This is a genomic window from Actinoplanes sp. NPDC051411 (assembly GCF_040682075.1).
Classification (GTDB): domain Bacteria; phylum Actinomycetota; class Actinomycetes; order Mycobacteriales; family Micromonosporaceae; genus Actinoplanes.
Window position 1 is genome coordinate 1 of record NZ_JBFBAD010000026.1, and the last position, 57671, is coordinate 57671.

Genomic DNA, 57671 nt, shown 5'->3' on the forward strand with positions numbered 1-57671 from the left:
CTGGCCTGGGCGGTTCGGCTGGCCTGGGCGGTCCGGCTAATCCGGCCGGCCCGGCTGGCCCGGCTGATCGGGGCAGGTCCCGCAAGTGGGCAGATGGAGCAGTGCCCGGCCAGGCTGGTCAGGCCGGCGCGGTCGGCCGCTGCCGACGGGCAGACCGGGCAACGCCCTGGATCAGATGGCTCCGCCGACCGGGCCGGTCCTGCCGATCAGATCAGGCACGTCCGCCCGGTCGGCGCTGCCGGCTCGGCCGAGCGATCCCTTCGGCGCCGACGTGCGATCGGGCACCCCCGCCGGCCCGGTGGGCTGTGCCGGCCCCGGGGACACCCCCCCGGCCGTATCGATCAGGATCATTGGGCCGTAATGGCGGAATGAGCCGCGGTCCAGACCGCAACAGTTACCGAACGCCCGACGTAATGCCTTCGGGGAGCGTCGAGGCAATGGGCTTATATATCTGGTCCCGGGTCCGGCGTGGTCCGCTCGACCCGGCCGACTTTGCGTTCTATCTGCACTGGTGGGAACGGCTCGGCCCGGCGCCGGGCGATGACCTTCTGTTCGCGCCCTGTCGGCGAGACGCGGGCGGATGGTTCGACCATCAGCCGCTGCCGGGTTGTGGTGGGCCTCCCGCGATCCGTCTTCTGTGGAGGATCTCGCCCAGCCCACGTCCCAGCGGGCGACGACATCTGCGGGTAGCCGGGGGCTCAACCCGGTGGTGACCGAGGTGCTCACCCAGCAGATCGGCGGCGCGCCGCAGCAACTCTTCAACGGCGGCTTGCCGATGACCCGACTGTCGCAACTTCATGCGGGCGAGCGACCAGGCTGCCTGGTCCTGTTCCGGCCCGAAGCGTCCCCGTCGCCATCCTCGTCCGCCTCGGTTGCGCAAGGCTGACTGCGCGGGCCGCCGCGCGCTCCGGCCGGAGGCGTTCCGCCTGGTTGACGCCACGACGATCACCGGCAAGCGACGTAGCGGGGCACGTAGTTGAACGTGTTCAAGTTTTGGGCGTACCGTGGGGGCATGGTTGAGGGCTTGCACGGGCTGATCCCGTGGGCTCACGCGATTGTGGTGCTGCTCGCGGGGGCCGGCATGTTGGTGATCGTTCCGCTCGGGCTGTCGCTGGTGGCGGTGCCGGGGCCGGGAGTGGCCGTCGTGCGCCGCTGGTGGGTGGTGGTCGCGCTGCCGGCGGCGGTGAGTCTGTGGCTGCCGCGCGGGCTGGTGACGGCCACGATGGCGCTGCCCTACGTGACCGCGGCGGCTGTTCTTCTGACCGGCGCGGTGATGGAAATCGCGCCGCGCGGCCAGGATCGGGCGGGACGGGCACCCGGCGTACGGGAAATGGGTTTTGATCTTGCTCTTCTGACCGCGCTGGCCGGGCCGGTGATCGCCGGGAGTGCCCTCGTGGCCGAGCGGGCCGGTTATCGGCTGTTCGGGTTCGGGCTCGACACGCTGGCGCTGACCGTGGCGCATTTCCACTATGCCGGGTTCGCGGCGGCGCTCGTGGCGGCGCTGCTGGTCGATCGGAAGCCCGGTCCGGTGACGACGGCCGCGGCGTGGTGCGTGCCCGGCGGGACGCTGATCGTGCTGATCGGTTACTTCGCCGGTGACGCGGTGCAGTTGGCCGGGGCGGCCGTGCTCACGCTCGGCATGTGGCTGACCGGGTGGGTGACGTGGCACCAGGCGCGGCCGCTCGACCTGGTGACCCGCGTGCTGTTCCGGGTGGGCACGGTGGTGCCGGCGGCGACGATGGTGCTCGCCCTCGACTGGGCGAGCGGGCTGCCGCATCTCCCGGTGAGCTGGATGGTCGCCACCCACGGTGTCGCCAACGCGCTCGGCTTCGCCCTGTGTTCGCTGCTGGCGTGGCGCCGAGCCGCCTGGGGAGTAGTGCTGGTACCTCCTACGTCACCGGGCGCGCCGGTAGCGTCGAGGGCATGACGCAGGAACTCACACTCAACAACGGCGTCCGGATGCCCGCGCTCGGCTTCGGCGTCTTCCAGAGCCCGCCCGAGGAGACCGCGGCGGCCGTCGACACGGCGCTGCGGGTCGGCTACCGGCACATCGACACGGCGGCCGCCTACAACAACGAGCGGCAGGTCGGCGAGGGGCTGCGCCGCTCCGGCGTCGACCGCGACGAGGTGTTCATCGAGACCAAGGTGTGGGTCAGCGACTACGGCTACGACGAGACGCTCCACGCCTTCGAGAAGGCGGCCGGCAAGCTCGGCGTCGACCGCATCGACCTGCTGATCCTGCACCAGCCGGCCACCGACCGGTTCGACCGCACGGTCGCCGCCTACCGCGCGCTGGAAAAGCTGCTGGCCGACGGCAACGTCCGCGCGATCGGCGTCAGCAACTTCATGCGCCACCACCTTTCCTCGTTGCTGGACCGGACCGAGGTCGTGCCGGCGGTCAACCAGATCGAGCTGCACCCCTACTTCAGCCAGCCCGACGTGCAGAAGGCCGACGCCGAGCACGGCATCCTGACCCAGGCCTGGTCGCCGATCGGCGGCATCACGTTCTATCCGGGCTGGGGCGAGGACCGGCGCAACGTTCTCGAAGACCCGGCGATCGCGGGGATCGCGGCCGCACACGGCAAGACCGCCGCCCAGGTGATGCTGCGGTGGCAGCTGCAGGAGGGCCGGTCGGCGATCCCGAAGTCGACCAACCCGGGCCGCATAGCGGAGAACTTCGACGTGTTCGACTTCGAGCTCACGCCGGCCGAGATGTCCACAATCGACGCTCTGGACACCGGGCGGCGCAACGGACCCGACCCCGACGAGGCGCGCGACGTTTTCGACCGGGTCATCCCCGAGGCGTGACCGGGCGCGCGGCCTCAGGTCACCGAGAAGGCAGGATCCGCAGGACATGGTCCGGGCCCTTGACGATGTCGCGCAGCCAGCTCTGCGCGTCGTTGTCCCGCGGCTGCCCGGACCCGTCGAGGAACAGCTCCCGCACCCCGGTCGCGAGTTGATACAGCCACAAGCGGCGTACGAGGTCGGGCGTGGCGAGCAGCGCCGGATAGCTCTCGGCCAGCCAGCCGACCACCTCACGCACCTCGGTTTCGTCGAACCCGGTGACGTCCGCCCGGAGATAGGGCTCGAGCTCGAGGTCGGGCGGGCCGAGCCGGACCCATTCGAAGTCGAGCAGCGCGGTCAGCCGCCCGTCCTTCCACAGCGCGTTGGCCAGGTGTGCGTCACCGTGCACGCAGGTCACCGCGCCCACCAGCGGGTCGGTGTCGGCCAGCGGGTCGGCGTCCGCAAGTTCGCCGAGGCGGGCCGCCACGTCGTCGAGGAGGGCGTGGTCGGCGCGGCCCTCCTGTCTCGCCGCCGCCAGCAGCGCCTCGGTGCGTCGCAGCGGCAGGGGCGTGATGTCGGCGCCGACGAACGCCGATGCCGAAGTGTCGCCGACCGGCCGGGGCGCCGCCAGCTCCGCGACGACGCCGGCCGGGAACCGATGCGCGTGCAGGGCCGCCAGCGCCTGCCCGATCTGGTGTACCGCATCGCGCTGCCGCGCGCGGGACAGGCCACGCCACAGCGTCGCCAGCGGCACGCCTTCGACGACCCGGGTCACCTGCCACGCGAGGTCTCCGTCGGAGCCGGTGTCGAGCACCTCCGGGTAGGGCACCCCCGACGGAAGTGCCCGGGTCACCGCCGCCTCGCGGGCGAAGCGTCCCCGGTCGCCGCGCCAGCAGATGCGCAGGAACACCGGCCCGATGCGCCAGGCGTCGTTGGAATCGCTGGGCAGGAGCACGGGTGGCATGCCCGCAGCTTCGGCCGGCAACCGGGCCACGCGCAGAACACGGGCAAGACGGGCCCGGCTGACCGCGTCGATAGGCATGGGCCGAGGATCGCCCGGTTGTCGTCGCCGGTCAACGGAGTTAGTTGGAGCCACCCATCGGCTGTCCCGGGTGGGCGGGCCATGCCGGAGCCCGTCCGCGCGCCCGGCCTGAAGCGGCAGCGACAACGAACTGAACCGGCCGGGACGCCTACGGGCGGCTGACCTGCGGCGCGTGGAACTGGCCGGCCACATGCACGGCCACGACGAACGGGAACACCGCGATGTCGTCGACCTCGAAGCTGCGGGTGATCATCGGCGGCGGGGCCCAGGCGTACACCTGGTCGGGGCCGAGCTCGAGCCCGCGCCGGTGGAACGCCCCGAGCGCCAGGCCGCCCATCAGGTAGCGGTCCTGGCCCTGCTCGGTGTCGAGGGTCGCGAGCAGCTCGTCCCGGCCGTTCCATTCCCGGTTGAGCGTGCCCTCCATCGTGTCGAGGAACCACCACGCCCGGTCCGCGTCGACCAGGAACAGGTCGCCGAAGAGCGACGCGAACCCCGGCGTCAGCGCGTCGAGGCCGTCGAGCCAGTACCACGAGCTCAGGGCCTTCATGTACTGCTCTTCGGTGAACTGCTTCGTCAGCTGCATGGGTTGCATGCGGTCAGAGGATAGCGACCTCGGCCTCGATCTCGACCGGGATGTCGAACGGCAAGGCGGCCTGACCGACCGCCGAGCGCGCGTGGCTGCCCGCCTCCGGGCCCCAGAGCTGCACGATCAAGTCGGAGAAGCCGTTGATGACGGCCGGGGTCCGGACGAAACCCGGTGCCGTATTGATCATGCCGAAGACGCGGAGCCAGGCCACGATCCGGTCGAGGTCACCGAGCGCGTCCTTCAGGCTGCTCAGCACCGCGAGCGCGGTGAGACGGGCACTCGCGTACGCCTGTTCCTCGGTGACCTGGTCGCCGACCTTGCCGAAGGGTCCCGCGAGCGAGCCGTCGGCCAGCAGCGGGCCGTGCCCGGAGACAAAGGCCCGGTCGCCGTGCACCCGCACCCACGGGAACGACAGGGTCACGCCGGGCGGCGTCTTCATCGGGGCGGGCAGGGTCAGGCCCAGATCGCTCAGCCTGTTCTCGATCTCCATGCCGCGACCATAGAACCGCTCAGCCCTGGCTCCGCCGCGGCACCCAGAATTCGACCTCCGTGCCCTCGCCCGGCCGGCTGTCGATGGTCGTCGTGCCGCCCAGGTCGGTGATCCGGCCGCGCATCGACTGGGCCACGCCGAGCCGCCCCCGGGCCGCCGCCTCGGCCAGCCGTTCGGGTCCGAAGCCGACCCCGTCGTCGCGGACCGTCACCCGGACGCCGTCGCGTTCGTCCTCGAGCAGGATCCAGACGCGGGCGCCGGGGCCGGCGTGCCGGCGTACGTTGTCGAGTGCGGCCAGGACGGCCGCGGTCAGCTCGCCGGCCGCCCGGCCCGGCAGCATCACCGGGTCGGCCGGCGCGGCCACGTCGATCGCCGGCGAGGCCAGCCTCATCAGGGCCGTACGCAGGTCCTCGCGCGCCGAACCGCCGCCCGCCGGGTGGCCGCTGAGCAGGTTGCGCAGGGCCACCTCCTGGGCGCCGGCCAGTTCGGCCAGTTCCGGGCCCGGCCCGCCCATCTCGGAGCCGTGCCGCTGCACCAGCGCCAGCACCTGCAGGACGCCGTCGTGGATCGGCCGGGCCAGCCGGTCACGTTCGGCCGCCGCCGCCTCCTGGCGTATCTGCTCGGTGCGTTTCCGTTCGGCCCGCCGGGCGGCGAGCAGGTCGGCCAGGCCGAGGCCGCCGATCGCGGCGGCGGCGACCAGCAGCAGGATCGCCGCCGTGTTCAGGTGCTGGACCGGGTTGAGGAACGACGACTCCGGTTCGCCGTTGCTGCCCAGGTAGGTGGTCGCGACGGCCGCGATGCCGCCGGTGCCGAGCATCGTGGCGAGCGGGCCGAGCGCGGTCGGGAGGGCGCCGCGCGGGGCGAGCACCGGGGCGGTGGCACCGGTGACCGCGGTCGCGGCCGCGGCGATGAGGACCAGGATCACCACCGAGGGCACCACTTCGCTCTGGTCGGCCAGCTTCTGCGGCCATCCGCCGGTCGCCGCGTACGCGATGAAGAGCGCGACCGACGCACCCACCGCGAGCCCGGCCGCGCCCGGAATCCGCCAGCGGCCGGCGACGGCACCGGCGCCGATCGCGATGCCGGCCAGCGTGGCCAGCCAGCTCGTCGTGGGCTGGAGGCCGAGGCCGGTGATCGCGAGCAGCAGCGGCGCCACCACGGCGGTGTGGGTGATCGCCACGGTCAGTACCCCGCCGAACGACCAGAGCCCGGAGACGAGCGCCAGGATCAGGGTCGTCACCAGCAGGAACGCGCCGAACACGCCCTCGACCGCCAGCGGATGCCGCTGGAGCTGGTCGGCGCCGACCCCGAGCAGCCGGCTGAGCTGGTCGGTCGACAGGAGACCGAACGGGATGACCGCGGCGACGGCGAGCATGCCGGTGAGCGGCAGGCGCACCCGCGGCCACCAGGGTCCGGCGATCTCCGGCTCGCCGCGCGGCCGCGCCCGCAGCATCGGGGCCTGGGCGAGCACGCCGATCGCGAGCATCACCAGGTGGTCGTGTTTGAGGCCGGCGCTGGACACCCAGATCGGGCCGAGCAACGCCGAGCCGAGGACGGCCGCGCCGATGCTCAGCCCGGTGACCGCCGAACCCCAGCCGGCCGCGCCGCGGCGGACCAGGCCCTGCGCGCAGGCCAGCACCCCGATCAGCGCGAGCGGGCCGCGGACCTCGCCGGCGACGTACAGCGGGAACGGCTCCGACGCCGGGGCGAAGGGCGGCTCGAGGAGCACCGGCGCGATGCTCACCAGGCCGGCCGCGACCAGCAGACAGGGCCAGAAGCGGGTCAGGGCGAGCCCGAGCCCGGTCACCGCGATCGTCGTGATCGGGAGCGCCCACCCCTCGCCGTGGAAACCCCCGATGTCGACCAGCCCGAGGAACGGCGCGAGGCCGCCCGCGTTCGAGTCCGGTGACATCGCCACGACGAGAAGGAGGGCGCCGCCCACGCCGCCGAGAACCGCGGTCAGTCGCGGCCCGGCGGCGGTGGTCACCTCGTCCATGCGGTGATCATTTCAAATTGATCAATGCGGCGGGTGACCCCCGAGTGGGGCAGCATCACGGGCCGGCCCTCGGGCCGGTATTCGAAGTGCCACCACTCGTTGTCGTAGATCCGGTAGAGGCCGTGCGGTCCGCCGTGCTTCTCCAGCCAGCGCGCCCCCTCCGCCGGGCGCACGTCCAGAGCCGTACCGGCCACGTGCTTCGACTCCTCGGCCGGCAACACCCGGCGGCGGGCCACCTCGGCCGATCCCGTACGGCGTACGGCCTCGGCGAACATCCGCGCCTGTTCCTCGGGCCGCCGGTGCCCGGACGTGAGCCCGATCAGCTCGCCGTGCCGCCACAATGCGCGGGTGCGGGCCGCCTCGAACGCCGCCCGGGTCGCCGGGGTGAGGCCGTCGAGGCTCTCGGCCGGGAATCGCGCGCCCAGCGCCCACTGGCAGGCCAGATGGCGTCCCGACCCGCGGCCGCCGACGAGCCGGGCGGCCGGGACCAGTGCGACCGCGAGCAGCAGGGTGGCCCAGCGATAGACCGTGTCGCGGCGCCGGGCCGCGTGCGCCGCGCGGGTCACGCGGGCTCACCATGATCCGTCGAATTCATGGTGCCCAACCTGCCGGATCGGCCGGGCGCGCTCTTGAGTACGGCTACTCAACCGCCGTGTGTGGACACTCCTACGCTTCGACGGCGACCGCGGCGGGCCGGAAGCCGGGGACGTGCGGGTGGGCCAGGAACCGCAGAGTTTCGGCCGCGAACTGGTCCGGGGCGAGGCTGTGCACGCGGTGCCCGACCGGGATCGTGGCGAGCCGGGCGCCCGAAATCTCGCCGGTCACCTCGGCCAGCCGGGCCGGAGGGATGCAGCTGGCCGGGCCGCCGGAGAGGATCAGCGTCGGCTGCTCCACCTCGGACAGTCGCGCCCACCAGCCGGCGTCCGGGCGGGTCAGCTGGCGCAGGATCGAGCCGACCGCACGCAGCTCGTAGTCGCGCCGCGCGGTGAAGATGCCGGCCGCCGCGGCCAGCGCCTGCAGCGGGTTGAACCCGTTCAGCGGGCTGCGGAGTCGCGGCGGCGCGGCCAGGTCCTCGAGGATCAGGGCACCGACCCGCTCCGGGGCCTGCTGGGCGGCGGCGAGTGCGGCATAGCCCCCGACCGAGTGGCCGACCAGCACCGCGCCGCGCAGCGACAGCCGGTCGAGCAGGTCGAGCACGTCGTCGCGGATGCTGGCCAGCGAGTAGTGGCCGGGCCGGGCGCTGGTGCCGTGGCCGCGCAGGTCGATGGCGAGGGCGCGTCGGCCGGCGGCGGTCAGCCGGGCCGCGAACCGGTCCCACGTGCGCGCGTTACTGCCGCTGCCGTGCAGCAGCAGCACCGGCGCACCGGCCGGGTCACCGGCCTCCCGCAAGCCCAGCCGGACGCCGTTGACGTGGACGGTGCCGACCGTCGACCAGGCAAACGTCATCCACGCTGTTTACCAGACGTTTCTTAACAATCGGCCGGGAAGCCACGGAAAGGTAAGCGACGACACCAGCCGTTCATCGACTGAGCCGAATGAAGGTCAGGCCGGGCCGACGAAGGTCAGCACGGATTCGAGCGGCGCGAAGCCGGCCGGCATGCCCGGCGTACGCCAGGAACCGGCCGGGGCCCGCGGCGGCAGCCACTCCGGACGGAACATGCCGATGGCCAGGTCGAGGTTCTCCAGGTGGGGCCGCAGGTCGTCGGCGACCGGCGTGCGCAGGTGCTCGGCCCACAGGCGTACGCGAAGGTCCCGCACCGAATCGCCCGCGGTGACCACCGCGGTGGTCAGTTCGGTGTCGACCCCGACCATCGAACGGCTGAACAGGTTGGCCGAGCCGACCGCGGCGAACCGGTCGTCGACGATGACCACCTTGGCGTGCACCGTCAGGTGCTCGACCCGCCAGAGGCCGACGTTGCGCCGCTGCCGCGGGGGCAGCGGGTCGATGACCTTCTTCTGCAGGTCGTGGTTGACCGTGCCGTTGATCAGCGGACCGGACTCGACCGGGTCGCGGGTGCCCGAGCCGACCATGATCACCTTGACCCCGCGGGCGGCCGCCGCGCTCAGGTGCGGATAGAGCTCGAAGCGGTGGTCGCCGCCCGGGTACTCGTGGAAGTACTGGTCTTCGAGGTAGACGTAGCGCTGCGCGGCGCCGATCGCCTGCACCAGGGTGTGGTAGATCTCGCGCACGCCGTCGGGGGAGAGGTCACCGTAGTGCCGGCGCTCCCAGGGCAGCAGCGAATCGATGTACCACGGGCCGACCGACCGCAGGATCTGGCAGGCCTGCCCCGGCGCCTCGTGGGTCTTCTGGGGCGGCGCCGGTTCGATCTCGGGCGCCACGCTGGGCGGGTTGAGAACCGGCAGGCCCTTGACCGACGGCCAGACATAGCGCCGGCGGGGCAGGTTGACCGCTCCGATCCACCGCATGCGCAGCACCCGCCAGACGTCGGCCGCGGCCGGGCCCTGGATGATCGTGCCCGCGTCGTGCCAGCCCCAGCGGGCGCCCTGCACCTCGAGCCGCTGGTGCGGGGTCTCGTCGATGCGGCTGGCCACGTAGTCGATGCCGCCCACGCCCGCGATGAGCTCGTCGCCGCGCCGGACGATGGTGGCCTTCTGGTGGTTGGAGCCGACGCCGGAGCCGGACCAGTCGAGCAGCACCCGGTCGGCCAGCGGCGGCTTCCCGCCGTCGCGCCGCCGGCGCCGCAACCGGTGGGCCGAGGTCACGTTCTGGTGGAACGGCCCGATCGTGGGCCGGGTGATGCTGCTGCTCACCACCGCCCCGGCCAGGATGATCCGCACGTCGACGCCGTCGGCCGCCAGCCCGGCCAGCAGGTCGCCGAGCGGCTCGTAGCCGGGCTCGCCGGGCCGCCGGCCGGTCAGGTCCATCTCCGGGTCCATCTGCAGGCCGCAGATGTACGCCGCGTCGCCCGGCCCGAGCGACGTCAGCAGCTCGTGCATGCGCCGCATCCACTCCCGGCCGTCGACCACGAACTCGACCGACGAGTTCTCACAGTGCGAGGTCACCGCGGGCGAGAGATAGCGAGTCACAAGATCGTCGAGCGGCTCCATGGGCAAGAATCTAGCGGGCTTCCCGAGGCGCGGTGAAGGACTGGGAACCGCTGGAGAGCACGGTCGCGATGAGCGCCTGTACGGCCGGGCGCCGCTCGGCCCGCGGGCTGGTGAGCAGAACCAGGTCGATGCTCCCCAGTTCGGGCAGCCGGTGGGCCGGCCCGAGCGGCGTCAGCTGCGGCGGCACCAGGCTGGTGGCCAGCGCCGAGATGCCCACGCCGGCCGCCACCGCGGCGATCAGCCCGTTGACGCCCCGGCAGACGCAGGCGCCGCGGTAGGGCAATCCGGCCCGGTTGAGCGCCCGGTGCATCTCGGTGCGCGAGATGCTGGGCGCCGGATAGACGACCAGGGGGAGTGGCTGGGCCAGGTCGAGCTTCGTGCCCGGGGTGCCGACCCAGACCAGGCGTTCGCGCTTCACCAGCCGGCCGCGTTCCTCGCCCCGCGGTCGCTTGCCGATGAAGACGTCGAGCCGGTTCTCCTCCAGCCGCTGGTTGAGCCGGCCGCTCTGATCGACCGTGAGGTCGTAGTCGACCAGCGGATGGGTCTGGCGGAAGTCGCGCAGGATCTGCGGCAGCCGGGTCAGGGCGAGGTCGTCGGACATCCCGATGCGCAGCCGGCCCCGGGGACGGCTGCCGCTGAAATAGGCCGTGGCCTGCTCGTGCGCGGCCAGGATGCTGCGGGCGAACCCGATCATCGCCTCGCCGTCGGGGGTCAGCGCCACCGAGTGGGTGTCGCGCAGGATCAGCGTGCGGCCGGTCTGCTTCTCGAGGCGGCTGATGTGCTGGCTGACGGTCGGCTGCCGCACCCCGAGGCGGGCCGCCGCCTGGGTGAAGCTGCCGGTCTGGGCCACGGTGAGCAAGGTCTGCAGCAGCGCGGGGTCGTACGTCGTCATAAGCAAACCGAATAACAGTGCGTCGGATGATCGGGGTTCAGTATAGGAGCGCGCTCGGAAAGGCTGGTGGGACAAGCCACGACCGAGATGAGGCGTTCCCCTGTGACCGCGGCCGCTGCCGTCGAAAAGTTTGCCGCCCTCGGAAACCCCAGCTACCGCATCTATCTCATCGGCCAGAGCCTCGCCAACACCGGCACCTGGATGCAGAGCATCGCCCAGGACTGGCTGGTCCTCCGCCTGACGCACAGCGCGTTCGCGGTCGGCCTGGTGATGACACTCCAGTTCCTGCCGACGCTGCTGCTCGGCGTCTACGGTGGCCAGTTGGCCGACCGTTTTCCGCGCCGCCGCATCCTGTTGATGACCCAGACCGCCAACGCGGTGCTGACCGGGCTGCTCGCCCTGCTGACCGCGGCCGGTGTCGTCCGCCCCGCCCACCTCTACGCTTTCGCGCTGCTCAGCGGCGTGATCCTGGCCGTCGACGCGCCGACCCGGCAGGCGTTCGTCAACGACGTCGTGCCGCCCGGTCTGCTGCGCGGCGCGGTCTCGCTCAACGCGGCGGTCTTTCAGACCACGCGGTTGGTCGGGCCGGCGGTCGCCGGCCTGTTGATCGGTACGGTCGGGACCGGCTGGGTGTTCGCGCTGAACGCCCTCTGTTACGCCGGTCCGACGATCGGGTTGTTGCGGCTGCGCGGCCTGCCGGTCGCCAAGCCGGTCGTCCTGGAAAGCGGAGCGATGATGGCGACCGCCCGATATGTCGCCGACCGGCCGCATGTCGCCCGCACGATCCTGCTGGTCGGCATGGTCGGCACGTTCGGGCTCAACTTCCCGATCGTGCTCACCGCGATGGCCACCGACACCTTCGGCGGCGGCGCCGGCACCTACGCCGTCTTCAACGTCATGCTCGCGATCGGCTCGGTCGCCGGGGCTCTGCTGGCGGCGGCCTGGGTGCACACCCGGCTGCGGCTGATCGTGCTGGCCGGGGCCGCGTTCGGGGTCAGCCAGGTCGCGGCGGCGGTCGCGCCCGGCCTCGGCGTCTTCCTGGTCCTGCTGGTCGCGATGGGGCTGACCAACCTGGCGTTCCAGGCGATGGCCAACTCATCGGTGCAGCTCTGGTCCGACCCGCGGCTGCGCGGCCGGATCATGGGCCTCTACATGCTGGTCTTCACCGGCGGCACCCCGATCGGTGCTCCCATCATCGGGGCGCTGACCAGCCACTACGGGGCCCGGCTGGGGATGTCGGTCTGCGGCGCGATCCCGGCCGTCGCCGCTGTCCTGTTGGCCGCCAATCACACCATTCGTCGTCGTCCGGCCTGAGACGCCCATCACCTGGGAAATACTCCGGCGCTCCCGGTTCTTGATCGATTTCAGACGAGTCTTGGGGTCAGGAGCCGGCGGTGATGAAGAAAAAGTGGGTCCGCTATGCGGCCATAACCGCGGTTTTAGCCCTGATCGCGACCGAGTTGGTGCTGGGCTGGTCGTCGCTGGCCGGGGCCCTGCGCCAGTTGCGCGCGCCGCACCTCGGCTGGCTGGCGCTCGCCGTCGTCGCCGAGCTCACCGCGATGAGCGCCTACGCCCACATGCAGCGGCGCCTGCTGCGCTCGGCCGGGGTGCGGGCGTCCAACCTCGACCACGTGCGGCTCGCGTACGCGGCCCACTCGCTCAACGAGACGCTGCCCGGTGGGCCGGCCTTCTCGACCCGGCTCAACTATCAGCAGATGCGCCGGTTCGGGGCCAGCCCGGCCGTCGCCTCGTGGGCCATCGCGCTGAGCGGGCTGCTGTCGTCCGCCGCCCTCGCCGCGATCACCGTCGGCGGCGCGCTCTGGGCCGGGGGAACGACCCACTGGAGTCACTTCCTCGTGCTCGTCGGCGTGGTCGTGCTGCTCGTACTCGGCGTACGTCATGTGACCCGGCGCCCGGCGGCCGTGCAGGCGCCGCTCGCGGCGTTCAACCGGCTCCGCCGGCGGCCCGCGGCCGACGGTCTCGAGCGCATCGCCGGTTTCCTCGACCAGTTGCGGGCGGCGCGCCTGCGCCCGGCCCACGGCGCGTCCGCCGCGGCGCTGGCCCTGCTCAACTGGCTGCTCGACGCGGCCTGCCTCTGGCTCTGCTTCAACGCGGTCGGCGAGCACCCGGCCGCGTCGGCCACGACCGTGCTGGCGTTCTGCGCCGCGATGGCCGCCGGTTCGCTGACGATCGTGCCGGGCGGGCTCGGCATCGTCGACAGCGCGCTGATCCTCGGCCTGATCGCCGGGGGAGTCGCCTCGCCGGCCGCGGTGGCCACGGTGGTGCTCTACCGCGTGATCAGCTTCGGCTTCATCATGAGCCTCGGCTGGTTCTTCTGGCTCCAGATCCGCCTGACGGCGGCCCGGCCGGCCGCCCCGGTCGTGCGGGAGGTGCCGGCCGGCCCGCGCACCAGCATGCGGCGCCTCGCGGCCTGCCCGCGGCGCCTGGCCGTGGTCGGTGCCTCACCGGCCGGGGATGTCGTCGCCACCGCGGCGATGGCCGCATCGGTCGTGGATCTCGCCGCCGCCTCGTCGACCGGCGATCTCGTCGTCCCGTCGTCGCCGGCCGGCCTGGTCGGCTCCTCGCCGGCCGGCTTCTCCGCCACGTCGGTCGCCCACCTGGTCGCCGCGTCGTCGGCCGGCGGCCTGGTCGTTCCGCTGTCGGCCGCGGGGCTGACCGCCGGACCGGCGCCCGGGGACGGCGCGCCGCCGGGCGAGGCGTCAGAGGTCAAGGATGACCAGCAACATCAGAAAGAAGACCGACGGCAGCAGACCCAGGATCATGCCGGTCAGGACCGCCGCGCGGTCCCAGCCGGACAACTCCTGCTGCCCTAGCAGCAGCACCGCGCCGAGCACCGCCGACACGATGCCGGAAAGCGCTCCCCAGGGGGTCGCGAAGCTGCCGGCGATCGCGGCACCGCCGACCACCAGCGTCGCCACCGAGCCGACGTGGGTGGCCGTGGTCGGGGCGCCCGGCCGATCGTCGTCGGCCTCAACCGGCTCGGGCTCCACGGCGACCGGCAGGTCATCGATCAGCGGATCGACGTCCGACCAGGTGCGGGCGGCCAGCGCGCCGGCCACCCGGTCCTCGAGTTCATCGAGGTCGAGACGCCCCTCGACCGTCGCCCGTTGCAGGATGTCAATGACCTCGCTACGGTCGGCGTCTGAGATTCGCATCCGGTTGACGTCGGTCATCCGCCGGATGCTACCGGCTTATCGGCTATCCGCCCTCGGCCGTTCGGCCGATCTCTAATCAGTGGTCCACGGTCTCGACCAGAGCCGCGAGGGCCTCCTTGCGGGCCACCTTCTCGGAGTACATCGCCGCGTCGGCGACCGCGACCAGAGCGTCGGCGTTCGGGCGGTCGAGCGGGCCCCAGGCCGCCAGGCCGACGCTGACCCCGAAGTGCAGGGTCTCGCCGTTCCACTGGATCGGCTCCTCGGCCAGCTCGCGCAGCCGCTGGGCGAGCCCGCGGGCGCCGGCGTCGTCGTCGATGCCGGTGGCCAGCACGACGAACTCGTCGCCGCCGAGCCGGGCCGCGGTGTCGGCCGGGCGGATCGTCGTGGTCAGGCGGCGGGCGAACTCGACCAGGATCAGGTCGCCGGCGGCGTGGCCGTACCGGTCGTTGATCTGCTTGAAGCCGTTGAGGTCCATGTAATAGATCACCGGGCCGAACCCGGAGGCCCGGAACAGCTCCAGCTCCAGCTCGGCACGCAGCGCGGCCCGGTTGGCCAGGCCGGTGAGCTGGTCGTGCTCGGCCTGATGGGCCAGGGCGGCCTTGATGCGCTCCTGCTCGCGGACGACGAAGACGAAGCGGACCAGGATGAACGAGGTCAGCATCGCGATCGAGATCAGCAGCGAGGCCCGGCTGACCAGGGTGCCGAACGAGTGCAGCCCGGTCACGGTCGGCAGCACCACCAGCGCGATGCCGAGGAACACCACCCGCACCGGGTGCAGCCGCTGCTGGGCCTGGGTGTCCTCCGGCTCCGCCACCTTGTCCGCGTCCCGGTGCACGACGGCCGCCGCGAGGAAGCTGTTCGCCAGCAGCAGCAGGCCGTCGAAGCGGTCGGCCTGGCCCGAACGGGACAGATCGGGGAACAGGATCGGGAGCAGCGAGATGCTGATGTCGCCGATCAGGGTCAGCGTCAGCGCCGTGACCAGGTAGCGGGCCGGGCCCCGGGTCGAACCGGGTGCGAACACCAGGATCGCGGTGGCCGCGAACAGCATCACGTCGCCGAACGGGTACGCCGCCCCGACGAACATGCCCAGCGAGAGGTCCTGGCTCTCGGCCGCCGGCAGGATCAGGAACTGCCAGAACAGCCAGGCCACCACGGTCGTCATGGCGGCGGCGTCGAGCATGCCGTCCCGCTGGCGGCCGGGCGCCCGCAACCGCACCATCTTCACCAGGCCGGTCACCAGCAGCGGATAGCCCGACAGCCACAGCACGTCGGAGGCCGAGACGTCACCCAGCGGCCCGGCGACCTTGTCCAGGATGTCGTACAGGATGTCGCCGGTCAGCCAGACGCTGAGCGCGGCACACACCAGCCGGTAGGCGCCCTTGCTGGGCCCGGAGATGTTCCGCAATCCGAGCCAGGCGGCGGCCACCACGGCCGCGAAGCCGATCAGATACGCGATGTGGGCCTTCATGGTGCCCGGCGCAAACACGGACACCGACCCCGCGACCGCGGCGAACGCGGGTACTGCAGCTGCCGGCACACGTCTCATACCGGTCCTTATCGGTTGGGCCGCGGTCCGGTTGAAGGTCTTCGGCCGGGTTAGCATCCGAGGCATGGAACTCGGCCTGCACATCGCGGATTTCACCTGGAACGACGGGCCGGCGCGGCTCGGACCGGCCCTCGCCGACCACGTGCGAAGCGCCGAGGAGGCCGGCATCGCCCGCATCACCGTGATGGACCACTTCTGGCAGATCCGCGGGGTCGGCCCGGCCGACCACGAGATGCTGGAGGCCTACACGACGCTCGGCTTCATCGTCGCGCACACCTCACGCGCCCGGCTGCACACGCTGGTCACGGGCGTGACCTATCGCGAGCCGGGCCTGCTGGCCAAGCAGATCAGCACGCTCGACGCGCTGTCCGGCGGCCGGGTCGGGCTGGGCATCGGCGCGGCCTGGAACGACGAGGAGTCGGCCGGGCTGGGATTCGCCTTCCCGCCCACCGCCGAGCGGTTCGAGCGGCTGGAGGAGGCGATCCAGATCTGCCGGCAGATGTGGTCCGACGCCGACGGCCCCTACCAGGGCCGGCACTATCAGCTGGGGCGCACGCTGAACGTCCCCCAGGTGAGCCGGAAGCCGTACCTCATGATCGGGGGCGGCGGCGAGAAGAAGACCCTGCGCCTGGTCGCGAAATATGCCGACGCCTGCAACATCGGCGGCAGCCCCGAGGTGGTGGCCCACAAGCTGGACGTGCTGCGGCGGCACTGCGACGCGGTCGGCCGCGACTACGACGAGATCGAGAAGACCACGATCTTCCCGATGGACCCGGGCACCAGCAGCGACGACATCGTGCGGGCGGCCGACGCGCTGCGGCCGCTGGGCTTCACCGCCGCGTACGTCTTCGCGCGTGAGATCACCGACCGGGCGGCCATCGTCGACCGCCTCGGAGCGGCGGTGCCGCGCCTGCGCTGAAAAAGCGCGGGCTACGGGTGGATCTTGAAGGTGGGGGGCTGGGTGGTGCTCGGCGGCACCTGGTAGTGCCAGAGCGTCGTCGACATCATGTCGCTGAACGCGGGTGCCGCCACCTGGCCGCCGCTGCCGCTCGGGACGTCGGCGTAGACGCCGATGACGAACCGCGGGTGGTCGGCCGGGGCCATGCCGATGAACGACCCCGAGTTGTAGCTGGTGTACTGCCCGTCGACCAGCTTGCTGGCCGTACCGGTCTTGCCGGCGACCAGGTAATTCGGCACCTTGGCCCGGGTGCCGGTGGCGCCGTCGACGTTGACCGGCGCCTGAAGGATCGTCCGCATCTCGGCCGCGACCTCGGGCGTCAGCACCTGGTGGGTCTGCGGCGCCGGCCCGGCGGTGACCTTGCCGTCCGGGGCGATCGTGGCCTTGATCAGGTGCGGCTGGATGTAGGTGCCGTTGTTGGCGATCGCGTTGTACGCCGCGACCATCTGAACCAGCGTCGCGTCGACGCTGTAGCCGATCGGCACCGACCCGTACGACGAGCCGCTCCACTCGTCGGGCGGCAGCAGCGCCCCCGACGCCTCGGCCGGCATACCCTCGCCGGCCGCCTTCCCGAGCCCGAACTTCTGCTGGTAGGCGTACAGCTTGTCCTTGCCCAGCCGGTCGGCGATCCGGATCGTCCCGACGTCCGACGACAGCGCCATGACCCCGGGGATGGTCAGCTTGGTCCCGCTCTTCTGCGGCTCGTCGTCGGGGAACAGCACGCCGCCGACCCGCAGCGCCGGCCCGACCGTGATGCTCGACTGCGGCGTGATCACGCCCTCCTGCAGCGCGGCCCCGATCGTGATCGCCTTGTGGATCGAGCCCGGGTCGTACGGCTGGTTGCTCGCCACGTCGGACCGGTCGGCCGCGGTGGAGCCGGCCGGCTCGGCCGCGTTGTAGCCCGGGAAGCTCGCCTGGGCCAGCACCTCGCCGGTCTGGGTGTCGAGCACGACCGCGGCGCCCTTGACGGCGTGCACCTTCTGCAGCTGCTCGCTCAGCGACTGCTGCACCTCGAACTGCAGGTCACGGTCGATGGTCAGCTCCACCGAGGTGCCCGGCCGGGCCGGCGTCTCCTTGTGGTAGCCGCCGGGGATCGGCTTGTCGAGCTTGCCGCCAGAGGTGTCCGGATTGCCGGTCTCGTAGACGTTCGAGCCGTCGGCGCCGCGCAGCACGCTGTCGTAACGGGACTCGATCCCCTCGAGCCCCTTGTGGTCGTAGCCGGTGAACCCGATGAGGTTGGAAGCCAGGTCGGCGCCCGGCTCGTCCCGCTTCTCGTCGCGCCCCTGCCCGATCCCGACGATCTTCATCGCGGCGATCCGGGCGGCGGTCGGCAGGTCGACGTCGCGGGCCAGATACTCGAACTGCGACCAGTCCCCGTTCGGGTGCCGATGCTTGGCGATGAGCGGGGTGAGCTTCGAGACCGGCACGCCGAGCAGCGGAGACAGCCGGGCGGCGACCGCCGGCGCATCCTTGATCTCGGACGGGTCGGCGTAGATGTAACGCGCCTCGACCGACTGCGCGAGCACCTCGCCGGTCCGGTCGAGGATGCTGCCCCGCGCGGCCGGCAGGACGACCGTGGTGAGGCGGCTGTCGCGCTGGCGCAGCAACTCCTTCTCTTCCCCCGGCGATTCGACGACCTGGAGCACGACCAGCCGGATCCCGATCATCAAAAACACCACCAGAGCCGCCAACGTCGACAAACGCAGGCGGCGGGTGCTGTTGGCCAGCGGAGGCGGCGGCGTGTTGCGGGCCGGCCGCTTCTTCAGCGGCTGCCGCAACATCCGCGGCTCCGGCAGGCGGGGCTTGGGAACACGGGCGCGCCGGTCGGTTTCCCCGGCCCGGGGCCGTCGGTCAGGCTCGGCCGGGCGATCCGACGGACCGGCGGTGGTCCGGGTGCGCCCGCCGCCTTCGGCGAGTCGCTCGGCGACCGTACGCCCCCGCGGCGTGTACGCCCGAGCAGCCCCGATGCCCCCGCGCCGCCGCCGCTCCTGGTCCCGCTCGTCGCGATCGTCCGGAACGCGGGGTACGCGGGGCGCGCCACGACGGGGGTCCCGCCCCCGGCGCGGCGGCTCGTCAGCGCGCGGCGTCATGTGCGCCCATCCGTTCTGCTCGGTCGGCTGGTGCGACATTGAACGCTAGAACATGATCGATAGCTCACCGTGCTGGACGCGCGGCGAGAAACCTGTGGACTCCCGGCCCGCAACCGAAATGCACCGAACCGACCGAGATGCACCCATGAGTGGGTCGGGCGCGCCCACGCAAAGGGCGAGCGTCGGATGGTCATGCGGGTTCGCGCTCGCCCTGGTTGTCGTCGGTGTCGATCACTGTGAGCCACCGGTGAAGACGCCGGGCGTTGTTTTGAATGAGTTGGTCAGGACGCAACGCGTGCGCCAGACGTCGCCGAGTTACCGTTGCGACGCGGCCGGGAGTAGATGCCCGGCCCGCCCGACCTACCGGGGAGCCCGATGGCCGACGCCGCCGCGCGTTTCGCCCAAGAACTCCGCAGACTGCGTATGGAGCGGGGGCTGTCTTACCGAGCGCTCGCGGAGTTGGCTACCCAGGGCAAGAGCTATCTCGCGGAGCTGGAAAACGGAACGAGACCGCCCAACCCTGCGGTTGCGGCGAACCTCGACCGGGCACTCCGGGCCGGCGGCCGGCTCGTCGCGACGCTGCGTCCGCCGGCCGGCGATGGCACCGATGCCGAGATCGAGGCGCTCGAACTGAGCCGCCGCATCACCGCGTCCGACGTTAGCGGCGAAACCCTTGACCGGCTGGAGCATGCCGCCGACCGCATGGCCATGGCGTATGCGACCACACCGCCCGTGCAACTGCTCCCGCGCGTTCGCCGGCATCTCGACTACGTCGGGTCCTTGGTCGACGCTCGCAAGACCCTCATCCAGCAGCGGCGGTTGCTGGTAGTCGGCGGTTGGCTCTCATTGCTGCGGGCGACCCTCCACATCGACCTGCAGCAGGGTGCCGCGGCCGACGCGTACCTTCGAACCGCGGCCGAGCTGGCCGAGCAGACCGGTCAGCAGGAGATCGCCGCCTGGTGCCTGGAGACCAAGGCCTGGCACGTGTTAACTTCCGGCGACTTCCCGCAGGCGCTGCGGCTGTCGCAGCACGCCCGGGCGATTGCGCCTTCCGGAGGGTCCGCCATCGTGCAGGCAACCGCGCAGGAGGGCCGGGCGTGGGCCCGGATCGGTGATGGGCCGGAAACCAGCCGGGCACTCAACCGGGTCGAGCAGATGGCTGAACACCGGACACCGCCGGAACACCCGGAGCACCACTACCAGTACGACCCTCACAAGGCGCATTCATACGCGGCTACGACGCTCGCGTGGGCAGGCGACCCGGCCGCCGAGACGGTCGCCCGGGAGGTGATCGCCGAGCTGCAGGCCGAGGGCGCCCGTCAGCGCCGCGTCGCCTCGGCCCGGCTCGACCTGGGCCTGGCGTTGCTCGCCGCCGAGAAGCCGGATGAGGCGGCGGCCGAGGCTCAGCAGGCGATCGCCTCAGGCCGGATCGTTCCGTCGAACTGGTGGCGGGCCGCTGAGGTCGTTTCCGGTGTCCGTCGGGCCGGCATCCCCGAGGCCGACGATCTGCGCGAGCTCGCCCGCGTACATCGGCCGGAGCTCACCGCCTGACCGGTGTCCGCAACTTTGCGGACAGGCGGACATCCGGTAGCGGACGTCCGAAGTCTCCCTATCCGGCGAGCGCCCTTGCACGATCAGTTCGAGGGCGGTGCGCTTCCGCAAGTAGCTCGCCGCCCTCCCTGGTCAAGGGAGGCGAGAATGATCGCGGTGCTGGTGGTGGGTCCGAGGGAACTGCCGGACGACGGATTCGTCAGGGTATGGATCGACAGTGGCAGCACGGCCGGCGCGGAGATCCCCGTGCCGGCCGCGAACCTGACTCTCGCCGACGAAGACGACGGTCGGGGGTCGGCGGCGGTCTATGCACTGCACGCACGTCAGTGCTGGAGATGACCGGCGCGCACGTCGAAGAGCGGCCGGGCTGGGCGTGCCGGGCCTGCGGTAGGCCCTGGCCGTGCGAGGCCGCTCGCAAAGAGCTCGCTGCGGCTCTCGACCCCGTGGCGCTGAGGGTACAAATGTGGACGCGGCTGGAGATCGCCGCGCAGGACATGCCGGAAGGGCCGCCTAGCGTGCTGTTCGAGCGCTTTCTTCGGTGGACCGTCGAGCCGGCATCGTGACCTCCGCAGGCCTGCCCGAGTCTGCGGCAGCGACTGACGGCCAGGATCATATGGGTGCCGCCCAGACCGAGCAGCAGCGGGCGGGCAGCCAGATCATGGCGACGCCCAGTGCGGGAATCGTCAGGCCGAGGCTGGTCAGGGTGGCCCGGCCGGATGGTGGCCGGACGTGTTCCTTGGTGTCGACGACCCGGCCGGCGGTGGTGATCGGCAGGGAGTAGTCGCGGTGCCGCCGGGTCTGCACGGTGACGAACAGCGCGTAGAGGGGAGCGAGGCGGCGGCGAAGACGGTGTCGCGGGCCAGGACTGGGTCTTCTCGCCGCCGCCGATCATCAGCGTGACGATGAGGGCGACGTCGATGACGGTGACCGCAACCGGCAGAACCAGCGGGCCGAACGGTTCGCCGACCTTGTGCGCGACGACCCCGGCGTGGTGCACTGCGGCCAGGACGGCTCCGGTGAGGAACAGCGCGACCAGGGCGATCAGGGGCGCCAGCCGGTCGCCGCTACAGGTCAGGACCAGTGCGGCGACGGCGAGAACAGGGACGTAGAGGGTCCAGTGGGCTCCCATCCAGCAACTCGGCCGGAGATCGGCCGTTGGCATCGGAGGGGATCGCGGCGTAGCTTCCGATTAGCCCGTGTGAATGGAAGGACACGTTGACCGCGATCTTCGGGACGACACCGGGGTCACTGGCCGAGCTCGAGGTGATCTCGGAGCTCGGGCGCGGGGCCGACACGGTCGTCTACCGGGTTCGCCGTCGCGGCGCGGAATACACGCTGAAGGTGCTGGCCTCGGCGAATCCGCAGGCGCTGGTGTCGGTACGCCGGGAGGCCGCGCTGATCGGCTCGGTCGGTCACCCGCTGCTTCCGCGGATCTTCGAGGTCGGCCGCACCAACACCGGGCCCTACCTGATCCTGGAATACATCGACGGCTTTCCGCTGTCGCGGATTCTCCGGCAGGGGCCGCTCGACGAGCAGATCCTGGTGCGGCTCGCGATCGACCTGGTCGAGCCGCTCGCCGCCGCGCACCGGGCCGGGCTGGTGCACCGCGACGTCAAACCGGACAACGTGATCGTCGAGCCGGAGGGTGTCGGCCGGCTGATCGATTTCGGGCTGGCGGCCCGGGGCGGCGCCCACGAGGACCGGGTCGCCGGCACGCTGCTCTACAGCGCTCCCGAGCAGACCGGCATGCTCAAGCGGCCGATCGACGGCCGCTCCGATCTATACGCGCTCGGCGTGCTGCTCTACGAATGCGCCACCGGGCAGCTTCCGTACCTGTCGAAGGACGCCGGCGAGCTGATCCGCCTGCACGCGACCGCGCCGATCCCCGACCCCCGGGTGCTCGCCCCCGAGCTCACCGCCACGATGGCCGCGATCATCTCGACGCTGCTGGCCAAGGACCCGGACGACCGCTACCAGAGCGGGGAGGCACTGCTCGCCGACCTGCGCCGGCTGGCCGCCCGGCCCGACGTGGCCTTTCCGGTCGAGGCGGGTCAGCGCGAGGGCCCACCGGTCGGCTCCCAGCGGCTGGTCGGCCGCGACCAGGAGGTGGTCGCGCTGGCGCATCGCTGGCTCCGGGCTCGCGACGGCGGCGGGGGAGCGGTCATCGTCGAGGGCCCGGCCGGTGCCGGCAAGACCCGGCTGGTGCGTGAACTGACGAACGCGGTCGCCTCGGACGGCGATCTCACCCTGTACGGCAAGTGCGTGCCCGACGATCCGGTGCCACTCGCGCCTCTGCGCGGGGCGGTGGAGCGCTACCTGCGTACGGTCAAGGAGTTGCCCGCCGCCGACCGTGACCGGGCGGTCGAGCAGTTGCGCCGCGCCGCCGGGCGCGGCGGCCCTCTCCTGCGGACCCTGTCGCCGCTGTTCGCCGATCTGGTGCCGGCGCCCGAGATCGACGAGCTCAACCGGCACGAGCAGTTCGTCAACGCGGTCGCGGCGTTCCTGCTCGGCCTGGCCGAGGAGTTCCAGGGTGCCGTCCTGCACATCGACGACGTGCAGTGGCTCGACGAGCCGACCCGGCGCGTGCTGCAGCGGATCACCAGCCGGCTGCCGGTCACGCCGCTGCTGGTGATCGCGACGTGCCGCGACGACGCCGGCAACGTGGCCGCGCTCGACCGGTTCGGCGTCGACATGGACGCCACTCTCGACACCCGGGTGCCGCTCGGCGCGCTCGCCCAGGACGCGATGGAGCAGCTGGTCACCGAGCATCTGGGCGCGATCCGGCTGCCGGTCGCGGACATCCGGGAGCTGGCGACGCGGGCCGGGGGCAACCCGTTCACGATCGGGGAATACTCGCGGGCCGTCCTCGACGCGGGCCTGGTCACGCCGTCGTGGGACGGCTGGCAGCTCGACATGGCGGGCCTCGACCGGCTGGAACTATCGGGTGACGCCGTCGACCTGGTGCTGCAGCGGATCGACGGCCTCGGCGAGGAGAGCCGGCGTCTGCTGGCGGCCGGGGCCGCGGGCGGCCGGTGGTTTCCGACCGAGCTGACCGCCGCGGTCTGCGACATCGACCCGCGGCGGGCCCGGGCGCTGCTCGCCGAGGCCGAGTCGCGGCGGCTGGTGACCGCCGTCGGCATCGACGGCTACCGGTTCCTGCACGACCGGATCCGCGAGGCGCTGCTGGTCGGGCTCGACGAGGGCGCCCTGCGCGGCCTGCATCAGCGCATCGCCGAGACCCTCGACGCGGCGGCGCCCCGCGACTCGCGCTACGTCTATGCGATCGCCCGGCACTACGCGCTCGGCGAGACCGCGCGCCGTCCCGACCGGGTCTATGCCAGCGGGTTCGCCGCCGGCAGGCTGGCGCTGGCCGAGCACGCGCCGGTCGAGGCCCACGGTTTCCTCGAGGTGGCCGCGCGTTCGGCCGAGTCCGCCGGCGGCACCCCGCCGCCCGAGTTCTTCCTCGCCCTGGGCACCAGCTGCGCCCGTTCCGGCCGGTTCGCCGAGGCCCAGCAGCACCTGCGCCGGGCGTTGCGGGGCGAGCAGGATCCGTTGCGCCGGGCCGAGATCCTCGCCCAGTCGGCGATGGTGCACAACAGCTCGTGGAATCCGGACCAGGCGTTCGACGCGGTCTGCACCGGGCTCGCCGAGCTGGGCGCGCCGATGCCGCAGGGGTCGTTCCTCCTCGCCCTGACGACGATCGGGTCGGTGCTGCTCGGGCTGGTCATCGGGCGCACCAAGCTGGGCTTCGGCAACGCGCACGGGCGCACCCGCGAGCGTTACCGGCTGGAGGCGGTGCTGTGCGACATCGCGACGTTCGCGCTGTCGATGCGGATGCGCCGGGGCATGCGGGCGATCATGAGCCTGCGGGCCCTGTTCCCGATCAACCGGCTCGGTCCGGGCCGGGAGTACGCCCAGCACATGGCCGGTCTCGGCGTGATCGCCGACGTGGCCGGCCGGCGCAAGATGGCGACCCGGCTGTACGACCGGGCGGCCGCGGTCGCCGCCGACCTGGGCGATCCGGAACTGGTCGCCTACGTCGAGTGGAAGCGGGGCGCGGGCAGCCACCTCAGCGGCCACGACGACGAGGTCCAGGTCTGGAGCCGGGCGCTGATCGAGCACGAGCGGTGGATGGAGCTGGGTGACTATCTCACCGGCGTGTCCACGGTGTGCATGCAGTTCTTCAAGCGCGGCTGCACGGCCGAGGCCGAGGCCTGGTACCGCCGCGGCCGCGCCCGGCTGGGCCCGGGTGTCGAGGCCGAGGGGGCCGCGATCGGCGCGGTGGCGGCGGTCATGGCCGCGCGGCGGGGCCGGGCCGAGGAGGCGGAGGCCCGGATCGACACGATGCGGCGGTTCCTGCGGGCCAACCCGGACAACCCGATGCAGCTGATCAACCTGTACGGCGCGCGGATGGTCGCCCTGATCGAGCGGGGCGAGCTCGGCGAGCCGTTCGAGCAGTTGGCGGCCGAGTTCGCCGAGCTGGGGCTGAAGCCGAAGGCGATGGTTCCCGAGCAGCGCATCTACTACGTCTACGAGGCGCTGGCCCGGCTCGCCCGCTGCCGGTCCGGCGCCGACCGGGCCGCCGCCGAGGCCGCGGTCGACGGGTTGTCCAAGATGGCCGTCACGAAGCCGCTGCGGGCCTTCCACCTGGTCACCCGGGCCGACCTGGAGGTGCTGGACGGCCGCCCCGCCGAGGCGATGCGCACGCTGTCCGGGGTCGAGGTCGAGCTGGTGCCGCTGGACGCGCCCCTGATCGCGTACGAGGCGGCGAGAGTGCGCGCCCGCGCGCTGGCCGCCCTCGACCAGCCGGCCCCGGCCGCGCAGCAGGCGAAGCTCGCCCAGATGATCGCCATCGAGCAGCAGTGGCCGCAGCGGGCCCGCTGGATCTCGGATGAGTTCCGGGTGAGCGGGCACGCGTCGACCCGGCCCGAGGCCATCGCCCTGAGCAGCGTCTCGGCGGCCCCCGGGACGCCGGACAGCGATCCGGGCCGCTACCAGCGGCGACTCGAGGCGCTGCAGCAGGTCAGCCTGGCCTCGGCGACCGTGCTCGACCCGAGTGCGCTCGTCCGGACGGCGCTCGACGAGACCCTGCGCATCCTGGGCGCGGAACGGGCGTACCTCTTCCTCATCGACCGCGACCGGCAGGAGCTGACCCAGTACGTCGGCCGGGACGCCCAGGGCAAGGACATCCACGAGCTCACCGGCTACAGCACCACGCTCGTCGACCGGGTGGTGCACTCGGGCGAGCCGGTGGTGATGACCGGCAGCGACGAGGGCGTGGCGCTCGGCTCGCACAGCGTGCAGGTGCACGGGCTGCGCAGCGTCATGATCGCGCCCTTGCGGTTCAACGGGCAGCTGCGCGGCGTGGTCTACCTCGACAGCCGCATCGCCAAGGGCGTCTTCACCCGCGACGACGTCGACATCCTGAAGGCGATCACCAACCACATCGCGGTGTCGCTGGAGACCGCCCGCGCGGCCCAGCTCGAGGTCGCGATGCAGACCGCGCGGCGCCAGCGCGACGTGGCCGAGACCCTGCGCGCGGCGATGGCCGACCAGAGCTCGTCGCTCGACCCGGACGAGGTGATGCGGCGGCTGCTGGCCAGCCTCTGCCGTACGCTCGGCGGCGACACGGCCGTCCTGCTGACCCGGGTCGGCCACAGCGGGCTGGTCGTGGCGGCCGCACACGGTGCCGCGGCGCCGGTCGGCACGCCGCTCGCGGCGGTGCCGGCCGACCTGCTCGACGTGACCGGGCCACGGGCGCGCACCGTGTTCCCGGGCGACCGGCCGGCGGTGGGCGGCGTGCTCGGCACCCTGCGGTGCTGGTGGGCGCTGCAGGTCACGCAGGGTGGTGAGCCGTTCGGCTACCTGGCGGTGGGCGCGACCGGCGAGGGTGCCATGACCGAGGCGCAGATCCAGATCGCGGCGGCCATCGCCGGGCAGGGCATGACCGCGTACGAGAACGCGCGCCTGTTCAGCCAGGTCCGCCGGATGGCGACCCTGGACGGGCTCACCGGCCTGTTCAACCGCAACCACTTCTTCGGCGAGGCCGAGCGGCAGCTCAACGCCGCGCGGCGCCAGGTCGCGGCGATCATGGTCGACATCGACCATTTCAAGAGGATCAACGACACCTACGGTCACCCGGTGGGTGACGAGGTGATCCGTACGGTGGCCCGGCGCCTGCGGGAAACCGTCGGCGAAGGTGACGTCCTCGGCCGGTACGGCGGCGAGGAGTTCGCGGTCGTCACCGCGCAGGCGTCGTTGCCCGCGGCCGAGCTGGCCGGGCGGCTGCACCGGGCGGTCTCCGGCAACGCGGTGGCGACCGAGGCCGGCCTGTTGCCGGTCACGATCAGCGTCGGCCTGGCCGGGCCGGGTGACGGCGACCGCGATCTGCGGCAGCTGATGGCGCGGGCCGATGCGGCGCTCTACCAGGCCAAGCAGACCGGCCGGGACCGGGTCTGCGTCGCCCCGTAGCCGATCAGGACGCGGGTTTGAGCACGGTCGAGCCGGGCGGAACGACGAGGAAGACGCGGTTGGAGAGGCGCTCGATGTCGCCGCGCCGGCCGAAGATCGTGCCGGAGACGAAGTCGACCACCCGCGTCGCGTTCTCGACCGTGAGGTCCTCCAGGTTGATGATCACCGGGATGTCGCGGCGGAAGTAGTCGCCGATCTCGTAGCCGATGGCGTAGACCTCTTCGTGCTCGCGGGGCCGCACGATGGCGATCGTGGTCTTCGCCGGCTCGGCGTCCTCATCTCGCGACGGATAGCCGCGCTCGCGCTCGCTTTCTCGGGAGGAGTAGCCGCTCTCCCGGGAGGAACGGCCGCGGCGGGGCCAGCCATCGGCGGCGCTCATGCCCAGGGCCATGACAACCTCCCCCTCCGCCCGAGCACGCTACGCCGACAGCCCGAGGCCGGTCCGCCAACACGCCGCGCGGCGAAGGCCGGGACCATCGGTCCCGGCATCTTTCCGTACGCCGTGTGTGCCGGAGGTCGTCGCGTCAGCTCGGCCCGAGGTGGGTGCGCTCGCCGTCGTGGTCGAGGATGCAGAGCACCTCGGCCGGTTCGCCCGCCGCGCCGAAGGAGTGCGGCACCATCGTCGAGAACTCGGCCGCCTCGCCCGCCCGCACCAGGATCGTGCGCTCGGCCAGGCGCAGCTCGACCGTGCCGGACAGCACGATGAACCAGTCGCGGCCGGGATGCACGCGCAGGTCGGCCGGGACGCGGCGGGTGATCCGCATCTTGGCCACGGTCAGGCCGGCCGGGGAATCCTCGCGGGACAGCATCCACGTGGTGTAGCCGCGGGCCTCGTGGCGGTGCGGGCGGATCACCACGTCCTCGTCGCGGCCCGACTCGACCAACTGGTCGAGGGTGATGCCGAGCGCGCGGGCGATCGGGGCCAGCTGGTCGAGGGCGATCCGCCGGTGGCCGGTCTCGATGCGGCTCAGGGTCGACGGGCTGAGGTAGCTCTGGGCGGCGAGCTCGTCCAGCGACCAGCCGCGCGCCACCCGCAGGCCCCGGATGCGCTGCCGGACCAACGCGTCGAGATCTCCGTCTTGCGTCATACGCAAGATGCTATGTCGCTGACGCAAGCAGGCGCTAGCGTCGTGGCATGGCACACGACCACTCAGCACATCATCACTCCGACGCCCACATGGCCGAGATGCTCGATCTCGACGCCGATGTCCTGAGCGACCACCACGGCGAGGTCATCGCCTGGGCCGGCACGCTCGTCCCCGAGCGGGCCCGCATCGTCGACCTCGGCGCGGGCACCGGCACCGGCACCCTGGCCCTGGCGAAACACCTGCCGGACGCCGAGGTGACCGCCGTCGACATGGATGAGGAACTGCTGGCTCATCTGCGCCGGCACGCCGCCGAGGCCGGCGTCGGCGACCGCGTCCATACGATCCGGGCCGACCTCGACGGCGCCTGGCCCGACCTCGGCCCGGCCGACCTGGTGTGGGCGGCCAAGGCCATGCACCACCTGGCCGGCCCGGCCCGGGCGCTCGCCCAGGTGCGCGACGCGCTGCGTCCCGGCGGCCGCTTCCTCATCACCGAGATCGACTCGTTCCCGCGGTTCCTCACCGACCCGGCCGGCGTCGCCCTGGAGGACCGCCTGCACGCCGCCCAGGCGCGGATGCGGGAGGAGGGCGGCCTGCACATGGGCGTCGACTGGGGCGCCCAGCTGAAGGAGGCCGGCTTCGAACTCGAGGCGGAGCGCCGCTTCGACATCGAGGTGCCCGCCCCGCTGTCACCCCAGGCGCTTCGCTATGCCCAGGTGACGTTCGAGCGGTCCCAGCACATGTTGGCCGACCGGCTTTCGCCCGGCGACCTGGCTGCCCTCGGCTCCGCCACGGCGACTATCGTCCGTGCCAAACGAACGGCCTGGGTCGGGCGCAAGCGCTGAGCATCGAGAACAATCTATGAAATAGCGCAGCGTCATGTTAGCGTCACTCGCGTTCGCCGGGGGTCTCCGCACGGGGGTACGCGTTGTCCGATGTAGTCGCCGAGAAGGCGCCCTCCGCAGTCACGCGTCCCGCCCCGCAGAAACGGTCCTACGAGTGGACTTTCGCGACCGCCGGCTCGGTCCTTCTCGCGATCGCGATGGTCTGGCTGATCCCGCCGTACGCGAGTGATCTCCTCAGCGGCGGCGTCAAGCCCGCGACCATCGCCGACCCGGCCCACACCATCATCGGCGACGGCGGCGACTCGACCGCGCAGGCGTGGCTGATCGGCTGGGACGGGCACTCGCTGCTGCACGGCTTCCAGGGGCTCTGGGCGACCAACGCCTTCTACCCCGACCGCTACGCCCTGGCCCTCAACGACAGCCTCTTCGGCTACGTCCCGGCCGGGCTGATCGGCAACGGAGTGGTGGCCGCGGTCCTGCGCTACAACATCATCTTCGTGTTGGCGTTCGCGCTGGCCTTCCTCGGCGGCTACGCCCTGCTGCGCCAGCTCGGCGCCAACCCCGTCGCGGGCGCGCTGGCCGGAGCCGCCCTCGCCTACGCGCCCTGGCGGTACGGCCACGTCGCCCACCTCAACATCCTCTCCACCGGCGGCATCACGCTGGCCTTCGCGATGCTCGCCCGCGGCCACGGATGGTCGCTGACGAAGGGTTTCCAGCGCGACCGGGTTCGGCCCGGCTGGGCGGTGGCCGGCTGGCTGGTCGCGGCCTGGCAGGTGAGCCTGGGATTCGCGGTCGGGCTCGGCTTCGTCTACCTGCTCGCCGTCGCCTTCCTCTGCGGGCTCGTCGGCTGGCTGATCCGCGGACGCCCGGCCCTCGGCCGCCGGCTGATCATCGGAGACCTCGCCGGCGGCGCCGTCTTCGCGGCGGTCACCCTCTACTTCGCGTACGCCTACCAGCAGATCCGCAACCTTTATCCGAACGTGGTCCGGTCGTGGGACTACGTCGCCGCGTTCTCCCCGAAGCCCCGCGGCCTGCTCGTGTCGCCCGCGTTCTCGCTGTTGTGGGGCGACCGGCACGAGGACGCCCGCGCCGCGCTCGGCAACGCGCCCAACGAGAAGGCCCTGCTCTGCGGGTACGCGCTCTACCTGCTCGCGTTCATCGGCCTGTTCGTCTCGGCGTGGACGCTGCGCCAACGGCTCCTGCTGCTCGGCGGGACGATCGTCGGGGTGCTGTTCGCGCTCGGCACCAACGGCCCCACCTACCGGCTGCTCTACCTCTACGTGCCCGGATTCGACGGCAGCCGCACCCCCGGCCGGCTGATCCTGTGGCCGACGATCCTGCTGGCCGTCCTCGCGGCCGGTTTCGTCACCGAGCTCGCGCGGACCGCCCGCGAGGCCACGCTGCCGCAGTGGTCGGCCGCCGCCGCCCGGGCGATGACCGTCCCGCTGCTGATCCTGGTGCTGGCCGAGGGCATGCCCGACATGGCCCACGTGGCCACCCCGGTCGAGCCGGCCGCCATGAAGGCCGCCCCGGCGCCGATGATGGTGCTGCCGTCCGACGACGGCGTCGACAGCAACGTCATGCTGTGGTCGACCGACGGGTTCCCCACGATGGTCAACGGGGTCGCCAGCTTTACGACGCCCAACCACCAGGCGATCCGGGACGTGATGCAGTCGTTCCCGAGCCAGCCGAGCCTCGACCTGCTGCGCCAGTGGGGCATCCGCAGCGTCGTGGTGGTGCGCGACCGGGTGGCCGGCACGCCGTACGAGGCGACCGTCAACGCGCAGGCCGTGCCCGGGGTCACCCGTCAGGACATCGGCCCCGACGTGCTTTTCACCCTCGGCAACTGACTTGCCATTGGGCGGCGAGTTTGTCGAACGTGGTCGCGACGCCGCGGTTGCGTTTGAGTCGGTTGATGCCGCACTCGAGGGCGTGGCGTTGTTTGTAGTTCTGATCCCGCGTGAGCGCAGGTGCGCCCGGTTGGCTTTTGAGATGTGGTGGTCAACCCGCCCGGCGATCGGCCGAGCGCGTGGTCGGCGGGTTCGTCGTGGATCCCGGCCGGGCGATTCTTTCTGCAGATGTCCGTCGCGGCGGGCCCCGGCGGCGTGCTGGTGAGCGCGGCTGGTCGTGGAATCGATGCTGACGTCGCAGGTGGTCCGGCCGGCAGCGTCGGCTTTGCGTCGCGGCCAGGTTCTTGTCGCAGGTGCTATCACGCTGCCGGCGGCGAAACACGCCGTAGATGGTGGCCAGGGCGTGTATTCGGCCGGGATGTCACGCCAGGGTGAGCCGATCCGGATCCGCCCGCGGATCCCGTCGATGAGCTGCCGTCTTGTCCATTTCGGCGGACGACCCCGCCCCGGCGCAGCAGGCAGCAGCGGCTCCAGCCGGGCGTACCAGGTACCGCCGACCTCGTCAGCTATCGATCACCGCCACGCCGCGATCTCAACCCGGCGACCCCACATCGTTTAGGAAACGCGCCCTAGTTCGGCAGGAGCTGGGCGGTGCCGAGGCCGAAGGTGCGGCGGGTGCGGAGCTGAGCCGTGGCGGCGTCGGCGCTGGCCCGCAGCCGGGCGGCCTCGGCGTCGAGGGCGCCGGCGCCGTCGTCGGTGAGCCGGTAATAGCGGCGGTTGCGGCCGTCGACGGTCTCCTCGCGATCGGGCTCGACCAGTCCTTCGGCGACGAGACGGTCGAGGGCCGCGTAGAGGGTGCCGGCCTGCAGGCGGACGCGGCCGTCGGACAGCTGGCCGGCCTGCTGGATGATGCCGTAGCCGTGCAGCGGGGCGGCGGTGAGAGCGGTCAGGATCCAGAAGGTGGGTTCGCGCATCGGAGCGGCCATTCCTCAAAGGTAGAGATGATCTCAGCCGGCCTGCTGGGGCACCCGGTGGACGGCCACCACGCCGGGCATGCCCTGGACTTCCTGCAGCAGGGCGGGATAGTCGGCCGGCACATCGAGTTCGAACGTGAAGAAGTAGGGCAGGGTCGCGACCGACGCGGCCGGGACCGTCGCGCCCCGGCAGTAGTCGTCGCGGAAGGCGGCCGATCCGGGATCCCAGACCAGGTCGCCGTCGCCGCCGGCCCAGCTGCGCCGCATGGCGGCCGTGATCAGGGCGCGTTGGTGCGGGGTGGACGCGGGATCGACGTAAACGTGTACGGACCTGCTGTCGCGCACCTCGCCGCCGGGCCGTTCCGGCGGTGGGCCGGGCGCCGGATGGCACGGCGGCGCCGCCAGCGGCTTGTCGAACGCGTGCGGCAGCACTGTCGCGGCCACCACGCCGACCGCGATCAGGGCGACCCCGGCGGTCGCGACCCGGGGGTGGCGGCCCAGGAACCGCAGGCCGCGGCCGATGTCCGGGCCGGCCGCGCCGGCGACCAGCAGACCACCCAGGATCAGGGGCAGCGGAAGCCAGCCGTACCCGTTCTCCAGCCCGGCCCACCACGGGGCCTCGCCGGGCGTATCGGGAACCGGGAACAGCAGCATCGTCGGCAGGAACAGGAACAGCATGAACCCCGTGACGATCCCCGGCAGTGGCCCCGGGATGCCGAAGGTGCTGAACCGGCGGCTCGCCCACGCCGCCACCAGCCACGCCAGGGCGAATCCGAGCAGGGCGGCCGGCCAGCTGAAGAGGCCGAGCCACGCCGGCTCCGAGCGGCGCAGGGTCAGGGTGGAGCCGCCGTCGTTGTCGTAGTCGGGCATGCCCGAATAGAGGTCACCCTCGAAGCCGAGCACCAGTCCCGGCCGGTCGGCCCAGAACGTCACGCTGCTGTCCTGACCGCCGTCGACCATGTCTTCCGGGGCCTGATAGCGATAGTCGTGGATCTGCCAGCCGGCGGCGGCCAACCGCTCCCGGGCGCCGGCCGCATAGCCGGTCAGGTCGCGGGTCGCGCCGGTGTGGCGCAGCCAGTAAGTCGCATGGCCGTATTCGACGCCCTCGCCGTCGCTCTGTGGAACGATGACGGCCGGATCGCCGCCGCCCCACACCTTCAGCCCCGGGAAGACCGTGCCGGTGACCTCGGCGGCGGTGGCGGCGCTCGGCACCGGCGACGCGAACTCCCAGCCCAGGCGACTCCCGGCCGCGCCGCCGAAATAGGCACCGACCAGCCCGGCCAGAAACACCAGGACGACGACCGCCCGGCCGCGCGGATAACCCATGCGGGCACGCAGGCCGTGGCGGATCAGATTGACGCTCTCCCTTACGGTGGGCCGGCGCCGGCCGGGCGAAGCCGCCTCGAGCAGGGTGTCGAGCAGCTCGTCGCGCCGCGGGCCACGCGGATAGAAGCGAAGGAGCCGCCGATAGGCGCGACCGAGGGCATCGGACATGACGGCCAATATAGAGATGATCTTTATATGGCGTCAACACGAGCGGGCCGCCGCGCTAGACCTCGTGCTGCTGGACCACGCGGTCGACGCGGCGGTCGGGAACGACCCAGAAGACCGCGACGCAGGCGTAGCAGACCATGGCGACGGTCGCCCCGATGTGGGGGATCAAAAGGGCGCTCAGGACGCCGAGCACGTTTCCGGCCGTGGAGATTTTGCCCTTCAGGTCGTTGCCGACCGCCTCGTGGAGCGGGGAGTCCGGGCCCTGCTGCCGGATGATGACGGTCTGGAGGATGACGTAGGCCACGCCGGCCGCGAGCAGGTTGAGCCCGTACACCACGACCGGGGTCCGGGCGAAGTGTGACTCCTCGACCCAGACCGTGGTGAACGGGAACAGCGACAGGAAGAACAGCAGGCCCAGGTTGGCCCAGAGCACGCTGCCCCGGATCGTGCGCACCAGATGGAACATGTGGTGGTGGTTGTTCCAGTAGATGCCGACGTAGACGAAGCTCAGCAGGTAGGTGAGCAGCCCGACGCCGCTGGTGTGCACCAGGTCCGACAGCTGGTGGCCGGAAGGTGGCTTCAACTCCAGGACCATGATCGTGATGATGATGGCCAGCACGCCATCGCTGAACGCTTCGAGCCGACTCGTCCGCATGAACAGCATGACCGGGTGGCTCAGCCGTTTGTGACACCGCCCAGCTGCGGCCATCGCTGAGCGACCGCCGACAGGGACGCGGCGGAGGCCGTGGCCACCGGCGGGAAGGAGTCGAGCCTGTCGTAGGGCGTGCACGCGTCGATCAGCACCCGGCTGTTGTAGCGGGGCCCGCCCGTGTAGAGCGGATCGACCCGGCTGCCCCAGGTCTGCCGCATGATCTCGATGTCGGTGCCCGGGTCGCAGCGGGTCGACGCGGCCCACATCACCTCGTCCAGCCGCCGCGGGTTGATGTCGGCGTCGACCGTGATGACGATGCGGTTCATGTAGGCCGCGCTCGGGTGCTGGGCCGCCAGATAGCCTGCCTGCCGCGAATGTCCCGCGTACTGCTGGTCCAGCGACACGATGATCAGGGAGCGCCCGCCGCCCGCCTCGTGTGCCCAGACTCCGCGCAGCCCGGGCAGCCCGGTCGCCGCCAGCGCGTCGGTGATCATCGCCGATTTCATCACCGATCGCATGTAGGAGTAGTCGTGCGGGGGCTTTCCCGGCGGCGCCCCGAGCAGGATCGGGTCGTCGCGGAAATACAGCCGCGTCGGGCGCAGATTGAGCACCTGCGTCACCCCGCCCGAGTAGTAGCCGGTCCATTCGCCGAACGGACCCTCGGGCCGGGTATCGCCCGGCTCCAGCCAGCCCTCGATGACGATCTCGCTCTCGGCCGGGAACGGCAGCCCGGTCTCCTCGCCGACGACCACGCCGACCGGCTCCCCGAGAATCGCCCCGGCATAGTCCAGTTCGGACACTCCGCGCGGCACCTCGGTGCCGGCCACGATCAGGAAGACCGGATGGTGGCCCAGGCTCACTGCCACCGGCGCCCGCTTTTCGCGGGCAAACCATTCCCGTACGTGCTGGGCACCGTGCTTGCCCTGCTCGATGTTGATGGTCGCGCTCGCCCCGTCGTCCTGCACCTGCATCCGGTAGGCGCCCACGTTGAGGGATCCGGTCGAGGGGTCGCGGGTGATGACCGCGCAGCCGGTCCCGATGTAGCGGCCGCCGTCCTCCTCGTGCCACAGCGGGGACGGGAACCGTTCCAGGTCGATGCCGCCGCGCATCACGTTGGCCAGCACCGGCGCGTCGGTGGCGGTGACCGGCGCGAAGTCGGGCACCGCGGCGAGCCACTGCGCCGGCAGCCCGCGCAGCCGGCTGAGCAGCGCCGCGTCGTCCAAGCCGGAGCCGAGTCCGAGCGTGAGCCCGAGCGACGCCGGCCCGGCCATGCTTCCGGTCAGCACGCGGTAGCCCGGCGGGTAGCCCTTGATGTCGTCGAACAGCAGCGCCGCCGGGGTGTCGCGGCGATAGTTGAGCTGGCTGGCCGCCCCGATCTCGAGGTCGCGGTCGGCCCCGTCGAGCCGCAGCAGCAGCCCGGCGCCGGAGGCCTGGGAAAGCCAGGTTCGCAGGTCGTACCGAGACAATTCAGCCTCCCGCTCGGCTGCCCGACCAGTGGGTCAGGCGGCGTTCCAGATAGCCGACGGCCCGGGTCAGGATCAGGGCGACCACCGCCATGATCACGATGCCGGCCATCGCCTGGGTCATGTCGAAGTTGGCGGTCGCGGTCTGCACGAAGTAGCCGAGGCCGCCGCTGGCCAGGAACAGTTCGGCGACGATCGCGCCGACCAGCGCCCGGGCCAGGGCCAGCCGCACCCCGGTGAGGATGAACGGCAGCGCCGCCGGCAGCGCGACCGCCCGCATGAAGAAGACGCGCCCGGCGCAGAACGCGGTCGCGACCCGCACGAAGTCGCGGTCGAGGTGGCGTACGCCGGCGATCGTGTTGATGACCAGCGGGAGGATGCCCGCCCAGACCACCAGCAGCACCCGCGAGGTGTTCCCGATGCCGAACCAGAAGATGATGATCGGCAGGAACATCACGTACGGCACCGCATTGAGCACGTTGATGATCGGCTGGGCCATCTCGTCGAGCCAGCGCAGCCGGCCGAGCAGGATGCCGATCGGGATGCCGGCGACGATCGCGATGCCCAGCCCGAGCCCGAACTCGATGCCGGTCAGCCGCAGCGGCGTCCAGATCTCGCCGGTGCCGAAGACGTGCCCCTCGGCCTTGGCGATGTCCCACGGCGTGCTGCTGATGCTCCGGTTGACGATCCCGGTGACGCCGCAGACCTGCCAGGCCGCGATCAGCGCCAGGATGCCGGCCGCGCCGAGCAGAAGCGACCGGCGCCGCCGCAGGAACGCGCGGGCGCTCGGCACCGGGACCACGGACGCGACGGCGGCGGTCATGACGCCGCCAGCCCGGCGAGGACGCGGTCACCGATCGCGGTGAATTCGGGCGAGCGCTTCCACTCCGGGGCCCGGGGCCGGGGCGCGTCGACCCGGATGTCGGCCCGGATGGTCGCCGGCGAGGGGGAGAAGACCAGGATCCGGTCGGCCAGGAAGACGGCCTCACCCACGTCGTGGGTGACGAAGACGGCCGTACGCCGGACGGCCGCACCCTCCGCCTGCCACACCCGTACGAGCTCGTTCTGCATGACCTCGCGCGTCTGGGCGTCGAGCGCGCCGAACGGTTCGTCGAGCAGCAGCACGCTCGGGTCGGTGACCAGCGCGCGGGCCAGGTTGACCCGCTGCTTCATGCCGCCCGACAGCTCGTGCGGGAACTTGCGTTCGGCCTTCTCCAGGCCGACCAGCCGGATCATCTCGCGGGCCCGGGCCTTCCCGGCCGCGTCGAGGCGCCGCTGGGCCTGCAGACCGAACTCCACATTGGCCACCACGTCACGCCACGGATAGAGGGAGGCGTTCTGGAAGACCAGCGACCGGTCGGTGCCCGGCCCGCGCAGTTCGCGCCCGGCCAGCCGGATCGTGCCGTCGTGCACCGGAACCAGGCCGGCCAGGGCTTCGAGCAGGGTCGTCTTGCCGCAGCCGCTCGGCCCGACGATCACCACGAATTCGCCCCGGGCCACGGTGAAGTCGAGGTCGTGCACGGCCAGCAGGATCTCGCCGGTCCGCGACGACGGGTGCCCGAGCGCGACGTGCGACACCTCCAGCGCCTCCGACGTGGTGCCGGCGGGCGGCGGAGGCTGCGGACGGAACAGGGTTCGCATGGCTCTCCTCACGCGCTGAATCAGCTGCTACTGGGCATGCCGCTCGGATACAGCCGGGGAAGGGTGTCCTTGACCGATGCGGCGTACGAGTTGTCGATGTACGACGTGACGTCGGCCGGCGCCTTGGTCTTCGCCTTGGCGGCGGCCTGGGTGAACGCGTCCTGGATGATGTCGGTCGGCACCGAGGGGTCGGTGGCCCAGACCTGGTTGAAGAAGTTCCACGAATACTCGGCGAGGCCGGGGTCGCTGTTGCCGCTGTACTTCTCGATGATCTGGATCGCGCCCTGCTTGTTGTTGTGCAGATAGGACAGGCTCTCCGCCTCGGCCGCGACGAACCTGGTGACGGCATCCTTGTTCTTGCCCAGGAAGGCGTCGGTGGCGGTGAAGGCGCCGAGCGCGAACGGCAGGTCGGAGAGCGCGGTCAGCCGGTGGTAGCCCCGGCTGCGGGTCTGGGTGCCGTTCGGGGGCTGGGTGAGGATCGCCTGCACGGCGTTGCTCTCCAGGGCCGAGATCTCCCCGGGCACGCTCTTGACGAACGCCGCGGTCACGTCGTCGCGGGTCAGCCCGGCCTGGGCGAGCAGCGCGGTGAGCCCGAAGTCGCCCTCGGAGCCGGGCGCGGTCAGCGCCACCTTCCTGCCTTTCAGAGCGGCCACCGAGGTGATCGACGGGCTGGCCCACATCTCGAGGTTGTAGTGCCCCTGCGACAGTGCGAAGAAGTGGAACTTCTGCCCCTTCATGATGGCCGCCGCGGTGCTGCTGGCCGGCCCGACCCCGATCTGCACACTGCCCGAGAGCAGCGACGGCACCAGCTGGGTGGCCTCGGGCAGATGTTTCAGGGTGACGTTGAGCCCGTGCTTCTTGAAGATCCCCTGGGTCACACCGGCCTCGAGGTCGCTGTAGCCGGCGCCCGGGGAGGTGTCGGCGACGGTCAGGTTGATGAGACCACCGCTCGCGGTGGCGGTCGAGGCCGCGTTGTGCGCCGAACAGCCGGACAGGGTGAGGGCCGCGACGAGCACGGCCGCGCTACGCATTCGCATGTGTTCCCCCACGTGAAGTTCGATGTAGGTATGCGGTCGCGACCAGGGAGAGCGCCACCGAAACGACGAGCGGCTGGCCGACGACCAGCGCCAGCCATCCGGGCAGCGAGGCGGTCACCGCGGGCGGGGTGAGCAGCAGGCCGATCGCGATGATCACCGGGAGGCCGGCCGCCAGCATGGCGTCCTGGTTCCAGCGCACCCGCCCGAGCACCTGGAGCCCGTTGGCAAATATAAGTCCGAACAGGACAGTTGTGGCACCCGACAGCACAGGCTGAGGAATTGCGACAAGTAGGGCGTCGAAGTAGCCGAAACCGCCCAGCACGACGAGGATCACGCCGGTGGTGAGGGTGACCCAGCGCGACGCCACCCGGGTCACCTTGAGCAGCCCGACGTTGGCCGGGTAGGCCATCGCCGACATCCCGCCCAGCAACGCCCCCGCGGTGCTGCCGAGCAACTCGCCGAAGACACCCTGGGCGCTGCGTTCCGGTGGCAGCGGCTCCCCGGTCCAGTCGGCGACGATCCGATAGGTGGCCAGAGACTCCGAGACGGCCGGAAACCAGGCGATCAGGAAGATGATGACCGAGACGCCGTCGACGCCGAAGCCGAACGGCATCCAGCGCAGCCCGACGAACGCGCTCGCGTGCGCGACGTTGCCCCAGTGGGTGGTCGCGACGAGCGTGTAGACGACCGCCCCGGCGATCACGCCCCAGAGCATCGCCCCCCGCCGCAGCAGCCGGATCGGGCTGCGCATGCACGTCACGACCACAGCCAGCGCGAGCACCGCGCAGCCGAGGTTGACCCAGGGGAACGCGGGACCGTCGGCCGCGGTCCCGAAGTAGGCCGGCAGCACGATCGTGCCGAGCTGGGCCGAGATGATCAGCAGGATCACGCCGGTGACGATCGGCGAGCCGACCCGCCCGGCGAGCCGGGCCACCGCACCCCAGCGGCGCAGCGGAATCGCCAGCACGCACCAGATCAGCGACGCGACGATCAGCGATCCGTAGGCCTTGGCCAGCCCGACGTGGTGTCCGACGCTGAGCAGCGCGGCGAAGATGCCGGCGAACGGCGCCTGCACGATCGGCAGCCGCAGCAGCCCGACCGCCTGCAGGACCACGACCACGCCCGAGGTGATGAAGGTGATGCCGTACAGATAGCCCGTGTCGTGCCCGGTCAGACCGAACGACCGTCCGAACAGGGCCGGGAACAGCAGCAGCCCGGCCAGCCCGAGGATGTGCTGGAAGCCGAGGCCGAGCAGGGTGGCCACGCCGACCCGCTCGTCGACGCCGACCTCGATCGGTTGCTCGGCGGTTATCTCGTCGGCGACCTCTTCCTGGGTGGTCACCGTGACCGCCGGCCGAGCCAGAAGGCGATGGCCACGATCGCGGCCCCGCCGGCGACGAGCGCCGGAACCAGGACCCGGCGGACTCCGGCTGCCTGCAGCAGGTCCAGGCTTTCTTCCGTACGCGGGTGAGCCGTCACCGAACCCGGCGCCGTCCCCGCCTTCTGGGCCGCCGCGTTCAGTTGGCCCTCTGGTGTTTGGGGCGCCTTGAGCCGCTCGGCGAGGTTGGCCGCGAACTGGCCGATGATGCGCTCGCTGACGTCGGCCATCACGCCCCGGCCGAACTGGGCCGGCTTGCCGGTGACCCGCAGGTCGGTGACCACGGTGATCCCGGTGCCGTCGGCGGCCGGCTCCATCGACGCCGTGATCCTCGCCCCGGCCGTGCCGCCGCCCCGCGCCTCCTTGGCCTTGGCGTCCAGCACGACCCGGTGCTTCTCCTCGTCCCTCTCCAGGAACGTGACCGTGCCCCGGTAGGTGAGCGCGATCGGCCCGAGCTTGACCCGCACCTGGCCGAGCACCTCGTCGCCCCGGACCTCGTCGACGGAGGCGCCCGGCATGCACGGCGCGAGCGCCCGCACGTCGAGCATGAGCCGCCAGGCGTCGTCGATCCCGGCCGGCACGGTGAACGCGTTACGCAGTTCCATCTAGTGGCCTTCCGTTCGCGCGCGCCGGATGGCGGCGACGATCTTGGGCGGGGTGACCGGCATGTCGGTGATGCGCGGTGAACCGAGTGGGCGCAGCGCGTCCTCGACCGCGTTGGCGATCGCGGCCGGCGCCGGAATCGTGCCGCCCTCGCCCGCCCCCTTGGCGCCGAGCGGGTTGAGCGGGCTCGGCGACTGGATGTGGAACAGCTCGACCGGCGGCACCTCGAGCGCCGAGGCGAGCGCGAAGTCGAGGTAGCTGGTGGTCTGCGGCTGGGCCGCCTCGTCGTAGAACTGCTCCTCGTACATGGCGTTGCCGATGCCGTGCGCGAAGCCGCCCAGCACCTGGCCGTCGACCAGCATCGGGTTGATGACGGTCCCGCAGTCGTGCCCGATCACGTACTTGTCGATGCTGACCTGCCCGGTCTCCGGGTCGACCTCGAGCACCACCCCGTGCGCGCCGCTCGCGTAGGCCGCCCGCTCGGGCGCGAAATAGGACGAGGTCTCGAGGCCGGCCGGCACACCGCGCAGCATCGTGATGCCGTGCCGGCCGACGTTGGCCACCTGGCTGACCTCGCGCAGGGTGACCGACCTCGACGGGTCGTCGCGCGGCCCGACCCGGTCGTCGGCGAACGCCATCTCGGTGCCAACGGGGACCTTCAGCATCACGGTGGCCGCGGTGAAGATGAGGTCGCGCAACTCCTCGGCCGCCTGGTGCACGGCCGGCCCGGCGGTCGCGGTGATGCGGGAGGCGAAAGTGCCCTGCCCGAACGGGATCCGCCCGGTGTCGCCGGTGGTGACCCGGATGTGCGGCATGGCCAGGCCCATGGCGTCCGAGGCGATCTGGGCGTAGACGGTCTCGTAGCCCTGTCCCTGTGGCGCGGCGGCCAAGGTGAGCAGCACCTCGCCGCCGTTGGTCAGTCGCGCCTTGGCTCCCTCGTACGGTCCGAGGCCGCAACCCTCGACGTAGCAGGCGATGCCGATGCCGAGAAAGCGCCCTTCGGCGCGCATCTCGGCCTGCCGGGCCCGCTGGTCGTCGTAGCCGAGCCGCTCCCGCACCCCGGCCAGCAGCCGGGGGAAGTCGCCGCTGTCGTAGGTGAGCGGGCTGCCGTCGCGGAAGATGAGCCCGACCCGGTAGGGCATCTCCTCGGGCTGGATCAGGTTGCGCCGCCGCACCTCGGCCGGGTCGAGGCCGAGCCTCTCGGCGACCCGGTCCATCATCCGCTCCATCGCCGCGACCGCCTGCGGGCGGCCCGCGCCGCGCACCGAACTGGTCGGGACCATGTTGGTGTAGCAGGAGTACAGCTCGGTGTGGATGTTCGGGATCTTGTACTGCCCGGGGACCGTGGTCAGCGTGATCATCGGGACCTGGAGCCCGGCGACGTACGCACCCTGGTCGTGCTCGAAGACGTCGTGCAGCCCCAGGAGCAAGCCGTCGTCGTCGAACGCGACCCGGATCCGGTGGGTCTGGGTGCGCTCCATCATCGCGCTGACGAAGTTCTCGCGGCGGTCCTCGACCCACTTCACCGGCACCCGCAGCTGCATCGCGACCCACGGCACGACCGCTTCCTCGCCGTAGAACTGCGCCTTGGGCCCGAATCCGCCGCCGACGTCGGGCGGGGCGATCAGCCGGACGTCGTCCTCCGGCATGTCGTAGAGGTTGGCCAGCGCGTTGCGGGCGTAGTGCGGCGCCTGCGTCGAGTCCCAGACCACCAGTTGCCGGGTCACGGTGTCGTAGCGGGCGGCCACGGCCCGGCACTCCATCGAGTGCCCGCCCCCGCGGGTGATCCGGTAGGTCTCCTCGAGCACGTGCGGCGCGACCGCGAACGCGGTCGCGGGGTCGCCGGCCTCCTGGACGACGTGCACCGCGATGTTGTCGCGGGCGCCCGCGTGGACCAGCGGCGCACCCGGCGCGAGCGCGGCGGCGGTGGACGCGATCGCCGGCAGCACCTCGTAGTCGACCTCGATGAGCTCGACCGCGTCCTCGGCGATGTAGCGGTTCTCGGCGACCACGACCGCGACCGGCTCACCCACGTAGTGCACGGCGTCGAGGGCCATCGGGAGCCGGGGGAAGTCCTGCAGCTTGGGGTGGGCGACCTTGGCCGGCAGCGGTTTCATCATCGGCCGGATGTCCTCGCCGGTGAAGATGCCGATGACGCCGGGCACCCGGCGGGCGGCGGTGACGTCGATGCCGAGGATGCGGGCGTGGCCGTGCGCGCTGCGCAGGAAGGCCGCCTCGTAGGCGTCGGACATGTCGAGGTCGTCGAGGAAGCGGCCCTGCCCGAGCAGCAGCCGCTTGTCCTCCCGGCGGGCGACCCGCGTGCCGACCATCTTCTGGCCGGTGGCCTCGCGCACGGTGTCCATCACGCGCCTCCCATCGGATCGGCGGTCGGCGGCATCGGCTCGGTCTCCTCCACCGGTTCCTCCTCGGCCGGCCGGGGCGAGGGCGAGGCGGTGCCGGAGACCTCGAGGACGGCCCGGACCATGCCGGCGTAGCCGGTGCAGCGGCAGATGTTGCCGCTGAGCACCTCACGCGCCTCGGCCTCGGTGCTGACCGGGCCGTCCCGCAACGCCGCGGTCAGGGTCATCAGGAAGCCGGACGTGCAGAATCCACATTGGAGAGCGTGGTTGCGGTGGAACGCCTCCTGAAGAGGGTTCAGCCGGTCGCCGTCGGCCAGGCCCTCGATCGTCTCCAGGCGGTGCCCGTCGGCCTGCACCGCCAGCATGAGACAGGAGCGGACGGCCGCGCCGTCGACCAGGATCGTGCACGCGCCGCAGACGCCGTGCTCGCAGCCGAGATGGGTGCCGGTCAGGCCGAGGCGGTGCCGCACGAAGTCGGCCAGGGTCGTGCGCACGTCGGTCTCGGCGCAACGGCGCTCGCCGTTGACGGTCACGGTGACTTCAGGCATGGGGCCGTCCCTTCGCGAGCGCGGCCGCCAGTCCCCGGCGGACCAGGGTGGCGGCCAGACCCCGCCGGTACTCGGCGTCGGCGTGCACGTCGCCGGTCGGGTCGATGTCGGCGTACGCCCGGTCGCGCGCGGCGGCCAGGACGTCGTCCCCGCCGCCGGATCCGGTGACGATGTCCTCGACCGAGGTGAGACGCCGGGGAGTGGCCGCCACTCCGGCGACGACCACGCGCGTACGGGAAATGGCGTTGCCCTCGCCCAGGGTGACGCTGACCGCGGCCCCGGCCAGGCAGAAGTCGCCTTTGCGCAGCGCGAACTCGGTGAAGGCCGAGAAGGTCCGCGGCGGCGGATCGTCGAACTCGACCGAGAGCAGAAGCTCGTCCGGCCGGACCGCGGTCGTCAGGTGGAAGAGGAAGAACTCGGCGGCCGGTACGGTGCGGATGTCGTCGGCCGACAGCAACGTCATCCGGGCGTCCAGCGCGAGCATGACGCTGGGGAGTTCGGCCGCCGCGTCGCCGTGGGCGAGGCTGCCGCAGATGGTGCCCCGGTTGCGGATCTGGGCGTGCGCGACCTGACCGAGGGCCTCGGTGAGCAGCGGCGCCGACCCGGCCATCTCCCGCGAGAGCTCGATCTGCCGCTGTCGCACCAGCGCCGGGATCCGCCAGCCGTGCCCGGTGCGCTCGGGCTCGCCGAGGCCGGGCAGCCGGTTGATGTCGACCAGGTGGCCGGGCGCGGCGAGCCGGAAGTTGAGCAGCGGCATCAGGCTCTGGCCACCCGCGAGCACCTTGGCGTCCTCGGCGTGCTCGCGCAGCACCGTCGTCGCCTCCTCCAAGGTGGCCGGAGCGTGATAGGCGAAACGTGGGGGTTTCAAGCGGCCTCCCGCATGAGCTGGGTGACCCGGCCGGCGAGGTCCGGCTTCTCGATCAGGGAGAGGTGGCGCAGGCCGGGCAACACCTCGGCCCGGCCGGTCCGCACGTGGTCGGCGATCGCGGCACCCATCGCCGGGGGAGTGGCGTAGTCCTCGACGCCGGTGAGCACCAGCGTCGGCGCGGTGATCTTCTCCAGGAGGGGGCGGGCGTCGAGGCCGCCGAGCGCGCGGCAGGCCTCGCCGTGAGCGGCGCTGTCGGTGGCCAGGAAGGCGTCGACGACCCGGTCGACCGCGGACTCGCCCCGGCGGCGGAAATGCTCGGTGAACCAGCGTTCCAGCTGGAAGGAGAGTTGCTGTTCGCGCGGGGTGTGGACCGCGCCGGCCGCTCGCTCGGCCCACTTCGTGGGGGCGTCCGGGCCGTACCAGGCGGTGGTGTCGGCCAGGAACAGCGAGCGGACCCGGCCGGGATGGCGGCCGGCGAAGGTGACGGCGGTGCTGCCACCCATCGACAGCCCGACCAGGTGCGCCTCGGCGATGTCGAGGGCGTCGAGGAGGCGTCCCAGGTCGTCGGCGAGGTCGTCGACGCTGAACGCGAGGCCGTCCCAGGGGCTGTTGCCGTGGCCGCGGGCGTCGGGGGCGATGACGTCGGCCTCCCCGCTCAGCCGGTCGGCGAACTCGCCCCACACCGAGCCGCTGAGCGCCAGCGGGTGCAGGAGGACGACCGGTTCCCCTTGTCCGTAGCGGCGGTAGCTAAGCATGGCCGGCCTCCGCCGACTGCGGTTCCGCGCGGCCGGCCGGGAGCGCGAAGACTCCGGCGGCGTTGCCGCCCAGCACCGCGGCGGTCGCCTCCTCGCCCAGCCCGGCCGACCGCACCGTGCCGACCGGGTCGGGGTCGCCGAGCGGGAACGGGTGGTCGGAGCCGAGCAGTACCCGGTCGGCGCCGGCCACCGACGCCAGGAAGGCGATCGCCTCCGGCGCCATCGCGACCGTGTCGAAGTGCAGATCGCCGAGATAGTCGGAGGGCCGGTCGCGGGCGATGCGATGGCCGGCCAGCTTGTCGGCCCGGTGGCCGCCGTCGAGCCGGCGCGCCTGGTAGGGCAGGAAACCGCCGCCGTGCACCAGGATCAGCCGCAGGCCGGGGTGCCGGTCGAGCACCCCGCTCAGCAGCAGGCGAGTGACGGCGTAGGTGCTGTCGACCAGCCGGCCGTAGGTGTTCCCGAACTCCTCGGAGTCCTCGATCGCGCGGGACGGGCCGTCGGACGGCGGATGCAACAGGATCGGCGTCCGGCTCTCGGCGGCCGCGGCCCAGACCGGCTCGAGGCGCGTGTCCGCATCCGCGGTGCTGAGGACGACGCCGGCGAACCCGTCGGCGACCGCCTGCCGCAGATCGTCCGCGGCCCGGCCGGGGTCGGCGCAGGCGAGGGTGGCGAGCACCGCGTTGCCGGCTGCGGTCTCCTGCTCGAGCAGGGCCCCGTTGAGCCGGGCCGCCCAGTCCCGGGCGGCCGCGGCCGGCATCGCGGCGGTGGGCTGGGCGTCGAGCCAGGGCGAGACGATCTGGGTCGTCAGGCCCTGGCCCTCGGCCCAGGCGGCCCGCCGCGGGGCGTCGACCATCGGCGGGCGTACCAGCTTGGGGGCGGCGTCGCCGGGGACGGACACCCGCCACCCGGCGTCGACCCGTTCGGCCGACCATCCGTGCACCGGCCGCGCGGCTATCTGTTCGAGCAGGGCAGGGGGCAGGGCGTGGACGTGGCAGTCGATGATCGGTGTGCGCTGGCTCACACGTCCGACCGTAAAATCGACGGCCGTCACTCACAAGCAAGGCCTTCTTGGGCCTAGCCCAAAGAAATCCCTTCGGTAAGGTCCACCGCGGTCGCCTGGAGCACGTCGAGCATGTCGCTGACGACCGACGGGCGGTTGGTCTCGGGCACCGCGAGCGCGGCGATCCGCCGGCAGAACGACGGTGACGCCAGGTTGAGGATGGCCACGTCCGGCCGGCGCGGCATCAGCGACAGCCGGGGCACGATGCCGATGCCGATCCCGGCCGCGACCAGCCCCTGCACGGACTGGTAGTTGTCGGTGCGGAAGGCGACCTCGGGTTCGAACCCGCACAGCCGGCACATCTGCTCGAACGCCTGGGCGTACGGCTGCCGGTGCGCCCGCACGATCCACGGCTCACCGGCCAGCTCGCGCAGCGCGATCTCGCCCGCCCCGGCCGCCGGATGATCCTTGGGCAGCACCGCGATCAGCGGGTCGGCCAGCAGCTCGACCCGCTCGAAGGTGGTGTCGCTGACCTGGGGCGCGAAGTCGTACTCCCAGATCAGCCCGATCTGGATGCGCGAGCCGTGCAGCTGGGCGACCACGTCCTGGGCGTGGGCCGGGGTGAGCACGACCCGGATGCGCGGGTGCAGTTCCCGGTAACGCCGGATCGCCATCGGCACCAGGTTGGCCCCGGCGGTCGGGAACGCGCCGAGATGTACCTCCTGCACGCCGCTGCCGAGCCGGCGCAGGTCGTCCTCGGTCGAGGCGAGCTGGGCCAGCAGCGTCTCGGTGCGCCGGGCCAGCAGCTCGCCGGCCGGGGTGAGCCGGATGCCGCGGGGAACCCGGTCGAACAGCGTCACGCCGGCTTCCCGCTCGAGGATCGCCATCTGCTGGGAGACCGCGGGCTGGCTGAGATAGAGCGCGCTCGCGGCCGCGGTGAACGAACCACCCTCGACCACGGCAGCGAAGATCCGCAGGCGCCGGACGTCCAGCATGGCGAATCCTCCAGCCATCGGTGCGAGTAAATGGTCTTACCATATCGCCAATATCGCGGCCGTGAGTGGATCCCGGTCCACCCGGGTAGAGTTGCTACTCATGAGTAACAAGGCGCTGCAGGAGGCCCTCGACGGGCGGTGGGCGCACGTACGCCGGGCCGCGCGCGAGCAACTGGCCGGGTCGCACTTCGTCGCCGTGCCGGGGGAGACGATCGACCAGGCCCGGGACCGGATCGGCCAGCTGATCCGTGAACTGCCCGTCGAGCCCGGTGTGGCCGCGGGCTTCCCCGTCGCGTACGGGGGTGGCGCCGATCCCGGAGGATCGGTCGTCGCGGCCGAGATGCTCGCCCAGATCGACCTGTCTTTGATGGTCAAGGCAGGCGTGCAGTGGGGCCTGTTCGGCGGCGCCGTAGTCGCGCTCGGCACCGAGCGCCACCACGACGCCTACCTGCGCGACATCCTCTCGGCCGACCTCATGGGCTGCTTCGCGATGACCGAAACCGGCCACGGCTCCGACGTGCAGCAGCTGCGCACGACCTGCGTCTACGACCCCGCGTCGGAGACGTTCGACCTGCACACGCCGCACGAGGCGGCCCGCAAGGACTACATCGGCAACGCGGCCCGGGACGGGCGGATGGCGGTCGTCTTCGCCCAGCTCGTGACCGATGACCACCGGTATGGCGTGCACGCGTGGCTGGTGCCGATCCGCGACGGGAACGGCGACCCGATGCCGGGCGTGACGATCGGCGACGACGGGCACAAGGCGGGGCTGCTCGGCGTCGACAACGGCCGGATCTCGTTCGACCACGTGACCGTGCCGCGGGAGATGCTGCTCGACCGCTACGGGCAGGTGGCGCCGGACGGCACGTACACCAGCTCGATCGAGAACGACACCCGCCGGTTCTTCACGATGCTCGGCACGCTCGTGCGCGGGCGGGTCGTGGTCGGCGGCGCGGCCTCGGCGGCGACCAAGAGCGCGCTGACCATCGCGGTGCGATACGGGGAGGTCCGGCGGCAGTTCTCGGCGCCCGGCATGGAGCGCGAGGTGGCCCTCAACGACTACCTGGCCCACCAGCGCAAGCTGCTGATACCGCTGGCGACCTCCTACGCGTTGACGTTCGCCCAGGAGGACCTGGTCACCGCCCTGCACGAGGTGCAGACCGCGCCGCCGGAAGAGCAGGACGAGCAGGACGAGCACCGGCAGCGGGAGCTGGAGTCGCGGGCGGCCGGCCTGAAGGCGGCCCAGACCTGGCACGCCACGCGGACGATCCAGCTGTGCCGCGAGGCCCTCGGCGGCGCCGGCTACCTGGCCGAGAACCGGCTGCCCGGCCTCAAGGCCGACACCGATGTGTTCACCACCTTCGAGGGCGACAACACGGTTCTGCTCCAGCTGGTCGCCAAGGGACTGCTGACCGGCTACCGGGACGCGTTCGGCTCGCTCGACGGCTGGGGCCGGGCGACGTTCGTGGCCGAGCAGGTGCGCGACATGTTCTTCGAGCGCACCGCCGCCCGCGGCCTGATCCAGCGTCTGATCGAGGCGGTGCCCGGCCGCGACGAGGAGGTCGCGCTCACCGACCGCGGCTGGCACCTGCGGATGTTCGAGGACCGCGAGAAGCACCTGCTGGACGGCGTGGTCCGGCGCTTGCGCAAGGGCGCGGCCGAGAAGAAGGACCGGCCGTTCGACATCTTCAACGACGTGCAGGACCACGTGCTGGCGGTCGCCCAGGCCCACATCGAGCGGGTGGTGCTGGAGTCCTTCGTGGCCGCCGTGGAGCGTGTCGGCGACCCGCTGCTGTCCAAGGTGTGCGACCTGTACGCCCTGAGCACGATCGAGGCGCACCGGGCCTGGTTCCTGGAACACCAGCGGCTGACGCCGTCCCGCTCGAAGGGGGTGACCGCGATGGTCAACGACCTGCTGCGCCAGTTGCGCCCGCGTCTGGGCGAGCTGGTGGACGCGTTCGCCGTTCCCGACGAATGGCTGGCCTGCGCCGCCCTGCGCGAGGAACCCGGTCGCCAGGACACGATGGCCGGCCACGACCGGAAAATCCACGAAGGACAGTGACGGAAACCCGACTTCAACCGCGCTGGCCTGCGTGATTCGACGAATGTGATCCAAGCCTCCGGATCGGTGTCTGAACAAATCCGGCCGTCCGCCGTCAATCGGGACGGCGTCGTCGGACGCCGAACGACACGGAGGAGATCCACGTGAGACGTTCGATCGTGGCAACAGCAGCGCTGGTGCCACTGTTCTACGGCCTGACCGTCGCCGGCTCGTCGCCGGCGGCCGCGGCCGCACCGGCGCCGCAGGGGGTGTTCCGGCCGTACAGCGGGCCGGGCGGCCTGGCCGGGGAACTCCGGCAGGTGGCCCGGGACCACCCGGACATCGCCAAGCTGGAATCGATCGGCAAGACCGTTCAGGGCCAGGACATCCTCGCGCTCAAGGTGACCCGCGACGCGACCCGGACGCCGGACGGTGCCCGCCCGGCCACCTACTACTTCGGTGCCCAGCACGCCCGAGAGTGGATCACCCCCGAGATGGTGCGGCGGCTGATGCACAAGTTCGTGGACGGCTACGGCACCGAGGCCGGCGTCACCTCACTGGTCGACAGCACCGAGCTGTGGTTCATGCCGGTGGCCAACCCGGACGGCTACGACTACACGTTCAGCGACGCGCCGGGCGCTCGGCTGTGGCGCAAGAACCTGCGCGACAACAACGGCGACGGCGCGATCACGGTCGGCGACGGCGTCGACCTGAACCGCAACTCGGGCTGGAAGTGGGGCTGGGACGACGAGGGATCGTCGCCCGACGCGTCCAGCGACCTCTACCGCGGCCCGGGGCCCGACTCGGAGCCCGAGACGGTCGCGATGAACGCGTTCGAGCGGCGGGTCAAGCCGCGCTTCGCGGTCAACTTCCACTCGGCCGCCCAGCGCCTGATGTACGGCATCGGCTGGCAGACCGGCACCCCGACACCGGACGACCTCATGTACCAGGCGATCGTCGGCGACCCGTCCGACTCGGCGGTGCCGGGCAACCGCCCGCAGATCGTCTCCGACATCTCGACCTCGAACGGTGACTCGGCCGGCGAGGCGGTCAACGTCAACGGCGTACCGATGATCGCGGACGAGATGGCCAGCTGCCAGACCGCCGCCGCGTCGGTCGACGGCGACGCCTGGAACCCGGCCGACTGCCCGGGCACGTTCCAGTTCCCGGACGACGAGAAGCTGATCGAGGCCGAATACCAGCGGAATCTCCCGTTCGCCATGTCGGTGGCGGAGTCGGCGGCGAACCCGGCCGAGCCGAAGTCGTCGCTGAACCGGACCGTCGCCGCTCTCACCCCGCACACCTTCACCACGGCCCTGGCCGGGAACCAGACGGTTTCCGTCGTCGGCCGCAAGAGCCTCGGCGCGCCGACCGTGTCCTACCGGATCAACGGCGGCAAGGTGTGCACCGTAGCCGGTAGGGCGTGGAAGGGCGGCCAGGTCTACGGCGGCACCGACAACCTCTACTACGACGAATATCGCGGGACCGTCACCGGCGCCCGGGCCGGCGACCGGGTCGAGGTCTGGTTCGCCGCCGGCGCGGCGACCAGCAGCCACTTCACCTACCAGGTCGCCGCCGCACCGGCCGGGGACACGCTGGTGCTGGCCGACGAGGGCGCACCCGCGCGGAACGCCTCGGCCTATCCCGTTCCGCACGCCACCGTGTGGGACGTGGCCACGCAGGGCGATCCGGACCCGCTGGGCGTGCTCAGCCACTTCAGGAACGTGGTCTGGGAGGTCGGCGGCCACTCGTCCGACGCGGCCACCACGCTCGCCGTCCGCGACTTCATGAACGAGGGCGGCAAGCTGGTCAAGGCCGGTCCGGCGGCGGCCAGCAACGCCCCGCTGAGCACGACCGGGGTCAACGCCGACGACTTCGCCCAGTACTGGCTCGGCGTCGACAGCCCGTCGGTGTCCAGCGGTGCCACCGGCTTCACCGGCATCGGCGCGAATGTCACGTTCACCTCGCCGCAGTCGGCCGACGGCCTGCTCGCCGACATCAGCGACACCCTGCCGGCCGCCCGGTACCCGCAGTTCGCGACCACGCCCGCCGGCACGTACACCGGGCTCGCCGGCCCGTACGAGCCGTTCGCCGGTAGCGGTATGGCCGCGGTCCGGCACAGCGACAACGACTACGCCCGGCTGACCCGCACCATCGACCTCACCGGGGTCACCGCGGACCAGGCGCCGAAGCTGACGTTCGCGCTGTCCTACGACACCGAGCCCGGGTTCGACGGCGTCACCTTCGAGGCGCACACCGCGGGCCGGGACGACTGGACGACGCTGCCGGACGCCGGAGGCCTGACCACGACCGGCGCTCCGGAAGACTGCGCGTCGCTGCTCGGCAGCCACCCGTTCCTGACCCATTACCTGACGCCCACGGGCGCGGACTGCACGCCGTCGGGAACCACCGGATCGTGGAACGAGCTGACCGGCTCGGGCAACGGCTGGCACCGGATCACCCTCGACCTGTCGAAGTACGCCGGAACCTCGGCCGAGGTGGCGGTCACGTACTTCAGCGACAGCGCGACCGGCGGCAAGGGCGCGTTCGTCGACGACGCGCAGCTGCAGATCGGCGGTGTCGTGGCCGGCACCACCGACTTCGAGTCCGGTCTCGGCGCGTTCGTCGCGGCGGGGGACAGCCCGAGCGTCTGGGCCCGGTCCGGCACCGTGCTGCACAGCTATGCGGCGCTGGCCACCTCGCGCGGCCTGACGCTCGGCTTCGGCCTGGAGTCGCTTCCGGCGGCCCAGCGGGGACCGCTGCTGAACCAGGCCCTCGCGAAGCTGCACTGACCGGCGGGAGCCCCTACCGCCCGGTGGGGGCTCCCCAGCCGTCGGCGACCGGCAGCCCGGCCTCGCGACGGGCCATCACGGCCGCGCCGAGCAGGGCCGCCCGGGCGCCGAACACCGAACGCACCACGGGCGGCGGCTCGCGCCAGGCGAGCGCGTCCCGCAACGCCGCGCGGACCGGATCGAAGAACAGGTCGCCGGCATCGGCCAGGCCGCCGCCGAGGACGATGCGGGCCGGGTCGAGGGTCAGGGTCAGCGTGGCCAGGGCGGTGCCCAGGGCCAGGGTCGCGTCGTCCCAGACCCGGCGGGCGACCGGATCGGTGCCGGCCACGGTCGCGATCTCCCGGCTGTCCACATCGGACCGGCCGCTCAGCCGCGCGTAACGCCGGGTGAGCCCGCCGGCCGAGGCGTAGACCTCGAGGCAGCCCTTCTGGCCGCAGCTGCAGGGTTCGCCGCCCGGATAGACCGGGATGTGGCCGACCTCGCCGGCCGCGCGGGTCGCGCCGGGAAGCGGGACGCCGCGCACCACGATCGCGGCGGCGATGCCGGTGCCCAGCGGCAGCAGGAGAAAGTCGTCGAGGCCCTGCGCGACCGCCTCCGCGATACCGGCCGCCCGGGCGTCGTGGCCGACCGCCACCGGCAGCCCGAGATCGTCACCGATCAGCGCCCGCAACGGGACGTCGCGGAAGTTCAGGTTGGCGGCGTAGCGGACCACGCCCGCGTCCTCGTCGACCAGGCCCGGCGTCACGACACCGATCGCGGCCGGCACGGCGCCGAGGCGTACGGCATCGTCCCGGAGTTGCACGCAGAGCGTGCGGACCGCCTTGACCGGGTCCTCGTCGGCCTGGGAGGGCGCGGTGAGCGAATGCCGGATCCGGCCGTCCGGGCCGACCACGGCGCCCTTGATGGTGGTGCCGCCGACGTCCACCGCGAGGACGGTCACGCGGTCACCACGGTGAGGTCGGCGGTGAAGTCGCGGTCGAGCGGGAAGACCGGGCGTACGACGTGCTCGTAGGGCAGGCGCGCCAGGTGCTGGTCGACGCCGCCCGGGGTGAGGGCCATCTGCCAGTCGCCGGCCGCCTCGAACAGTTCCGGCTCGAGGTAGCCGATCTTCACGGTCACGATGTCGGCCTGCGACACGTCGACGCCGAGTCTGCGGTAGGAGTCGAGCAGCCGGTACTGCATGCGGCGGGACGTGAGGAAGACGCTCAGGCCGCCGACCCGCACGGAAACGCACCGTCCGCCGTCCGGGTCGTCGGCGACCGCCTCGAGGATGCCGTCGAGAACGACCGGGCCCGGGTCGCGGGAATCGATGCGGCCGCCGGCCTGGACGGAAACCGGGGAACCGACCGGAAGGCCGGCCACCGACGCCACCGCGGCCGGGTCGACCAGGGAGGCGAAGACCGAGCGGCGTTCGAGGACGCCGGGGTGGGCGAGCATGCGCCAGAGGGCGTACGTGGTGTCGTCCGCGCCCCCGGCGCCCGGGTTGTCGCCGGAGTCGCTGATGAAGAAGGGCCGCTCCGCGTCGTCGGCGAGGGCGACGGCCAGGCACTCGTCCATGGTCCCGGTCGGCGCGACGAAGGTGAATTCGTCTCGGGCGGCCCAGAAGTGGCCGCCGAGCTCGCTCGCGGCCGCCGCGACGTCGTCCTTCGACCAGCCGGTGACCACCACCGCGCCCTGGCAGCGCGGCTGGTCGGCCCAGGCGAACCCGATCCAGATCGCCGCGTCGATGATCTCGGGGCGCGCCTCGATGGCCGGAATGCGGGCGTAGAGACCGAGTGCCGGCTCCTCCCGGGTGCTCGTCTGCTCACCGGGTAGCAGGATCGGCACGTGCACCAGCGCCTTGTGCGGCCGTTCGCCCCGGCGCAACGCGTCGACGAGGTTGTGGGCCGCGCGTTCCCGGGTCTCCCAGACGTCGACATGCGGCGCGGTGCGGTAGCAGGTCATCAGGTCGCAGGCGTCGAACAGCACCGGGGACACGTTGCCGTGCAGGTCCATCGCCGCCGAGATGAGCGGCGCGTCGCCGAGCACCGAGCGGATGGCGGTCACCAGATCGCCCTCGGCGTCGTCGCGGCCGACCACGCTCATCGCGCCGTGGAAGTCGAGCAGCATGCCGTCCAGCGGTCCGGCCGCGGTCAGCTTCGCCACGATCTCGGCTTCCCACGCCTCGTACGCCTCGGGCACCACCGCGCCGCCCGGAAGCGCCCGCGCGTGCACCAGCGGAACCCACTCGACGTCCGCCGCCCACGGCTCGGTCAGCCAGGCGTACCGGGAGAGCAACCGGTCGCCTCGGGTGACCTCGAAGTCGTCAGCCGTGCTGAGATGAGGCGAGAAGGTGCTGGACTCGATATGGATGCCACCGATGGCGATGCGCACGAAGAAGCTCCTAAGACACGGTTCTAAGACACGGTGGAACGCAGTAGATGCCCGAGACCGGCCAGGGCCGCGTTCGGGCCGGCGACGCTGGCCTCGATGGTCAGGGACTGCGTGATCGACGGCAGGCAGCGCTCGTAGAGCATTCCCCGGGTCGCCGCCACGTAGGCGTCCAAGCTGGACAGTGCGCCGCCGATGACGACGGCGTTGGGATTGAGGAAGTTCACCAACCCGCTGAGGGCCACGCCGAGCAGGCGGCCGGCCTGGCGCACCAGGGTGACCGCGGCCGGGTCGCCGTCGCCGACCGCGACGATGATGTCGCGCAGGCTCATGCCCGGGGAGCCCTGCTCGGCGAGCTGCCGGGCCACGGCGGCGCCGCTGGCGACCGTCTCCAGGCAGCCTCGGCTGCCGCACGAGCACTGCAGCTCGCCGCTGTCGGCGACCCGCACGTGGGTCACGTCGCCGCTCAGGCCGCGGCCGCCGCGGAAGATCTGGCCGTCGCTGACCAGGCAGGCGCCGATGCCCGTGCCGGCCTTCACGTAGATCATGTCGCCGATCAGATCGCCCGGCTCGTGGTCGCGCGTCGCGTATTCGCCGATCGCCGCCGCCTTGGCGTCGTTGTCGACGAGCACCGGCCCCTGGACGTCGCCGAAGCCGCGGCGCAGGTAGTCGGCCGGGTCGACGCCGCTCCAGCCGGGCATGCGGGCCGGGCCGACGACGCGCCCGGCCGGGAACTCGACCGGGCCGGGCAGCGCGACGCCGACGCCGAGGATCGGCTGGCCGGGCGCGGCCGCGGCCTGGAGCCGGGCGAACGTCTCGCTGACGATCCGGAACACCGGGGAGGGGCCGGCCGAGATGTCGATCGGCACCTCCTCGGTGCCGCGCAGCGCGCCGCCCGGCGTGCACAGCCCGACCCGGGCGTGCTTGCCGCCGAGCTCGGCGACCGCGAGAACCCCGTCGGTCTCGCGCAGCCGCAGGATGCGCGGGCGCCGCCCGCCGGTGGACTGGCCGACGCCCTCCTCCAGGAGGACGCCTTCCTCGATCAGGCGGCGGACGACCGCGGTGACGGTGGAGGGGGAGACGCGCAACGCTTCGACCAGGTCGCTGCGGGAGGTGGCCGCGCCGCTGTGGAGCAGATCGAGCGTCTGCTCGCGCAAGGTGGCGGAGTTCGGTTGGTGCACGGCCTCTCCTTGTTCCGGGCGATCCTTCGGCGCCGCTCAGTCTGTCGCAGCGCCACAGCAGAGACGCGCTCCGGAGCCCGGCGAAAAGTTCGGTCGGTGTTTCGCGGGCTTTGAACGTAGCACGGCCGAAGTAACGAAAATAAGACCCTAACTTTCGTTGACTCGAAACTTCGGCGAGGTTAAGTTCACGGCGTCGGACGTCAAGGAGCAGTGATCATGAAAATCAGACTTCCCGGGCGAATGCTGCGCTCGGCGGTGGCGATAGGCGGCACGCTCGCTCTCGGAGCGGCCCTCGCGGCCTGCAGCGACAACAGCGGTTCGTCGTCGAGCGGCGGCAAGGGCGCGGTCAAGGACACCGCGACCGTCGCGCTCCGCACCCCCAACTGGATCCTGCCGATCTCGGCGCCCGGCTTCACCCAGGGCGAGAACGCGATCTTCGGCGAGGAGCTGTACCGCTCGCTCTACTCGTACAAGCTGGACGGCGCCGCGCAGTACAACATCGACGACGCGCGTTCGCTGGCCCAGGCGCCCGTCATCAGCGACGGCGGCAAGACGCTGACCATCACGCTGAAGGACAACAAGTGGTCGGACGGCCAGCCGGTCACGACCAAGGACATCCAGTTCTGGTACGACCTGGTCACCGCCAACAAGGACAAGTGGGCGTCGTACAAGGCCGGCGGCTTCCCGGACAACATCGCCAAGTGGACGGTCAAGGACGACAAGACGTTCTCCCTGACCACCACGAAGGTCTACAACACCGCCTGGTTCGTCGACAACCAGCTCAACCGCATCACGCCGCTGCCGCAGCACGTCTGGGACAAGGACTCCGCGTCCGGGACCGTCGCCGACGAGGCGAGCACGCCGGCCGGTGCGAAAAAAGTCTTCGACTTTCTAACGGCCGCGTCCAAAGACCCGAAGACGTACGACTCGAATCCGCTCTGGCAGGTCAACAGCGGCCCGTTCAAGCTCGAGAAGTACGTCCCGAACGGACAGGTCACGCTGGCCGCGCAGGCTTCGTACACCGGGACCGACAAGCCGAAGCTCGCCAAGATCGTGCTGACCCCGTTCACCGGTGACGACGCCGAGTTCAACGTGCTCCGGGCCGGCCAGATCGACTACGGCTACATCCCGGCCGCCGACACCGACCAGAAGAGCTACCTGCAGTCCAAGGGCTACACGGTCTCCCCGTGGTACGGCTGGTCGATCACCTATCTCCAGCTGAACTTCAACAACCCGAAGACCGGCTCGCTGTTCAAGCAGCTCTACCTGCGGCAGGCACTGCAGCAGCTGATCGACCAGCCGACCATCAGCAAGGCGATCTGGTCGGACACCGCCGCGCCGACCTGCGGCCCGGTCCCGGCCAAGCCCGGCACCACCGACGCCTCCGGCTGCGCCTACAAGTTCGACCCGGCCGCCGCCCAGGCCGCGCTCTCCAGCCACGGCTGGAAGGTGACCCCGGACGGGCAGACCACCTGCCAGGACCCGTCGCTCTGCGGCCCCGGCATCTCGGCCGGCCAGCCGCTGACCTTCACGGTCACCAGCCAGACCGGCTTCTCCGCCACCACCAAGATGTTCGCCGAGATCAAGTCGCAGATGGCCAAGCTCGGCATCACGCTGAACATCAAAGAGGTGCCGGACTCGGTCGCCGTCACCCCGGCCTGCAAGCCCACCGAGGCGACCTGCTCCTGGGACATGTCGTTCTTCGGCTCGCAGGGCAGCTGGTACTACCCGGCGTTCGCCAGCGGTGAGCGGCTGTTCGCCACCGGCGCCCCGGTCAACCTCGGCAGCTACAGCAACCCGCAGGCCGACCAGCTGATCGAGGCGACCCAGTTCTCGGGCGACCAGAGCGCGCTCACGGCGTACAACGACTTCCTGGCCAAGGACCTGCCGGTGCTGTGGATGCCGAACCCGGTCTACCAGAACTCGGCGTACCGCTCCGGTTTGCAGGGCGTCGAGCCCCAGGATCCGATGAACTACATGTACTTCCAAGACTGGTCCTGGAAGTAAGTCTCGCTTTTCCCAGCGGCCCGGCGTCTCGGCGCCGGGCCGCCAAGAACCGGAGGAGGAACGGCCCAAGTGGTCAGGTACCTCATCACGCGCTTGGGTCAGGCGCTCATCGTCGTCGTACTCGTGACGATCATCGCCTTCCTCATCCTGCACGCCCTGCCCGGCGGTGTCGCGCGAGCCACCCTCGGCAAGGACGCGACGCTGGATCAGCTCGCGGCCTTCAACCATGCCAACGGCTATGACAAGCCGTGGTTCCAGCAGTACATCCTCTACGTGGGCCGTCTGCTGCACGGAAACCTCGGCTACTCGTACCAGCTCAACCAGTCGGTGCTCGCCGCGATCACCCAGCGGCTGCCCAAGACGATGGTGCTGTCGCTGTTCTCGACCGTGCTGGCGATCGTCGTGGCGATCCCGCTCGGCGTCGTCCAGGCGGTACGCCGCAACCGGGCCGCCGACTACACGATCACGTCGCTGTCACTGCTGGCCTACGCCACGCCCATCTTCTTCATGGGCCTCATGCTGATCATCCTGTTCTCGCAGAAGTGGCCGATCCTGCCGCCCGAGGCGCCCCAGGGCTTCACGGTCGGCGAGGTGCTGGCCGACCCGGCCGGCATGGTGCTGCCGGTGGTCACGCTGGCCATCGTCACCGTCGCCACCTACTCCAGATACGTACGCTCCTCGATGGTCGACAACCTCAACGAGAACTACGTCCGTACCGCCCGGAGCAAAGGCCTCCCGGAGTGGCGGGTCGTGCTCGTGCACACCCTGCGCAACGGCCTGTTCCCGATCATCGGCCTGCTCGGCATGTACCTGCCCGCGCTGTTCAGCGGCGCCCTGGTCGTCGAGTCGCTGTTCAACTACCCCGGCATGGGGCAGCTGTTCTGGCAGGCGGCACTGAAGCGCGACTATCCGATCCTGCTCGGCGTGACGCTCATCATCTCGATCGCGACGGTCGCCGGCTCACTCGTCGCCGACCTGCTCTACGCCGCCGCCGACCCCCGGGTCCGTCTCCGCGGGAGCTCCTCATGACCATCAACCCCGAGGCGATCGTCCCCTCGACCGTCGGCCCTGAAGCAGCGGC

General features: G+C 71.7%; 48 protein-coding genes and 1 pseudogene (1 of these 49 running past the window's edge). 16 read left to right on the plus strand and 33 right to left on the minus strand.

All coding sequences use genetic code 11. From position 1 onward, the window contains the following. Positions 1 to 706 precede the first annotated feature (706 nt). The 3 genes from AB0M88_RS16425 to AB0M88_RS16435 all read left to right on the plus strand — a co-directional run bounded on the left by AB0M88_RS16425 (position 707) and on the right by AB0M88_RS16435 (position 2808). Positions 707 to 886: a hypothetical protein gene (locus AB0M88_RS16425; RefSeq protein WP_364101895.1), complete on the plus strand. Its 180-nt coding sequence runs from the start codon at positions 707 to 709 to the stop codon at positions 884 to 886. Positions 887 to 1012: 126 nt separating this feature from the next. Then, on the plus strand, positions 1013 to 1927 hold the full coding sequence (locus tag AB0M88_RS16430) for a YndJ family transporter (protein WP_364101898.1): 915 nt from the start codon (positions 1013 to 1015) through the stop codon (positions 1925 to 1927). Then, positions 1924 to 2808 carry an aldo/keto reductase gene (locus AB0M88_RS16435; protein ID WP_364101901.1) on the plus strand — a complete coding sequence of 295 codons (885 nt, stop codon included), beginning with the start codon at positions 1924 to 1926 and terminating at the stop codon, positions 2806 to 2808. Before AB0M88_RS16430 ends, AB0M88_RS16435 begins: the two co-directional genes overlap by 4 nt. A gap of 19 nt (positions 2809 to 2827) precedes the next feature. Here the strand turns inward: AB0M88_RS16435 and AB0M88_RS16440 are convergent, their stop codons facing one another. From AB0M88_RS16440 to AB0M88_RS16475, 8 genes are all read right to left on the minus strand, one after another. Then, entirely contained in the window at positions 2828 to 3826 is a 999-nt protein-coding gene (locus AB0M88_RS16440) for an aminoglycoside phosphotransferase family protein (RefSeq protein WP_364101904.1), read from the minus strand. 148 nt (positions 3827 to 3974) lie between these two features. Further along, positions 3975 to 4418: a hypothetical protein gene (locus AB0M88_RS16445; RefSeq protein WP_364101907.1), complete on the minus strand. Its 444-nt coding sequence runs from the start codon at positions 4416 to 4418 to the stop codon at positions 3975 to 3977. Between the two features lie 4 nt (positions 4419 to 4422). Then, a complete protein-coding gene (locus AB0M88_RS16450) occupies positions 4423 to 4902 on the minus strand; it encodes a RidA family protein (RefSeq protein ID WP_364101910.1) in 480 nt (159 codons plus the stop codon). Positions 4903 to 4921: 19 nt separating this feature from the next. Beyond that, the gene (locus tag AB0M88_RS16455) at positions 4922 to 6898 is read right to left on the minus strand and encodes an ATP-binding protein (RefSeq protein ID WP_364101911.1); all 1977 of its coding nucleotides are present in this window, start codon (positions 6896 to 6898) and stop codon (positions 4922 to 4924) included. Beyond that, positions 6886 to 7464: a M15 family metallopeptidase gene (locus AB0M88_RS16460; RefSeq protein WP_364101914.1), complete on the minus strand. Its 579-nt coding sequence runs from the start codon at positions 7462 to 7464 to the stop codon at positions 6886 to 6888. The genes AB0M88_RS16455 and AB0M88_RS16460 overlap by 13 nt, the downstream gene beginning before the upstream one ends. Before the next feature lie 100 nt (positions 7465 to 7564). After that, positions 7565 to 8344 (minus strand): alpha/beta hydrolase, encoded by a 780-nt coding sequence (locus tag AB0M88_RS16465; protein ID WP_364101917.1) that lies wholly within the window; start codon positions 8342 to 8344, stop codon positions 7565 to 7567. Between the two features lie 96 nt (positions 8345 to 8440). Next, complete coding sequence (locus tag AB0M88_RS16470) at positions 8441 to 9967, minus strand: phospholipase D-like domain-containing protein (protein ID WP_364101920.1); 1527 nt, start codon at positions 9965 to 9967, stop codon at positions 8441 to 8443. Between the two features lie 10 nt (positions 9968 to 9977). Continuing rightward, positions 9978 to 10859, minus strand: coding sequence for a LysR family transcriptional regulator (locus tag AB0M88_RS16475; protein WP_364101922.1), 882 nt, complete (start codon positions 10857 to 10859; stop codon positions 9978 to 9980). A gap of 102 nt (positions 10860 to 10961) precedes the next feature. Here AB0M88_RS16475 and AB0M88_RS16480 point away from each other — a divergent pair, with 102 nt between their 5' ends. Together AB0M88_RS16480 and AB0M88_RS16485 are read left to right on the plus strand one after the other, a co-directional pair. Continuing rightward, positions 10962 to 12173, plus strand: coding sequence for an MFS transporter (locus AB0M88_RS16480; protein WP_364101925.1), 1212 nt, complete (start codon positions 10962 to 10964; stop codon positions 12171 to 12173). Positions 12174 to 12256: 83 nt separating this feature from the next. Continuing rightward, positions 12257 to 13693 carry a YbhN family protein gene (locus tag AB0M88_RS16485; RefSeq protein WP_364102138.1) on the plus strand — a complete coding sequence of 479 codons (1437 nt, stop codon included), beginning with the start codon at positions 12257 to 12259 and terminating at the stop codon, positions 13691 to 13693. Here AB0M88_RS16485 and AB0M88_RS16490 read toward each other — a convergent pair. Next, positions 13580 to 14053 carry a DUF1707 domain-containing protein gene (locus AB0M88_RS16490; RefSeq protein ID WP_364101928.1) on the minus strand — a complete coding sequence of 158 codons (474 nt, stop codon included), beginning with the start codon at positions 14051 to 14053 and terminating at the stop codon, positions 13580 to 13582. The two genes, AB0M88_RS16485 and AB0M88_RS16490, sit on opposite strands and share 114 nt — an antisense overlap. A 58-nt stretch (positions 14054 to 14111) precedes the next feature. Next, the gene (locus AB0M88_RS16495) at positions 14112 to 15581 is read right to left on the minus strand and encodes a GGDEF domain-containing protein (RefSeq protein ID WP_364101931.1); all 1470 of its coding nucleotides are present in this window, start codon (positions 15579 to 15581) and stop codon (positions 14112 to 14114) included. Between the two features lie 64 nt (positions 15582 to 15645). Between AB0M88_RS16495 and AB0M88_RS16500 the strand changes: the two genes are divergently transcribed. Next, positions 15646 to 16500 (plus strand): LLM class F420-dependent oxidoreductase, encoded by an 855-nt coding sequence (locus tag AB0M88_RS16500; RefSeq protein ID WP_364101934.1) that lies wholly within the window; start codon positions 15646 to 15648, stop codon positions 16498 to 16500. Positions 16501 to 16511: 11 nt separating this feature from the next. Here the strand turns inward: AB0M88_RS16500 and AB0M88_RS16505 are convergent, their stop codons facing one another. After that, the gene (locus tag AB0M88_RS16505; RefSeq protein WP_364101937.1) at positions 16512 to 18320 is read right to left on the minus strand and encodes a penicillin-binding protein 2; all 1809 of its coding nucleotides are present in this window, start codon (positions 18318 to 18320) and stop codon (positions 16512 to 16514) included. A 684-nt stretch (positions 18321 to 19004) separates the two neighbouring features. On the opposite strand from AB0M88_RS16505, the gene AB0M88_RS16510 reads away from it, so the two are divergent. Both AB0M88_RS16510 and AB0M88_RS16515 read left to right on the plus strand, forming a co-directional pair. Further along, positions 19005 to 20180: a helix-turn-helix domain-containing protein gene (locus AB0M88_RS16510; protein WP_364101940.1), complete on the plus strand. Its 1176-nt coding sequence runs from the start codon at positions 19005 to 19007 to the stop codon at positions 20178 to 20180. Positions 20181 to 20327: 147 nt separating this feature from the next. Then, a complete protein-coding gene (locus AB0M88_RS16515; protein ID WP_364101943.1) occupies positions 20328 to 20519 on the plus strand; it encodes a hypothetical protein in 192 nt (63 codons plus the stop codon). A 270-nt stretch (positions 20520 to 20789) separates the two neighbouring features. Here the strand turns inward: AB0M88_RS16515 and AB0M88_RS16520 are convergent, their stop codons facing one another. After that, on the minus strand, positions 20790 to 20984 hold the full coding sequence (locus AB0M88_RS16520) for a hypothetical protein (protein ID WP_364101946.1): 195 nt from the start codon (positions 20982 to 20984) through the stop codon (positions 20790 to 20792). A 411-nt stretch (positions 20985 to 21395) separates the two neighbouring features. On the opposite strand from AB0M88_RS16520, the gene AB0M88_RS16525 reads away from it, so the two are divergent. Next, positions 21396 to 26651 (plus strand): diguanylate cyclase, encoded by a 5256-nt coding sequence (locus tag AB0M88_RS16525; protein WP_364101948.1) that lies wholly within the window; start codon positions 21396 to 21398, stop codon positions 26649 to 26651. Between the two features lie 4 nt (positions 26652 to 26655). On the opposite strand, the gene AB0M88_RS16530 is transcribed toward AB0M88_RS16525, so the two are convergent. Both AB0M88_RS16530 and AB0M88_RS16535 read right to left on the minus strand, forming a co-directional pair. Next, a complete protein-coding gene (locus AB0M88_RS16530) occupies positions 26656 to 27042 on the minus strand; it encodes a cell division protein SepF (protein ID WP_364101951.1) in 387 nt (128 codons plus the stop codon). Between the two features lie 133 nt (positions 27043 to 27175). Continuing rightward, positions 27176 to 27739 carry a helix-turn-helix domain-containing protein gene (locus AB0M88_RS16535; RefSeq protein WP_364101954.1) on the minus strand — a complete coding sequence of 188 codons (564 nt, stop codon included), beginning with the start codon at positions 27737 to 27739 and terminating at the stop codon, positions 27176 to 27178. 47 nt (positions 27740 to 27786) lie between these two features. Here AB0M88_RS16535 and AB0M88_RS16540 point away from each other — a divergent pair, with 47 nt between their 5' ends. Further along, complete coding sequence (locus AB0M88_RS16540) at positions 27787 to 28581, plus strand: class I SAM-dependent methyltransferase (protein ID WP_364101956.1); 795 nt, start codon at positions 27787 to 27789, stop codon at positions 28579 to 28581. Between the two features lie 83 nt (positions 28582 to 28664). Next, positions 28665 to 30431 (plus strand): hypothetical protein, encoded by a 1767-nt coding sequence (locus AB0M88_RS16545; protein ID WP_364101959.1) that lies wholly within the window; start codon positions 28665 to 28667, stop codon positions 30429 to 30431. On the opposite strand, the pseudogene AB0M88_RS16550 reads toward AB0M88_RS16545, so the two are convergent. From AB0M88_RS16550 to AB0M88_RS16625, 16 genes and pseudogenes are all read right to left on the minus strand, one after another. Next, positions 30415 to 31001: pseudogene (locus AB0M88_RS16550) on the minus strand (transposase). The gene AB0M88_RS16545 and the pseudogene AB0M88_RS16550 sit on opposite strands and share 17 nt — an antisense overlap. Positions 31002 to 31060: 59 nt before the next feature. Next, entirely contained in the window at positions 31061 to 31417 is a 357-nt protein-coding gene (locus AB0M88_RS16555) for a PadR family transcriptional regulator (RefSeq protein WP_364101962.1), read from the minus strand. Positions 31418 to 31438: 21 nt separating this feature from the next. Then, entirely contained in the window at positions 31439 to 32899 is a 1461-nt protein-coding gene (locus tag AB0M88_RS16560; protein ID WP_364101965.1) for a hypothetical protein, read from the minus strand. 55 nt (positions 32900 to 32954) lie between these two features. Continuing rightward, positions 32955 to 33554, minus strand: coding sequence for a TMEM175 family protein (locus AB0M88_RS16565; RefSeq protein WP_364101968.1), 600 nt, complete (start codon positions 33552 to 33554; stop codon positions 32955 to 32957). A gap of 20 nt (positions 33555 to 33574) precedes the next feature. Further along, a complete protein-coding gene (locus AB0M88_RS16570; protein ID WP_364101971.1) occupies positions 33575 to 35017 on the minus strand; it encodes a UbiD family decarboxylase in 1443 nt (480 codons plus the stop codon). 1 nt (position 35018) lies between these two features. Then, complete coding sequence (locus AB0M88_RS16575) at positions 35019 to 35837, minus strand: ABC transporter permease (protein WP_364101974.1); 819 nt, start codon at positions 35835 to 35837, stop codon at positions 35019 to 35021. Next, on the minus strand, positions 35834 to 36655 hold the full coding sequence (locus AB0M88_RS16580; protein ID WP_364101977.1) for an ABC transporter ATP-binding protein: 822 nt from the start codon (positions 36653 to 36655) through the stop codon (positions 35834 to 35836). The genes AB0M88_RS16575 and AB0M88_RS16580 overlap by 4 nt, the downstream gene beginning before the upstream one ends. Before the next feature lie 20 nt (positions 36656 to 36675). Then, positions 36676 to 37692 carry an ABC transporter substrate-binding protein gene (locus tag AB0M88_RS16585; RefSeq protein ID WP_364101980.1) on the minus strand — a complete coding sequence of 339 codons (1017 nt, stop codon included), beginning with the start codon at positions 37690 to 37692 and terminating at the stop codon, positions 36676 to 36678. Further along, on the minus strand, positions 37679 to 39034 hold the full coding sequence (locus tag AB0M88_RS16590) for a solute carrier family 23 protein (RefSeq protein ID WP_364101983.1): 1356 nt from the start codon (positions 39032 to 39034) through the stop codon (positions 37679 to 37681). The genes AB0M88_RS16585 and AB0M88_RS16590 overlap by 14 nt, the downstream gene beginning before the upstream one ends. Beyond that, on the minus strand, positions 39031 to 39675 hold the full coding sequence (locus AB0M88_RS16595) for an SRPBCC family protein (protein WP_364101986.1): 645 nt from the start codon (positions 39673 to 39675) through the stop codon (positions 39031 to 39033). Before AB0M88_RS16595 ends, AB0M88_RS16590 begins: the two co-directional genes overlap by 4 nt. Further along, on the minus strand, positions 39676 to 42036 hold the full coding sequence (locus tag AB0M88_RS16600; protein WP_364101989.1) for a xanthine dehydrogenase family protein molybdopterin-binding subunit: 2361 nt from the start codon (positions 42034 to 42036) through the stop codon (positions 39676 to 39678). Continuing rightward, the gene (locus AB0M88_RS16605; RefSeq protein WP_364101992.1) at positions 42036 to 42581 is read right to left on the minus strand and encodes a (2Fe-2S)-binding protein; all 546 of its coding nucleotides are present in this window, start codon (positions 42579 to 42581) and stop codon (positions 42036 to 42038) included. Before AB0M88_RS16605 ends, AB0M88_RS16600 begins: the two co-directional genes overlap by 1 nt. Next, positions 42574 to 43449, minus strand: coding sequence for an FAD binding domain-containing protein (locus AB0M88_RS16610; RefSeq protein ID WP_364101994.1), 876 nt, complete (start codon positions 43447 to 43449; stop codon positions 42574 to 42576). Before AB0M88_RS16610 ends, AB0M88_RS16605 begins: the two co-directional genes overlap by 8 nt. Then, positions 43446 to 44204, minus strand: a complete 759-nt coding sequence (locus AB0M88_RS16615; protein WP_364101997.1) for an alpha/beta fold hydrolase — start codon at positions 44202 to 44204, stop codon at positions 43446 to 43448. The genes AB0M88_RS16610 and AB0M88_RS16615 overlap by 4 nt, the downstream gene beginning before the upstream one ends. Then, complete coding sequence (locus tag AB0M88_RS16620) at positions 44197 to 45225, minus strand: amidohydrolase family protein (protein ID WP_364102000.1); 1029 nt, start codon at positions 45223 to 45225, stop codon at positions 44197 to 44199. Before AB0M88_RS16620 ends, AB0M88_RS16615 begins: the two co-directional genes overlap by 8 nt. A gap of 53 nt (positions 45226 to 45278) precedes the next feature. Then, positions 45279 to 46199 carry a LysR family transcriptional regulator gene (locus AB0M88_RS16625; RefSeq protein ID WP_364102003.1) on the minus strand — a complete coding sequence of 307 codons (921 nt, stop codon included), beginning with the start codon at positions 46197 to 46199 and terminating at the stop codon, positions 45279 to 45281. Positions 46200 to 46299: 100 nt separating this feature from the next. Here AB0M88_RS16625 and AB0M88_RS16630 point away from each other — a divergent pair, with 100 nt between their 5' ends. Beyond that, the gene (locus AB0M88_RS16630; protein ID WP_364102006.1) at positions 46300 to 48261 is read left to right on the plus strand and encodes an acyl-CoA dehydrogenase; all 1962 of its coding nucleotides are present in this window, start codon (positions 46300 to 46302) and stop codon (positions 48259 to 48261) included. A gap of 143 nt (positions 48262 to 48404) precedes the next feature. Next, positions 48405 to 51032 carry a M14 family zinc carboxypeptidase gene (locus AB0M88_RS16635; RefSeq protein WP_364102009.1) on the plus strand — a complete coding sequence of 876 codons (2628 nt, stop codon included), beginning with the start codon at positions 48405 to 48407 and terminating at the stop codon, positions 51030 to 51032. Positions 51033 to 51045: 13 nt separating this feature from the next. On the opposite strand, the gene AB0M88_RS16640 is transcribed toward AB0M88_RS16635, so the two are convergent. From AB0M88_RS16640 to AB0M88_RS16650, 3 genes are read right to left on the minus strand one after another with little or no spacing between them, the layout of a single operon-like run. Further along, a complete protein-coding gene (locus tag AB0M88_RS16640) occupies positions 51046 to 51972 on the minus strand; it encodes an ROK family protein (RefSeq protein WP_364102012.1) in 927 nt (308 codons plus the stop codon). After that, positions 51969 to 53405, minus strand: coding sequence for a M81 family metallopeptidase (locus tag AB0M88_RS16645; protein ID WP_364102015.1), 1437 nt, complete (start codon positions 53403 to 53405; stop codon positions 51969 to 51971). Before AB0M88_RS16645 ends, AB0M88_RS16640 begins: the two co-directional genes overlap by 4 nt. A gap of 23 nt (positions 53406 to 53428) precedes the next feature. Then, entirely contained in the window at positions 53429 to 54583 is a 1155-nt protein-coding gene (locus AB0M88_RS16650) for an ROK family transcriptional regulator (RefSeq protein ID WP_364102018.1), read from the minus strand. 216 nt (positions 54584 to 54799) lie between these two features. On the opposite strand from AB0M88_RS16650, the gene AB0M88_RS16655 reads away from it, so the two are divergent. The 3 genes from AB0M88_RS16655 to AB0M88_RS16665 form a co-directional block, all read left to right on the plus strand. After that, entirely contained in the window at positions 54800 to 56590 is a 1791-nt protein-coding gene (locus tag AB0M88_RS16655; protein WP_364102021.1) for a peptide ABC transporter substrate-binding protein, read from the plus strand. Between the two features lie 69 nt (positions 56591 to 56659). Then, positions 56660 to 57619 carry an ABC transporter permease gene (locus AB0M88_RS16660; RefSeq protein ID WP_364102024.1) on the plus strand — a complete coding sequence of 320 codons (960 nt, stop codon included), beginning with the start codon at positions 56660 to 56662 and terminating at the stop codon, positions 57617 to 57619. Beyond that, positions 57616 to 57671 carry the start of an ABC transporter permease gene (locus AB0M88_RS16665; RefSeq protein ID WP_364102027.1) on the plus strand. 865 nt of this gene lie beyond the right edge of the window, so only the first 56 of its 921 coding nucleotides appear in the window; the start codon lies at positions 57616 to 57618; its stop codon lies off the right edge, out of view. Before AB0M88_RS16660 ends, AB0M88_RS16665 begins: the two co-directional genes overlap by 4 nt.

What these genes read in the sequence shown, in the direction of transcription:
- AB0M88_RS16430 (WP_364101898.1), top strand. Translation starts at nt 1,013, where the DNA reads ATGGTTGAGGGCTTGCACGGGCTGATCCCGTGGGCTCACGCGATTGTG.
- AB0M88_RS16435 (WP_364101901.1), top strand. Translation starts at nt 1,924, where the DNA reads ATGACGCAGGAACTCACACTCAACAACGGCGTCCGGATGCCCGCGCTC.
- AB0M88_RS16440 (WP_364101904.1), bottom strand. Translation starts at nt 3,826, where the DNA reads ATGCCTATCGACGCGGTCAGCCGGGCCCGTCTTGCCCGTGTTCTGCGC.
- AB0M88_RS16445 (WP_364101907.1), bottom strand. Translation starts at nt 4,418, where the DNA reads ATGCAACCCATGCAGCTGACGAAGCAGTTCACCGAAGAGCAGTACATG.
- AB0M88_RS16450 (WP_364101910.1), bottom strand. Translation starts at nt 4,902, where the DNA reads ATGGAGATCGAGAACAGGCTGAGCGATCTGGGCCTGACCCTGCCCGCC.
- AB0M88_RS16455 (WP_364101911.1), bottom strand. Translation starts at nt 6,898, where the DNA reads ATGGACGAGGTGACCACCGCCGCCGGGCCGCGACTGACCGCGGTTCTC.
- AB0M88_RS16465 (WP_364101917.1), bottom strand. Translation starts at nt 8,344, where the DNA reads ATGACGTTTGCCTGGTCGACGGTCGGCACCGTCCACGTCAACGGCGTC.
- AB0M88_RS16470 (WP_364101920.1), bottom strand. Translation starts at nt 9,967, where the DNA reads ATGGAGCCGCTCGACGATCTTGTGACTCGCTATCTCTCGCCCGCGGTG.
- AB0M88_RS16475 (WP_364101922.1), bottom strand. Translation starts at nt 10,859, where the DNA reads ATGACGACGTACGACCCCGCGCTGCTGCAGACCTTGCTCACCGTGGCC.
- AB0M88_RS16485 (WP_364102138.1), top strand. Translation starts at nt 12,257, where the DNA reads ATGAAGAAAAAGTGGGTCCGCTATGCGGCCATAACCGCGGTTTTAGCC.
- AB0M88_RS16490 (WP_364101928.1), bottom strand. Translation starts at nt 14,053, where the DNA reads ATGACCGACGTCAACCGGATGCGAATCTCAGACGCCGACCGTAGCGAG.
- AB0M88_RS16495 (WP_364101931.1), bottom strand. Translation starts at nt 15,581, where the DNA reads ATGAGACGTGTGCCGGCAGCTGCAGTACCCGCGTTCGCCGCGGTCGCG.
- AB0M88_RS16500 (WP_364101934.1), top strand. Translation starts at nt 15,646, where the DNA reads ATGGAACTCGGCCTGCACATCGCGGATTTCACCTGGAACGACGGGCCG.
- AB0M88_RS16505 (WP_364101937.1), bottom strand. Translation starts at nt 18,320, where the DNA reads ATGTTGCGGCAGCCGCTGAAGAAGCGGCCGGCCCGCAACACGCCGCCG.
- AB0M88_RS16510 (WP_364101940.1), top strand. Translation starts at nt 19,005, where the DNA reads ATGGCCGACGCCGCCGCGCGTTTCGCCCAAGAACTCCGCAGACTGCGT.
- AB0M88_RS16515 (WP_364101943.1), top strand. Translation starts at nt 20,328, where the DNA reads ATGATCGCGGTGCTGGTGGTGGGTCCGAGGGAACTGCCGGACGACGGA.
- AB0M88_RS16530 (WP_364101951.1), bottom strand. Translation starts at nt 27,042, where the DNA reads ATGGCCCTGGGCATGAGCGCCGCCGATGGCTGGCCCCGCCGCGGCCGT.
- AB0M88_RS16535 (WP_364101954.1), bottom strand. Translation starts at nt 27,739, where the DNA reads ATGACGCAAGACGGAGATCTCGACGCGTTGGTCCGGCAGCGCATCCGG.
- AB0M88_RS16540 (WP_364101956.1), top strand. Translation starts at nt 27,787, where the DNA reads ATGGCACACGACCACTCAGCACATCATCACTCCGACGCCCACATGGCC.
- AB0M88_RS16555 (WP_364101962.1), bottom strand. Translation starts at nt 31,417, where the DNA reads ATGGCCGCTCCGATGCGCGAACCCACCTTCTGGATCCTGACCGCTCTC.
- AB0M88_RS16560 (WP_364101965.1), bottom strand. Translation starts at nt 32,899, where the DNA reads ATGTCCGATGCCCTCGGTCGCGCCTATCGGCGGCTCCTTCGCTTCTAT.
- AB0M88_RS16565 (WP_364101968.1), bottom strand. Translation starts at nt 33,554, where the DNA reads ATGCGGACGAGTCGGCTCGAAGCGTTCAGCGATGGCGTGCTGGCCATC.
- AB0M88_RS16575 (WP_364101974.1), bottom strand. Translation starts at nt 35,837, where the DNA reads ATGACCGCCGCCGTCGCGTCCGTGGTCCCGGTGCCGAGCGCCCGCGCG.
- AB0M88_RS16580 (WP_364101977.1), bottom strand. Translation starts at nt 36,655, where the DNA reads ATGCGAACCCTGTTCCGTCCGCAGCCTCCGCCGCCCGCCGGCACCACG.
- AB0M88_RS16585 (WP_364101980.1), bottom strand. Translation starts at nt 37,692, where the DNA reads ATGCGAATGCGTAGCGCGGCCGTGCTCGTCGCGGCCCTCACCCTGTCC.
- AB0M88_RS16595 (WP_364101986.1), bottom strand. Translation starts at nt 39,675, where the DNA reads ATGGAACTGCGTAACGCGTTCACCGTGCCGGCCGGGATCGACGACGCC.
- AB0M88_RS16600 (WP_364101989.1), bottom strand. Translation starts at nt 42,036, where the DNA reads ATGGACACCGTGCGCGAGGCCACCGGCCAGAAGATGGTCGGCACGCGG.
- AB0M88_RS16605 (WP_364101992.1), bottom strand. Translation starts at nt 42,581, where the DNA reads ATGCCTGAAGTCACCGTGACCGTCAACGGCGAGCGCCGTTGCGCCGAG.
- AB0M88_RS16615 (WP_364101997.1), bottom strand. Translation starts at nt 44,204, where the DNA reads ATGCTTAGCTACCGCCGCTACGGACAAGGGGAACCGGTCGTCCTCCTG.
- AB0M88_RS16625 (WP_364102003.1), bottom strand. Translation starts at nt 46,199, where the DNA reads ATGCTGGACGTCCGGCGCCTGCGGATCTTCGCTGCCGTGGTCGAGGGT.
- AB0M88_RS16630 (WP_364102006.1), top strand. Translation starts at nt 46,300, where the DNA reads ATGAGTAACAAGGCGCTGCAGGAGGCCCTCGACGGGCGGTGGGCGCAC.
- AB0M88_RS16655 (WP_364102021.1), top strand. Translation starts at nt 54,800, where the DNA reads ATGAAAATCAGACTTCCCGGGCGAATGCTGCGCTCGGCGGTGGCGATA.